The sequence below is a fragment of the Paenisporosarcina sp. TG-14 genome, assembly GCF_000297555.1.
Taxonomy (GTDB): domain Bacteria; phylum Bacillota; class Bacilli; order Bacillales_A; family Planococcaceae; genus Paenisporosarcina; species Paenisporosarcina antarctica.
The window spans coordinates 1-57,671 of sequence record NZ_AMGD01000021.1 but is presented as its reverse complement, the minus strand read 5'-3'; the positions used below and the strand labels follow the sequence as shown (position 1 = coordinate 57,671).

Sequence of the window (57,671 nt, the reverse complement as noted above, 5' to 3'; positions counted from 1 at the left end):
ATATAAATACTCCACAACTTATTTCCCCTTTCTCTCTCTATGTTCTTATTATACAAGTTTATAGATAGAAAACCCACTTTTTTAAGAGGAAATGAATTGCTTTTACCTAAATATAAATGGTCAAAAAAGGATCGTATGTTCCTTTTTAGTGTAATTGATAAAAGAAACCATTAAAATTGCTAGTAAGTTTAGCGATTTTAAAAATATGCTACTAAAATACATCCATCATAGTACGATTGGCACGGTAAATCGATCGATAACGAAGTGGTATGATAAAAAATTATCGGACCTTGATGTTGTTGCCCTATACAGAAGAGAATTTCAGAAGCAGAAGAAAAAAGCGAATGCTTCCATTTTCAAAGTCTAAAAAATAAACAGTAGCCACAGAACAATCATTTTGTTAATATAAATAGCATTGCGAGGAGGAAAATACATGTCTAAACCGATTTGGTATTTTATTAATTCTGGTGCTTGTCGTCCATCCTTTAATATGGCGTTAGATGAAGCGTTACTAGACTGGCATAGTGAAGGACTCCTCCCACCAGTTATACGTTTCTACAGATGGAATCCTGCCACATTATCTATTGGATACTTCCAAAATGTGGCTAAAGAAATTAATATGGAAGAAGTTAAAAAGCATAACTTAGGTTTTGTTCGTCGTCCAACTGGTGGTCGAGGAGTTTTGCATGAACATGAGTTAACATATAGTGTGATTGTTAGTGAAGACTATCCAAATATGCCTAGGACAGTTACCGAAGCATATCGCGTTTTAAGCGAAGGATTATTAATTGGATTTCAAAAACTTGGGTTAGATGCCTATTTTTCAGTGCCTGATACAGAAGAGAAAAAAAGTGATTTAAAAAATCCTAAAAGTGCTGTTTGTTTTGATACACCATCTTGGTATGAGTTGGTAGTAGAAGGTAAGAAAGTAGCAGGCAGTGCACAAACGCGACAAAAAGGTGTTATCCTACAGCACGGAGCGATCTTACTCGATTTGGATGAAGACAAACTCGTCTCTTTATTTAACTATAGATCTGAAGAGATGAAAGCTCGTGTTCTTAGGGGAATATCTGAAAAAGCAGTTGCGATTAATCGTATTCTCAAAACTCCCGCAACTATTGAAGAATGTATAGAAGCATTTAAAAGTGGATTTGCAGAGGGGTTAAATGTTAATCTTGAGCCTTATTCTCTGACAAATGACCAATTAGAATATGTAAAAGCGTTAGAGACTAGGCGTTATGCAAATGATGATTGGACTTATCGAAAATAGAGGGTATAAAGTATTATTTTTAATATAAAATAAGGATTATTTGCCTATAGACGTTGCGTATGTATGTTCGACCATACATGCGCTTCAATTGATTTAAATATCAATATGTAGTAATATATTTAATTATACACACTATATATAGTGTTTTTTACCTTACATAGGAGGAATGAATTATGGTACTAATTTCTAAAGATACGATTGGTAAATTGAACATTAATGCATTGAATCAGGACATAGCATCTTTCACTCAAGTACACCCCATTACACCAGACATGACATTGACGCACAAAGGTGTTTCTCGGTTAGTAATGCTCGATCGTTATTCGTTTAAAGATATGTCAAAGGAAACGTTGAAAGCAGGAGATTTCGTCGTATTAACGGTGAAAGAAGATCCTAAATTCCCAGCTCGTGGCTTAGGCTATATTGTCTCTATAGACCGTGCAACAAACAAGGCAAAAGTGTTAATTGAAGAGGACTACAGAAGTGCCATTGATGACCCAACTGAACAACAATCGGGAATCGTTAATCGTTCAATACATGTAATTGAAAAACCGCTGGAAGTTTATTATGAACAAATTGCAAAACGTAATGCAACTGGATTAGCATCAGTAGAAACAACTGAAGAAAAGAAACAAGAATGGTTCCAAAAGTTTTATGAACAATTGGTAGCATTGAAATTTATACCTGCTGGACGAGTTCTTTATGGAGCGGGAGCAGGTACCGATGTAACCTATTTCAACTGTTATGTTATGCCGTTTGTGCCGGATTCGCGTGAAGGGATTTCTGATCATCGTAAACAAGTGATGGAAATCATGAGTCGTGGTGGTGGCGTTGGAACGAATGGATCAACACTACGTCCACGTAATACGCTTGCAAAAGGTGTTAACGGAAAATCATCTGGCTCTGTATCATGGTTAGACGATATCGCGAAGTTAACTCATCTAGTTGAACAAGGTGGCAGCCGACGTGGTGCTCAAATGATCATGCTAGCTGATTGGCATCCTGATATTGCAGAATTTATTATTTCAAAAATGCAAAATCCTAGAATTCTTCGCTTTTTAATCGAGAATACAGAGGATGAAACCATCAAAGAACTAGCGAAAGATAAACTTAACTTTAAACCTTTAACACAGCAAGAAGAAGCGATGTATCAAGGGATAGTTAATTACAAGGCAATACCTGGTCTAGGTGGATTTAGTGATGGAATTATCCGCGATGCAGAGACAAAGTTAACAGATGGTGGTACTTACAGCGTAAACAATTCAGAGTTTTTAACTGGTGCTAATATTTCAGTTACGCTAACTGATGACTTTATGAAAGAAGTAGAACTAGATGGCGATCATGCACTTCGATTCCCTGCTGTTGAAACTTACACTTCTGAAGAAATGGCTGTTTATAATGAGAAATGGCATGAAATTGGAGACATTCGTGAATGGGAAAAACAAGGTCATAGCGTACGTACTTATCGTACGATGAAAGCGAAAGACTTATGGAATTTAATCAACATTTGCGCAACATACTCAGCAGAACCTGGGATTTTCTTTATTGATAATGCAAATGAAATGACCAATGCAAAAGCATATGGACAACAAGTGGTAGCAACGAATCCATGCGGAGAACAACCTTTAGCGCCATATTCAGTATGCAACTTGGCAGCTGTCAATTTAGCACAATTTGCTCAAAAAGAGTCGAAAACAGTCGATTTTGAAGGTCTAAAAGAAACCGTGCGTGTCGGTGTACGTATGCAAGATAACGTGATTGATGCAACACCTTACTTCTTGGAAGAGAACGAAGTACAAGCCCGTGGTGAACGTCGTGTTGGCCTTGGTGTTATGGGACTAGCTGACTTACTAATTTATTGTGAAAAAGAATATGGATCAGATGAAGGTAATGTTTTAGTTGATCAAATTTTTGAAACAATTGCTGTAGCAGCGTATGAAACTTCTGCTGAGCTTGCAAAAGAACGTGGGAGCTTCCCGTTCTTACAAGGTGAAACGGAAGAAGAAACAAATCGATTGCGCCAAGCTTTCATTAATACAGGATTCATGAAAAAAATGGTACCTCATGTTAGAGAATCGATTATTGAAAATGGAATTCGCAACTCTCACTTATTAACTGTCGCACCAACGGGATCAACAGGCACAATGGTTGGAGTATCAACAGGGTTAGAACCTTATTTCTCATTCACATATTATCGTAGTGGTCGTTTGGGTAAATTCATTGAAGTAAAAGCTGATATTGTACGTGAATACTTAGAAGCAAATCCACATGTAGATGCTAATAATTTGCCAGAGTGGTTTAAAGCATCGATGGAATTAGCACCTGAAGCCCATGCTGATGTGCAGTGTATTATTCAACGTTGGATTGATAGTTCTATTTCTAAAACAGTAAATGCACCTCGTGGATATACAGTGGAACAAGTACAAGGTGTATACGAACGACTGTATCGTGGTGGAGCAAAAGGTGGAACAGTGTATGTTGACGGAAGTCGAGATGCACAAGTATTAACACTTAAAGCCGAAGAAAATGTAATGGATGAACATCATTATGAAGAGAAAATCATGGGAAATCGTCCGATTGTATTAGTAGATACCATCCAAGCTTTACGCTCTACAACGGTGACAATTGGTTCTGAAGCAGGAAACAAATGTCCGGTATGTAGACAAGGGACAGTGGAAGAAATGGGTGGCTGCAATACATGTACAAGTTGCGGTGCACAACTTAAATGTGGACTTTAGAACAAAGTATTGAAACGACTATAGCCACAAATGAATCAATATAATAAAAAAACGCCGCCCATTGTATCTTACTTGATACAATGGGCGGCGTTTCTATTTCTATATATTTGTTGAAGTCATTGCTACTCCAACCTTTTTATCTGGAGGCTCTTCCGGTGTTAATCATAAACATCAATATTCTGAATATCGAGAGACTGGGACATCACATAATACACTGGTTGCTAAATGTTGATTTTTGTATAGCTCAATCATTTTACTAAAGTTTTTTCAAATCACAGAAAATATGATTAGAGTGAGTGATATCAGTCAAAAATGGAATATAGAAAGGATTGTGATTTGATTGAAAAGTACTCATTATTTTTGGATATCATCTGCACATGCTGCAGTTTTTACAAGTATATTAGGTTTTCTACATGTATTTAAATTTATATCTTGGAACCCAATAAACTGGACAAAGATACAAATATTTTCTCAAACGCATATTTCAGTGAAGTGGCTTCTTACACTTTTTGTTGTTTTTATGGTAATCAATATTGTGATGGGATTGTTCCTACTTGTCAAAAAAATGCCAACAGTTGTAACATCTATTGTCGTAGGGGGTGCTACTTGGCTGTTGCTAGAGTGGTCTATATATCAAAATTTCACACACATTAAATGGAGTTCAATACCAATATTAACGGTCATTATATTAATTTGTCGAGCGCTTGCAGAAACAATTAATTACTATGACCGTGAAGTGTACGAGGACAAACGAAAGTAGTTGCTGCAAACATTTGTTATGCTAAAATGGAAGGGAACGTGATGCAACAGGAGGGAAAAGGATGAACATTCTTTGTTTGAATGGTCCAAACTTAAATAGATTAGGAAAACGTGAACCTGCAATTTATGGGTCAGAAACGTTGGAAGATGTGAATCAATCACTTATTACATGCGGTCAAGCATTAAATGTCCTGATCGAATGTAAACAATCCAATCATGAAGGTGTATTAATTGATTGGTTACACCTTGCAGAAGAAGATAATATCGACGGCATTATTTTTAATCCAGGAGCGTATACGCATACTAGCTATGCGATACGTGATGCCATATTATCTATATCGATTCCGGTTATTGAGGTTCATATTTCTAATATCCATAGTAGAGAAAGTTTTCGGCACAAATCTGTTATAGCTGCCGCTTGTGTTGGACAAATTTCTGGTCTTGGAACATTTGGTTATACGTTAGCGCTGGAAACATTTTTACATAGAAGAAATGGGGAATCGTAAATGGGGAAGTTATCTAAATTACGTCAAGCATTAGTGGAAAATGAGATTGATGCGTTGCTTATAACAAGTGGTTATAATCGCAGATACATAACTGATTTTACCGGAACAGCTGGAGTTGCAATTATATCAAAAGAACAAGCTATTTTTATTACGGATTTCCGTTACTTAGAACAGGCTGAAAAACAAATTTCTGGATTTGAAATTGTGAAACATACTAAAACATTAGTAGAAGAAGTTACTGTTCAATTAGATAAAATGGCTGTGAAAAAGGTTGGTTTTGAGAAAGATGACATGACCTATTCAATGTATGAAAGCTATAAAAAGGCCGTTAATACTGAACTTGTACCAGTATCAGGTCTTGTAGAGAAAATACGCTTGATTAAGACACCTGAAGAGATTAAGATTATTAAGGCTGCCGCAGATATTGCAGATGCGGCTTTTAATCACATTATAACGTTTATCGCACCTGGAAAAACTGAATTAGAAGTTTCAAATGAATTAGAGTTCTTCATGCGTAAACAAGGAGCCACATCTTCTTCATTTGATATAATCGTTGCATCTGGCCTACGTTCGGCACTCCCGCACGGTGTCGCAAGTGATAAAATTATAGAAAAAGGTGATTTTGTTACATTAGACTTTGGTGCATTGTATAATGGATATGTATCTGACGTAACAAGAACTGTTGCTGTTGGGGAACCTAGTGACCATTTAAAAGAAATCTACCAAATTGTCTTAGATTCACAAATGTTGTCGTTGGAAAAAATTAAACCAGGTATGACTGGAATTGAAGCAGATGCTGTGGCACGTGATTACATTAAATCAAAAGGGTACGGAGAAGCATTCGGTCATTCTTTAGGTCATGGAATCGGATTAGAAGTTCATGAAGGACCAGGATTATCATTCCGTTCGGAAACCGTTCTCGAAGAGGGTATGGTAATCACAATTGAACCGGGTATTTATCTACCAGGTGTCGGTGGTGTAAGAATTGAAGATGATGCAGTCGTGACAGCTACAGGCACTGACAGAATAACACATTCTACAAAAGAGTTACTTATCTTATAATTTTTGGGGGAACACACATGATTTCAGTTAATGATTTTAAAACAGGTTTAACAATCGAAGTAGATGGTAGCATTTGGCGCGTACTAGATTTCCAACATGTTAAACCAGGTAAAGGTGCAGCGTTTGTTCGTTCTAAACTGCGCAACATTCGTACAGGTGCAGTGAATGAAAAAACATTCCGCGCTGGAGAAAAAGTGAAAAAAGCGCAAATTGATAACCGTAAAATGCAGTATTTATATGCTAGCGGGGATCAACACAATTTCATGGATACTGAATCATATGAGCAGATTGAACTTGAATCAAAACAAATCGAGTATGAGTTGAAATTCCTGCGTGAAAACATGGAAGTTCATATCATGCAGTATCAAGGTGAAATTTTAGGTGTTGAATTGCCTAACTCTGTTGTCTTAGAAGTAACAGAAACTGAACCTGGTATTAAGGGTGATACTACTAGTGGCGGTACAAAAGCTGCCATTTTAGAAACTGGGCTTTCTGTACAAGTACCATTCTTTATCAACCAAGGTGACAAGTTAATTATTAACACAACAGACGCTGCTTACGTTTCAAGAGCGCAGTAATAATAAAAGCGGGAAGTGCCGCTTTATCCTGATCTAAAATGGTGCTCGTATACTACCGCTTCGAATATAAATTTAAAGTTACTAAATGCATTCAAATTGCATTTGGTAACTTTTTTTTTCATGTTTGTTCCTTTTTGAGCATACGATAAATAGACTGAGGAGGGGACAAGTCGGAATTCATGGATATAATTCGGGTTGCGGGGATTGGAGTAATTCTTGCATTGTTGCACCTATTCTTTGAACAAACAGGAAAGAAAGAGTTTACCTTTTTTTTATTTGTTTTTGGGTACCTATATATGACCGTCGAAATGCTGCGGTTTCTACGTTATTTCTTTGAAGAAATCACTACTTTTTTCGAATGGCTCACCATTTCGGTGTAGACTATGCAAATTATCCTAGTAATTATTGTAATAATTTTCCTGTTGTTGTTACTTCAACAAATCCTCCCACAGTACACACCTTTATTTCTTAGTTTTTTCTTTTTCATTTTACTCTCTCATATATTAATTCAAATGTTTTTTCCTATTATACGAACCTTACTTGAACAAGCACCAAAAGAAACGCTACCTATTACTCGTGTTTTATTATTTTCTGTATTTCTAACATTTTTAGCTGAAGCTTTGTCAGAATGGTGCCGAAATGTGAATTTAGAAGTGTTCGTCCCAATTATTTCTATTAGTTGTCATTTATTAATACTCTCCTACTGGTTGCCACTGATTCAACAAATGTTTACTACATTGACAAGGCTGTTGATTGAATAATCCAGGTATTAAGGGGGTGAGACGGTACATGCTTGAACCCTTGTATGCCTACATTTTTGGTGTAACCAGGTACTTTATCGTTCTGTTAATAGCGATCATTTTTGCGATGATACTTGATATTTTATTTCCAAAAGCAAAACGCTGGACAAGATTATCTCTTTTTTGCATAGCTGTTCTATATACACTCACCCCTGCAATAGATGCGATGTACGATATGCAACAGTATTCAAAACAAATGATTACTGTATTCATGAGTGTCTATCCTGTGTTAGCTGCTGGATTACTTATGAATAGTGGAACCATGGCATTTTCAATATGGAATCCCGCTTTGTATGTATTCATTCAATTTACAGTGGTTCTAACAGAGAGAATCCTTATTCCTTTACTAATGACCACAATCCTTCTTGATTTTATTAGTAGGTTTCATCCAGCGACATCATTTACAAAGTTTACAGACATTATTCGAACTTCACTACTTAGTATTGTTTCAGCAGTTGTCGTTATTTATAGTTTTTTCATTTCAGTTCAAGGATTTATCTCTTGGAATATTTCAAGTGCAGTTACTGAGCCAATTAAAAAAATTATTCAGCAAAATGTTCCCTTTGGTTCATTTTTTTCTGAAAATCTGAGTACATTTACTCGTTTTTCTTCGTCCATCACATCAATAACTGGTGGAGGAATTGCTTTTACAATTCTATTAGTCGTATTAATCCCGACACTAAAAACGATAAGCGTTGCATTCTGTTATCGATTAGTGGCTGCAATCATCGAACCATTTGGGCCTGAAGACTTAGTTAATTTCTTGGATGATATCGGGAAATCGATTTTCGTTCTTAGTATCTTGTCATTTCTCATTGCCTTTGCTTTTTTCTACACAGCGATCTTCGTTGTAATTTTAGTTAAATTTTCACTTCTAATGAGGGGTGCATAATGTCTGAGTGGTTAACAGGATTAGTATTTATTATTTTATTAAGTGAAATCCTTCAAGCAATATTTCAAGAGTCAGAATCTCAAGAAAAATTGGAGGAGTATACCAAGCTGGGACTCGCCATGTACATCCTATTGTTCATCACTTCATTTTTTTATGAATAGTTGATGAATACTTCTCATATAGTTTATCAAGCCTGTCTCACTTAAGAGAGGAGCGTGATTCCATCCATTAAACCTAATCGTATAAAAAGTGGCATCTTGCTCGCAAGCCTCTTGGTATTCATGGTGTTTTTCTTATTTAATGGATCTATTTTCACAAAGCAACCGAACACAACCAGTCAGTCACAAGATACATTTTCGCAAGAACAATCATTAACAATTGCATTGGAAAAAATGGCTGGGGTAGGTGAAGTTGAATTATTTTTTTATACAGGCACGAACGAGCCTCAACAAACAGTTTCGGAAAAACCTAGCTTTGCGTTGTTTGATCAAAAAACAGAAGAGCAAACAACAATTCAATCCGTTTTGATAGTAGCAACAGGAGCGGACCAAGCTCAAACTAGATTGATGTTAAAAAAATACTTGTCGGCGGTATTATTCTTGCCAGAGCATCGAATTGTCGTCGTCCCGATGGATGAGAAAGGGGTTTCTAAATGAAAGTCAAAAAACGTACAGTGTGGATGCTAACCTTATTAAGTTTGGTAGCAGTAATTTCGGTGTATTACGTGAAAGAGCCTAACATCATGCCCTTTGATGGTTTAGCTATTTTTTCAGATGGAGCACTTGATCAATTGACAATCGATGAAGAAGCTGGAGATGATGCAATTACTCCAGTATATGCTCAAAGTGCGTTATTTGAAGAAATGAGAATGGAATCACAAAACAAGCGTAGTCAGCTTAGAGAACAGTTAACGACTAGAATTACAACAGATGAAATGTCTGCCGATGAAATCAATGAACTGTACAATGAGATGAGTGATTTAACGGTTAGAGATTCCACAGAAGCAATGCTTGAAATGCTCATACGTTCATTAGGTTATGCAGATGCTCTTGTACAAACAGATAAAGGTAAGGTAGATGTAAGAGTTATCTCGGAAGAACAAGGAAAAGCACAAGCAAATGAAATAATTCACATTGTAAAAAAACAATGGGAAGACGCTAAATCAGTAAAGGTTACATTCCAACCTGCTTCATAATGAATGAAAGGGCCCATAGAGGTCCTTTTTTTAATTTTTAGATTTACAGCATTTTCTCAACCTTAGTTTAGCTTGAGTGGACTCCTATGCGTTTCGAGTTAGCACTCTCAAATAAAGAAATTTAGGTTATCTATTTCAAATTTCCACAAAAACGTCTAAAATAGAAGAAGTACCTAATTCGATACATGGTAAGGGGAGTTTGAAATGATAAAAATTCAAGAAATCCGTGAAATTATTAAACTTATTGACCACTCATCCATTGATGAGTTTAGTTACGAAGCAGAAGGTACGAAAATTAAACTTAAAAAGAATAGTCTACACGAATCAACTGAAGTAATTGTCCCTCAATCTAATTTTGCAGCACCACAAGTTGTAGAGTCATCAACAATGGATACTACACAAGTAACGACATCTCCAACTGTAAAAGAATCATTTGCAAATATTGAAGTGAAAGAATCAATTAACGATGAGTCTTTCCATAAAATTCAATCTCCAATGGTAGGAACATTCTATGAATCATCTTCACCAGATTCACCAGCATTTGTTCAAATTGGTGATAAAGTAAGTGAAGAAGGCATCGTGTGTATTGTGGAAGCTATGAAATTATTTAACGAAATCGAAGCAGAAGTGTCTGGCGAGATTGTAGAAATTTTAGTAAAAGATGGACAACTCGTAGAGTACGGCCAACCTCTGTTCTTAGTAAAAGCGAACTAAGGGGGAAAACCAATGATGAAAAAAGTATTAATTGCTAATCGTGGTGAAATCGCGGTTCGAATTATTCGTGCATGTAAAGAGTTAGATATTGAAACGGTGGCTGTTTATTCGGAAGCGGATCAAGAAGCGTTACATGTGCAAATGGCAGATGAATCTTACTGTATTGGTCCAAATCCATCGAAAGATAGTTATTTAAACTTTAGTAATATTATAAGTGTGGCAAAGTTAACAGGCTGTGATGGAATTCATCCAGGGTATGGTTTTTTAGCGGAGAATGCGAGTTTCGCTGAGTTATGTGAACAGTGCAATATTACCTTTATTGGACCAACCTCAGATGCCATTTCAAGAATGGGCACAAAAGATGTAGCCCGTGAAACGATGCGAAAAGCAGGTGTACCGGTTGTTCCTGGCTCTACGGGCATAGTAGCAGATGATAAAGACGGACTAGAAATCGCTCGTAAAATTGGATTCCCCGTCATTATTAAAGCCACTGCTGGTGGTGGTGGTAAAGGGATTCGAGTAGCACGAACAGAAGAAGAACTTGTTAAAGGTATTCAAATTACCCAAAAAGAAGCAGCAGCTGCTTTTGGTAACCCTGGTGTATATATTGAAAAGTTCATAGAAATCTTCCGTCATGTTGAAATTCAAGTTTTAGCAGATAGTTTTGGCAACACCATTCATTTAGGTGAACGCGATTGTTCTATTCAACGCCGCATGCAAAAACTGGTAGAAGAAGCACCTTCACCAGCTCTTTCGCCAGAAATTCGTTATCAAATGGGCGATGCAGCAGTAAAGGCAGCACAAGCGGTAAACTATCGTAGTGCTGGGACAGTTGAATTTATTTTTGATCATATTAATCAAAAATTTTACTTCATGGAAATGAATACACGTATTCAAGTTGAACATCCTGTTACAGAAATGGTTACGGGTATTGATTTAATTCAACAACAACTTAAAGTGGCTTCAGGTGAAAGACTTGCGTATACACAAGATGATGTGAAAATTAAAGGTTGGGCTATTGAGTGTCGTATAAATGCAGAAAACCCTTCTAAAAATTTCATGCCTTCAGCAGGGAAAGTAGAAATGTATTTAGCTCCAGGTGGATACGGTGTACGTGTGGATTCAGCAATGTATTCAGGTTATAGAATTCCTCCATACTACGATTCAATGGTCGCGAAACTCATTACATTTGCAGATACACGCGAAGAAGCTGTTGCAAAAATGAAACGTGCATTAAGTGAATTTGTGGTTGAAGGCGTACATACAACTATTCCTTTCCACGAGAAATTAATGGATCATGAAGTGTTTAAATCAGGTGATTTTGACACGAAATTTTTAGAGAGATACGACGTCATGAATTCCTAAGAAAGGATGATTGAGATGGCTGAAAAAACAACTACAGCTTACTTGCAAATGACTCCTGCAGGTAAAGAAGCCTTAGGGAAGATTGAAGTAGCACCAGAAGTATTAGAAGTAATCGCTGGAATTGCAACAACAGATGTTGAGGGTGTTGGGGGTACGCGAGGAAGTTTTGCTACTGGAGTTGCTGAACGTTTAGGCAAAAAAGTTCATGGTAAAGGCATTAAAACAGAACTAACCGAACAAGGTTTATTTGTTGAAATTTATTGTACAGTAAAGTATGGTGCATCAATTCCTAAAGTAGCTAAAGAAGTTCAGAATCAAGTGCGTCAAGCAATTTTTAATATGACTTCTCTTGAGACGCAAGAAATAAATGTCCATATTACCGGCATTCAATTTGAACAGCAAAAAGAAACAATAACAGAATAATTTAGGACATCGTTTGGCAAGTTCGAACGATGTCTTTTTCTGAACATTTAAACATACTTCCGTGTATGTCCTGTGTACAGGAAATATGCTATGATGTGTTCGAATGTATATTAAAGGAGACTATCACATGAAACGTAGAGAAGCTCGTGAAAAAGTGTTGCAAACTTTGTTTCAGTTAGAAAACACGGAGTTGACAATAGAAGAAGCAATGAGTCATGTTTTAGATGGTCAAAATGATTCTTTCTATGAAAAACTTGTACGTGGTACGACTGAACATTTAACGCAAATTGATGAATCACTTAAAGAAAAATTAGAAAATTGGTCACTAGATCGCTTACCTAAAATCGAACGAACAATTTTGCGTTTAGCTGTCTTTGAATTGTTATTTATGCAAGATGCTCCTTCAAAAGTAGTAATTAATGAAGCAATTGAATTGAGTAAAACATTCGGAGATGACAAATCAAGCAAGTTTGTCAACGGTGTATTATCTAAATATGCGGTTGAGTCTTCTAGCTGACACCAGGGGGAATTTTGACATGTCAAGTATACTAATAAGTGGAAAAGAAATTGGACAAGCTATAAGAAGTGAACTATCTGTACGTATTGACCGCTTGAAGAATAGTGGCATAACACCTGGCTTAGCTGTTATTTTAGTAGGTGAAAACTCAGCTTCCAAGACGTATGTTGCTAATAAGCAAAAAACATGTGAAGCACTTGGTATGCATTCTCGTTTACTTTCATTTGAATCTGAATTAACAGAGCGAGAACTCATACAAGCGATTCATTCTCTTAATAACGACCCAGAAATTCATGGTATTTTAGTTCAATTGCCATTACCAAATCATATTACAGAAACTGAAGTATTGGCAGCAATTTCTCCTGCAAAAGATGTAGATGGCTTTCATCCAATAAATATTGGTAAAATGATGCTCGGTCAAGATACATTTCTTCCATGTACGCCATTTGGTGTCATGAAACTTCTAGAACACTCTCACATCGAAATTTCCGGTAAGCATGCTGTTGTCATAGGACGTAGCCATATTGTCGGGAAACCTATGGGTCAATTACTGTTGCAAAAAGATGCAACTGTTACATATGCTCACTCTAAAACCGCAAACTTAAAAGAAATTACATTGCAAGCTGACATCCTAGTTGTTGCAGTAGGTAGAACGAAAATGATTACAAGTGATTATGTGAAGACGGGTGCCGTTGTAATCGATGTTGGCATGAATCGTGATGAAAATAATCGCTTATGTGGTGACGTGGATTTTGATTCTGTAAAAGAAAAAGCAGCTTACCTAACACCTGTTCCAGGAGGGGTTGGTCCTATGACAATCACTATGTTAATGGTGAATACTGTAAAATCAGCAGAAAATGAGTTACTTCAAGACATTTGAAGTTAAAACAGGTAAAATAAAGGAAAGAAAAAAAGCTGTTTTTCTTATAGAAAGACAGCTTTTTTATTTCTTCTTTGTGAGGAGTTTGAATGAATGTGACATCAACTTCATATTTAACGGTAAAAGCTTTAACTAAATACATAAAACGGAAATTTGATGCAGATCCCCATTTACGAAATGTCTATGTCAAAGGGGAACTATCAAATGTAAAAATACACACGAGTGGGCACATCTATTTTACGATAAAAGATGAGCAAACGAGAATATCTGCTGTTATGTTTGCTGCTCAAGCTAGAAACTTGAAATTTAAACCTGAAAGTGGAATGAATGTTCTTTTGCAAGGTGATGTAAATGTTTATGAAGGATCTGGCCAGTATCAGCTGTATGCACAAGTCATGCAACCTGATGGCATTGGAGAATTATTTGTAGCGTTCGAACAGCTAAAAGAAAAACTAGCAAAAGAAGGATTGTTCCATCCTTCTAGAAAAAAACAAATTCCTAAATTCCCTCAAACAATAGGCGTTATTACGGCTTCCACAGGTGCAGCAATTCGAGATATCGTCACGACCTTGAGTAGACGTTATCCACTGGCAGAAGTGATCATTTTTCCTACATTAGTTCAAGGTATAGGAGCAGCACCTAGTATTGTGAAGGCACTTAAACGTGCAAATGCATATTCTGAGTTGGATGTTTGTATAGTCGGTCGTGGTGGTGGGTCGATTGAAGATTTATGGGCATTTAATGAAGAGATTGTTGCTCGAGAAATTGCTAACAGTAGCGTTCCTATCATTAGTGCGATTGGACATGAAACAGATACGACCATTGCTGATTTTGTATCAGACTTACGCGCACCAACTCCAACTGCTGCTGCTGAACTTGCTGTACCCAATCAACTTGAGTTATTACAACACGTAACAAACAGAAAATCACAAATCCTATCAATTGTCTCAGCAACTTTGTCTCAAGAGCGTAAAAGATTAACACGGGTCAAATCGGCATACCCGCTTGCTTATCCGGACAGATTGTATCGACCTTTTGTTGAAAAGTTAACACGTGCAACAGAACAGTTAGAGAAAAGTGGGAGAACCCTACTCCAACAAAAGCAGCAACGTCTCGATCAGCAAACAATGCGGTTAACCTTACAAAATCCGCAAAAATCAGTTCAACAACATCTAAAAGATATAGACGTATATCAACAACGGTTGCATGTAGCTACTCAAAAAAACATTCAGGCAAAAGGTCGTTCATTTAGTGCTTTGATTCAATTACTTGAAGCATTAAACCCATTGAAAATAATGGATAGAGGCTACAGTATAACGTATCAAAATGACCAAGTAGTAAAGTCAATTGAAGAACTTGATCTAAAAAAACAACTTCATATAAAATTACCAGATGGAGTCGTACTTGCATCTATCGATTCTATAACCAAACACACTAAAGGAGAATCATCATGACAAAAACGAATGTATCTTTTGATCAAGCAATTCAACAACTAGAAGAAATCGTACGCCAACTCGAGCAAGGAGATGTCCCTCTAGAAGATGCGATTTCTCTTTATAAAAAAGGTATGGAATTATCGACATTATGCCATAGTAAATTACAAAATGCTGAGAAACAACTAATCTCAATCATTGATGATAAAGGCGAGAAAGTACCATTTACTGAATCTGAAAAAGAGGATACTGTAAAATGATTTCATTCCAAAAGTTCACAGAGCATCATGTTCCAAAAATAGATAAACATCTCTCCTTTCAAATTAATTCAATTGAAGCTCCATCTATTTTAAAGGAAGCCATGAATTATTCAGTAGCTGCAGGTGGTAAACGAGTCCGCCCGTTGTTTTTATTAGCTGTTTTAGACATATTAAAAGTGGAACATTGTGAAGCTTTGACGGTAGGTTCAATAATTGAAATGGTTCATACATATTCACTCATCCATGATGATTTACCGAGTATGGATAATGATGATTATCGCCGAGGGCAATTAACAAATCATAAAGTGTATGGTGAAGCTTTAGCTATTTTGGCTGGAGATGGCTTGTTAACATATAGTTTTGGTGAACTTTCTCGTTTAAAAACTGTTCCGGCTGAAGATAAACTGGATTTAATTCGTTTACTAAGCCTAGCTGCAGGTGCTGAAGGCATGGTTGGAGGACAAGTATTAGATATAGAAAGTGAACGAAAATTAATTTCTGTTAAAGAATTAGAAACGATACACATAAATAAAACGGGTGCTCTACTGTCATATAGTATCGAAGCGGGTGCCATTCTCGCCTCAGCAGATGAGAAAACAAAAAAATCATTAACAGATTTTGGTTATCATATAGGGCTTGCTTTCCAAATCCAAGATGACATTTTAGATATTGAGGGTACTACTGAGATATTAGGGAAAACAGCAGGAAAAGATGTAGCGAGTGAAAAAAACACATACCCTGCACTTTTAACTCTTGATGGCGCAAAAAGTAAAAGAGATTGGCACTATAAACTAGCGATTCTATCTCTTCGTGACATTACAAAAGAACCGGGATTATTAGACGAAATGGCAACGTACATTGTCAATCGTAACAAATAGTGAATACGTTAATGTTTGTACAATCGTCTTACATTGATATAATGGATTAGAAATTAACACGTAAAGGTGTGTGATGTAGATGGATTTAAACTCAATTACAAGTCCATCCTTTATTAAAGATTTATCTATAGAAGAACTATTGAACTTAAGTGAAGATATTCGTTCGTTTTTAATTGAAAAATTATCGGTCACAGGTGGACATATTGGTCCAAACCTAGGTGTGGTCGAACTGACTATATCTCTTCATCGTATATTCAATAGTCCTGATGATAAGTTTATTTGGGATGTAGGACATCAATCATATGTCCATAAGATATTAACAGGACGTGCTAATCAATTTGATACACTCCGTCAACATAAAGGTTTATGTGGTTTTCCAAAACGAATCGAAAGTGAACATGATGTTTGGGAAACTGGCCACAGCTCTACTTCATTATCTGCTGCAATGGGTATGGCAGTTGCACGAGATATAAAAAAAGATAAGAATCACGTCATTCCAATCATTGGAGACGGTGCATTAACAGGTGGTATGGCTTTAGAAGCTTTAAACCATATTGGTCATGAGAAAACAGACATGATTGTCATATTAAATGATAATGAAATGTCGATTGCACCCAATGTAGGTGCCCTCCATACCATTTTAGGTAAACTTAGAACTGCCGGAAAATATAACAAGGCAAAAGAAGAGTTAGAATATTTGTTGAAAAAAATACCGGCAGTTGGTGGCAAACTAGCAGCTACAGCTGAACGAGTAAAAGATAGTTTAAAATATTTGCTTGTATCAGGTGTATTTTTTGAAGAGCTCGGATTTACGTATTTAGGACCTATTGACGGCCATAGTTATGATGATTTACAAGAAACATTATTATATGCCAAAAAAATGAAGGGTCCTGTATTAGTTCATGTCATCACGAAAAAAGGTAAAGGATTCCGACCTGCAGAAGAAGATAAAATTGGCACATGGCATGGCACAGGACCTTATAAAATGGAGACTGGTGCTTTTGTGAAATCATCTTCAACCGCACCATCATGGAGCGGATTAGTAGCGGAAACTGTGCGAAAACTTGCCCGTGAAGACGAACGGATTGTGGCAGTTACACCTGCCATGCCTGTGGGGTCTAAATTAGAAGGCTTTGCTTCTGAATTCCCTGAACGTATGTTTGATGTAGGAATAGCTGAACAACATGCAACAACAATGTCTGCAGGTCTAGCAACACAAGGAATGAAGCCGTTTTTAGCGATTTATTCTACATTCCTGCAACGTGCATATGATCAAGTTGTGCATGATATATGTCGTCAAAATTTAAATGTCTTTATCGGAATCGATCGAGCTGGTTTAGTTGGTGCAGATGGTGAAACACATCAAGGGGTATTTGATATAGCATTTTTACGTCACTTACCAAATATGGTCATCATGATGCCAAAAGACGAAAATGAAGGACAACATATGGTGAAAACAGCTATTGACTACAATGATGGCCCCATTGCTATGCGATATCCACGAGGGAATGGTCTTGGTGTTCCAATGGACGAAGAATTACGAACTATTCCAATTGGTTCTTGGGAAGTATTAAGAAAAGGAACTGACGCAGCAATTTTAACATTTGGCACAACGATTCCTTTAGCTTTAAAAGCCGCAGATCAATTAGCAAAAGAAGGTGTGCAAGTTGAAGTTATTAATGCGCGATTTATCAAACCAATCGATGAACTTATGTTGCATCAATTAGTACAACGAGACCTTCCATTGTTCACAGTAGAAGAAGCAGTTTTACAAGGCGGCTTTGGTAGCAGTATTTTAGAATTTTTACAAGATCATGACTATACAGGCATTTCTGTCAATCGCATGGGGATTCCTGATCACTTTATTGAACACGGAAGTGTAAATGAATTGTTAAATGAAATTCATATTAATTCTGATGAACTAGTGTCTCGGATTCAACAAAAAATGTTGAAAAAAATCAATAAGGCTGGTATACACGTATTATGATTAAAACTCCAAAAGAGAGAGTCGATGTTTTATTAGTAGAACGTGGACTTTGTGAAACGCGAGAAAAAGCAAAACGAGCTATTATGGCTGGAACTGTTTATACAAATGAACTTCGACTAGAAAAACCAGGTGAGAAAATTGCAGGTGATTCACCTTTGCAAGTTAAAGGTAATCAAATGCCCTATGTGAGTAGAGGCGGGCTAAAACTTGAAAAGGCACTAAAGTATTTTCAAGTGGATGTTAAAGATAAGCTAATGCTTGATATCGGGGCATCAACGGGTGGTTTTACAGATTGCGCTCTTCAAAACGGTGCAAGACATTGTTATGCACTTGATGTTGGATACAATCAACTTGCTTGGAAAATACGTCAAGATGAACGAGTTACAGTCATGGAACGAACAAATTTTCGCTATGTAACAGTGTCTGATTTAGAAGTTGGATTACCAGAATTTGCAACGATTGATGTTTCATTTATTTCGTTAAAACTCATTTTGCCTGTTTTAAAAACATTACTAGTACCTGGTAGTGATGTAATTGCACTTGTGAAGCCGCAATTTGAAGCAGGTAGAGCGAATGTGGGGAAAAAAGGAGTCGTACGTGATTCCAAAGTCCATATAAATGTGTTAGAAACAATTTCGAAATTTTCTCAAGAAGTAGGTTTCACGCTGAAAAATGCTTCTTTTTCTCCGATTACCGGTGGAGAAGGAAACATTGAATTTTTATTCCATTTAGTTGCAACAGAAACAAATGAGACAATATTTTCTGAAGAACAACTAAAACAAATTGTTCGTGATGCTCATCAACAACTGTCTTAAACGGCCCGCAAGTAGGGTCGTTTTTTTCTTGTGTGGATGAGCTGTAAATGGTACGATATGAGTAATTAAGTATAATTATTCATATCAGGAGTGATCAATGATGAACAAAGGCCAACGACATATTCGAATTCGAGATATTATTGCAAATAATGAAATTGAAACGCAAGATGACTTAGTTGAAATCTTGAAAAATGCTGGATACAATGTAACTCAAGCAACTGTATCACGCGACATTAAAGAACTGCATTTAGTAAAAGTACCCTTGCAAGATGGACGATATAAATATAGCTTACCTGCAGATCAACGTTTTAATCCAATGCGAAAATTACATCGTGCGTTAACTGATGCTTTTGTCAGCATTGACGGTGCAAGTCATTTTCTTGTTATGAAAACTTTGCCTGGGAATGCTCATGCAATTGGCTCATTAATTGACCATTTAGACTGGAAAGAAATTTTAGGCACGCTGTGCGGTGATGATACGTGTTTAATTATATGTAAAGACACCACTGAACGTGAGTTCATAAGAATAAGATTACTCGAGATGCTTTAAAAAAGAGGTGACGCTTTGTGTTAAAAGAATTAACTATTAAAAATTTCGCTATTATTGAAGAAATATCGGTGAGTTTTTCAGATGGTTTGACGGTTCTAACAGGGGAAACTGGGGCAGGTAAATCTATTATTATTGATGCTGTGCATTTGCTATCGGGAGGGAGAGGTTCTCAAGAATTCATCCGTCACGGTGCAAAAAAAGCAGAACTTGAAGGTCTATTTTATATACAAAATCCACAACATCCAGTGTTTCAAAAATTGCTGGATGTAGGCATTGAAACAGATGATGATTCCATTATTCTTCGAAGAGATATTAACGATCATGGGAAGAGTGTTTGTCGTGTAAATGGAAAACTTGTTACGATTGCAATCTTACGAGAAATTGGTGGTTCGCTAATTGATATCCATGGACAACATGAAAGTCAGGAATTAATGGATGAACGTTTACATATTTCGCTACTTGATCAATTTTCTGGTAGTAAGCTTCATCGAGCAAAGGCTAGCTATTTAGGCCTCTTCCAAACATACACAAAATTTAAAAAAGAACTGGCGGCTGTCAGTGAAAATGAACAACAAATTGCTCAAAAAATTGATTTGTATCAATACCAAATCAATGAAATCGATACAACAGAATTAATTGAAGATGAAGATGAAAAACTTCAATTAGAGCGCAAGAAATTTCAAAACTACCATAAAACATTTGAACGTATTTCTGCTGCTTATGAAGCGTTAAATGGCGAGACAAAAGGGTTGGATTGGGTTGGCAATGCTATGAGTGAACTTGAGGATGTTGCATCATTTGATGAGGCATACAAAGGACAAGCGGAACTTGTATCTAATACTTTTTATTCCCTACAAGAATTATCGTATCAACTAAAAAGTGAAATGGATGAATCTGAATTTGATGAAGAACGCTTAAACGTCATTGAAGAAAGATTAGCCGTCATCCAATTACTAAAACGCAAATATGGAAATTCGATTGAAGAAATTATGATATATCGCGAAAAAATTGGTGATGAGCTAGATGCACTTGTGAATAGGGATGAACGAATACAACAACGCCAAAAAGCACTTGATCAAGTCATAATAGATTTGGAAATTGAAGCAAAAGAGTTAACTTTATATCGGAAAAAAGCGTCAAAAAAATTAAGCGAGGCCATAGTGTTACAGCTTCGAGAATTATTTATGGAAAAAGCTACTTTTGAAGTGATTTTCAATACAGCAAGTAATTTTGATAAAAATGGAAAAGATGATGTGGCTTTTTATATGTCAACAAATGTTGGAGAACCAGCTAAACCCATTTCTAAAATTGCATCAGGCGGAGAATTGTCTCGAATGATGCTTGCGCTCAAAGGGATTTTTTCAAAACATCAAGGAATTACGTCCATTATATTTGATGAAGTGGATACTGGTGTTAGTGGAAGGGTAGCGCAAGCAATTGCGGAAAAGATTGCTCATATTTCACATTCTTCTCAAGTTTTATGTATTACCCATCTTCCTCAAGTTGCCGCAATGGCTGACCAACAATTATTAATTAAAAAAGAAGTAACCGGCGAACGAACGATGACAAAGCTAATAGAAGTTATCGGCAAAAGTCGTGTTCAAGAAGTCAGTCGGATGATGTCTGGAGCTGAAATTACGTCATTAACTTTGGAACATGCAACCGAATTATTGTTAATTGCGGAACAACGAAAAAAATTATTACATGTATAAAAATCTTAGCACTGCTGTAATAGGCATGTGCTTTTTTTTTCGAAAATTTACCTTTCATAACAAAGCGCTTAAAACACATATTAACTTCATCCTGACTAAATGGAGGTGAAGTATGCGATGTGTTGCAAATAAACGGATTATTACCATTCTTTTGGGTTTAATGATTGTCTTCCCAACTCATTCTTGGGCAGAGAAAAATGGAGATTCTTTAATCCCACTTGGACAATCAATTGGTGTGCAATTGAAATTAGAAAAACCTACATTTGTTCATGATGTGCTTATTGATGAAAAATTGTGGTTTAAAAGCGGTGATCAAATTATATCGCTAAATGAAAAATCAATAAAGTCAATTGCTGATTGGAAAAAAATTAGTAAAGGTGCAAAAAATCCACAAGTATCCATTGAATTTTTGCGCGGAAATAAAAGACAAGATGTTTTAGTATCTGCAAATAAATTAGAAACTATGCTCCCGTTTATTCGGGATTACACAGAAGGGATTGGAACAATAACATATGTCAATCCTAAAACAAACGAATATGGAGCATTAGGTCATCAAATAATTGATCAGCAAATTGTTCGAATTCCTTCATTTGCAGGTGGTTCAATTTTCTTATCTGAAATTGCGGGAATTCACAAAAGTACACCAGGAAAACCTGGTTACAAAATTGCCAAACAAGCATCAATTCATGTTCAAGCTGGAAATGTGAGAGAAAACACTATTTATGGTGTTTTTGGTGAATTAATTGATCCTAACATGAAAAAAGGTAAGGCAATTCCTACCGCAAATGCTCATAATGTCAAGAAAGGGCAAGCGGAGTTATTTACATCTATTGATGGAAATGATGTTAGAGCATATCAAGTTAATATCATAAAAATTGAAGAGACCACTTTTCAATTTATTGTTACCGATACTGAATTAATTAATAAAACTGGTGGTATTTTACAAGGTATGAGTGGAAGTCCAATTATACAAGACGGAAAATTTGCTGGTGCAATTACTCATATGGTGGTTGATAATCCAGTAAAAGGTGCAGCCATCTTTATTCAAGAGATGATAAAAAAACAGCCATAAATAAATTTTTGACCACACTTTAAAAAGTGTGGTATTTTTTTATATCTTTGTTATGATAAAAGTAACGATTATTCGACAAAGCTTAGAAATACTTACCATTAGTCGAATGAAGTCTAAATCTTCTAACTTTTGACCCTTTTTTAAAATGAATAAAGGGTTTTCATCCGAAATGTCGAATTACATTTGGAGTGTGAAATTGGAAAAATGTGCCGAAAAGACAAACATCCATGTTCGCAATTGAAGTTTATAGGGGGAATTACCAATGGAAAAAATTAAAGTAGCAATTGCAGATGATAACAAAGAGTTAGTAAAAACGCTTGAATCTTACTTGGCGGATCATCCACAAATTGAGGTTATTACAACGGCTCCAAATGGTAAAGTAATCTTATCTTTGATGGAAAATGACTTACCAGACGTGTTATTACTGGATATTATTATGCCGCATTTAGATGGTTTAGCTGTACTTGAAATGATGCAAGCAAATGAAAATCTTTCAAAAGTTCAAGTCATTATGTTAACAGCATTCGGTCAAGAAGATGTCATGAAACAAGCAGTAGACCTAGGTGCATCTTACTTTATGTTAAAGCCTTTTGAATTTGATCGTTTGGTTAATCAAATTCTTCAAGTAGCTGGTCATAAACAAGAAGCTGATCAGCGTTCAAGCATTTTACAAAGTCAACCACAGCCAAAAACAAACCGTAAAATAATTGATACAACAATTACAGCTGTTATTAAAGAAATCGGAGTTCCTGCACATATTAAAGGATACGCTTATTTACGTGAAGCGATTCACATGGTTTATGAAGATATTGAATTGTTAGGGTCGATTACAAAAGTGTTATATCCAGAAATTGGAGTGAAATTCAACACAACGTCTTCTCGAGTCGAACGTGCCATTCGTCATGCTATTGAAGTTGCGTGGAATCGCGGAAATTACGAATCCATTTCAAAAACTTTTGGGTATACAGTTCATCACTTGAAGAGTAAACCTACTGATTCAGAGTTTATTGCAATGATTGCTGATAAAATTCGTTTAGAAAATATGGCGAGTTAAACCGAAACGCAGATGCAGATACTTAGCATCTGTGTTTTTTTGCCTAGTTCTAAGCAAAAGGATGCATATATTAGGGAGGAGAGGGTAAAGAAAAATATACATATAGATAAGGTGTTGACGATATATGGTGAGAGTTCCGATATATGCACATCGTGGGGCTTCTGCGTATGCACTTGAAAATTCAACAGCTGCTTTTATTAAGGCAATCGAACTTGGAGCAGATGGTTTGGAGATTGATTTACAATTAACAAAGGACTTAGTGCCAATTGTTACTCATGACTTGGATTTTTGGAGGTTAGCAAGAACTCGTAGGAATGTATCCTCGATGCTATTAGAAGAAGTGAAAAAATTAAAGTTAGGGACATCTTTTCTCCGGTTAGTGAATGGTGATACAATTCTAACATTTGAAGAAGTGTTAGAGTTTGCTGAAAAAAATGAATTATCCCTTAATGTCGAATTAAAAGAAACATTTGTAAACGCACCACCACAAATTGATTTGTTATTTAAAAAGTCATATACGCATTTGAATATACATTTTTCGTCGTTTCACTATGAAGTATTGGAAAGAATTAAAAAATGTAACCCTATGTTACAAACGGCGTATATAGGTACGAAAAAGACAAATTGGGAAGAACTTGGACGATTGACGGCTGCAGATGCTCTTCATATGCATAAAAGGCATTATGTGCAAAAAAAATTAGATTTAGCTTTTCAAGCCTATATGCCATTACGATTTTATGGAATCAATGGAAATGAAAATTATTTAATTAATCCACACCCGGTTGTAGTTGGTTGGATTACTGATTTTCCTGAAAAAGTCTTGACGCAACAATTAAAAAAGGAATTCTGATGTTGAAATCAGAGTTCCTTTTTCTTTTTAAATCTCGCTTGTACTTTTCCGTTTTTTCGATCTCTATGTAATAAAAATCCCGCAAAAAAACTAAGCCCAACGCCAAAAAATATAATACCAACAAGTAACTGTAACCATAAAAAAGGAATGGGTTCAATTAGTTTGCCAAAGATTGTGTCACGTATAAGTATAATTCCACCTGCTGCCATCAAGCCGGGAATCAGTAAGACAATAAACGCTAACGTTCGTGCCAATTTCTTCCATCTCCTATAATTTCACATTATAATTTCCCATTGAAAGGGTTACGAAATCTTCTTTTATTTTACTATCCGTCATGTTATTGTCAAGAACATCGAAGTAAGGTATGATAAAAGAAGATTTTGCAATAGATTGCATAGAGTTAGCGAGGGGTTTGAATGTCTTTGCAAAATGTTTTGATAATCGGTGGCGGAGTCGGAGGGACAGCGATTTTAAGGTTGTTACTTTCTGTTGAGTTTTTCCACGTACAATGTGTAGTTGATATTGATAAACAAGCACCTGCTATACAAATTGCGAAGCACAATAACATTCCAACTAGTACAGAATGGAAATCTTATTTAAGCAATGACTTACATATAATTTTTGATTTAACTGGTCAGCATGCCGTCTTTGAAGAACTTCTTAGAGATAGACAAGCTCATACAGTATTGATTCCTGGGTCGGTAGCTAATATGCTCATTCGTTTATTACGTGAGAAAGATCAATTTATTCAAAATATTGGAAAAGAATCCCATAAACAAGAATTAATTTTTAACTCAATTGAAGAAGGTATGGTTGGTATAGATGCGAAAGGAATCGTCAACTTTTTTAACAAAAGTGCCGAACGCATGACAGAAATTTCAATGGGTGATGCCATTGGTAAGCCAATCTATGAAGTGATTCCTTCAAGTGAGTTGTCTCGAATTTTTGATACAGGAAGAACGGAAATAAACCGTGAATTAGTATTAAGTAATGGGTCGGAAATCGTTACTTCAAGGTTTCCAATTATTGATGAAAAAGGGCAACGGATTGGCGCATTCTCTGTTTTTAAAGATATCACGGAAATTGTCAATTTGGCTGGAGAAATAACTAATTTAAAAGAAATACAAACGATGCTACAAGCCATAATACAGTCGAGTGATGATGCTATTTCTGTTGTAGATGAAGAAGGAAAAGGGTTATTAATCAATCCGGCATATACGCGGATTACGGGTCTTGAAACTGATGATATTATCGGCAAGCCGGCAGCCACGGATATTAGTGAAGGCGAAAGTATGCATTTGAAGGTATTACAAATGCGAAAACCCATTCGTGGTGTTAATATGCGCGTAGGTCCATTAAAGAGAGAAGTTATTGTGAATGTGGCTCCTATAATTGTTAACAATCGATTAAAAGGCAGCGTTGGTGTTATTCATGATGTGACTGAAATTCGTTCGTTAATGAAAGAGCTTGATCGTGCAAGAAGTATCATTCGTACGTTAGAGTCGAAATATACGTTTGATGATATCATTGGTCACTCAAATGAAATGCTAATATCGGTAGAACAAGCAAAGTTAGCTGCCAAAACACCTGTAACCGTCCTTTTGCGTGGAGAGTCAGGGACAGGAAAAGAACTTTTTGCTCATGCCATTCATAGTTCAAGTGATCGGAAGTACAATAAATTTATACGTGTAAATTGTGCAGCTATTGCTGAACATTTACTTGAAAGTGAATTATTTGGGTATGAAGAAGGTGCTTTTACTGGTGCAAAACGCGGAGGTAAAAGAGGGTTATTTGAAGAAGCGAACCATGGTAGTATTTTTTTAGATGAAATTGGCGAACTTTCAGGTAATACACAAGCGATGCTACTCCGCGTTTTACAAGAAAGCGAAATTGTTCGTGTAGGTGGGACTAAATCTATTACCATTGATGTACGGGTTATTGCCGCGACAAATATTAATATGGAGAAAGCAATGCTAGAAGGCAAATTTAGAGAAGATCTATATTACCGCCTAAATCGCATGCCGATTCAAATTCCGCCCTTACGCAATCATAAACAAGATATTCCAGCAATCGCTGATCGTCTTCTAGTGAAGTTAAATCAAGAGTATGGACGAAATGTAGAAGGGATATCGGAAGTGGCAATGCAACGACTACGTGTATATTCGTGGCCTGGGAATGTTCGAGAGCTTGAGAATATTATTAGCAGAGGCATGATATTTATGAAAGCTGCAGAAACGATTTTAGATGATCAGCACTTGCCATTTACTATGATGACCCATCAAGAGCCAGAATTAAACCAACCTGCACAAGAAATATTACCTCTTGTCGAACAAATAGAGCGTATGGAAAAAGAAATTCTTTCTGCTACGCTAAAAAGGTCAAATGGTAATAAATCTAAAACGGCGAAACAATTAAGTATTTCTCTGAGAACATTATATTACAAATTGGAGAAATACGGACTCGCATAACATTGCATGCAAATAATTGCATGGTTTGCAATTATTTGCATGCCGAAATCGACGACATGTTGACATATAAAGCGTTTTCATGATTGATATGTTGGCACACTTTATGCTTAAATTATAGATGTTGGGGTGAATTATAGATGAGATTAAACGATTTGATTCAACAAGCTTCAACATTAGATGATAATGTCGTTGCTGTAGCAACTGCTGCAAACTTAGAAGTACTAGAAGCGGTAAGTATGGCGATTGAACATGATATGGCAAGTTTTCGTTTATATGATAACGAACATAAGTTGAAAGAAATGATGGTTATGCATTTTCCGCACTTGTTGAAACATCCGAAAGTTTTTAGACATCATGTAAAAAATGATCAACAAGCGGCAATTGAAGCGGTCAGATCAGTTCGTTTAAACGAAGCTAACGTGTTAATGAAAGGTCATATTCCAACAGCTGTTATCTTAAAAGCTGTTTTAAATCCGGATTTCGGACTTCGTACTGGAAGTGTTTTATCACATGTTGCTGCATTTGAAATTAATGGCTATGACCGTTTGATTTTCGTAACAGATGCCGCCATGAACATTGCGCCAGACTTAGCACAAAAAGTCCAGATTATCCAAAATGCTGTAAAGGTAGCACATGGCGTAGGCGTCCTTAATCCGATAGTTGCCCCACTTACGGCAGTCGAAATCGTAAACCCAGCTATGCAACCTACTCTTGACGCTGCTTCTTTAGTAGTGATGAATACAAGGGGACAAATAACGGGATGTGTAATTGATGGTCCAGTAGCTCTTGATAATGCTATTTCAGTTGAAGCTGCCCATCATAAAGGATTGACAGGCCAATATGCGGGACAAGCTGATATTTTACTTGTACCTAATATTGAAGCAGGTAATATTTTATACAAATCTCTGGTGTACTTTGCAAGAGCAAAAGTAGGTGCGGTAATTGTAGGGGCAAAAGCTCCAATCGTTTTAACTTCTCGTTCAGATAGCGCTGAAAGTAAATTAAATTCTCTGGCTTTAGCAATCTGTTCAGTCGAGCAATAAATAACGAACAAATAGGAGGAATTTATAATGGAAATTTTCAAAAATATGGAAACTTATGACTACGAACAATTGGTGTTCTGTCAAGATAAAACTTCAGGATTAAAAGCAATTATTGCGATTCACGATACAACTCTAGGGCCAGCTTTAGGCGGTACTCGCATGTGGACGTATGCTTCCGAGGCACATGCAATTGAAGATGCTCTTCGTTTAGCTAGAGGGATGACATATAAAAATGCAGCTGCTGGTTTAAATCTTGGTGGCGGTAAAACGGTTATAATCGGCGATCCACTAAAAGACAAAAATGAAGAAATGTTCCGCGCTTTTGGTCGTTTCATTCAAGGCTTAAACGGTCGTTATATTACAGCTGAAGATGTTGGTACTACTGTAGCGGATATGGATTTAATTCATGAAGAAACAAACTACGTAACAGGAATTTCTCCAGCTTTTGGTTCTTCAGGTAATCCATCTCCAGTTACTGCGTACGGCGTTTACCGTGGTATGAAAGCTGCTGCTATGGAAGCATTTGGTAGTGATTCACTTGAAGGTAAACGCATTTCTGTTCAAGGTGTCGGTAACGTAGCCTATCACTTATGCCGTCACTTATATGAAGAAGGCGCTAAATTAATTGTTACAGATATTAATAAAGCTGCTGTTGAACGTGTAGTTGAAGAATTTGGTGCAACTGCAGTGAATATAGATGAAATTTATTCACAAGAAGTTGATATTTTTGCTCCATGTGCTCTTGGTGCAATTATTAACGATGAAACAATTCCACAAATAAAAGCAAAAGTCGTTGCAGGTGCTGCAAATAACCAATTAAAAGAAACACGACATGGCGACACATTACACGAACTTGGTATCGTCTATGCTCCTGACTATGTAATCAATGCTGGTGGTGTTATTAACGTAGCGGATGAGTTAAATGGTTACAACCGTGAACGTGCAATGAAACGTGTAGAAACAGTCTATGACAACATTGCTAAAGTAATGGAAATTTCACGTACACAAGGAATTCCAACTTACCTAGCAGCTGACCGAGTAGCTGAAGAACGTATTGCTCGTGTTGGTAAATCACGTAGCCAGTTCTTACAAAACGGCAAACACATTTTAAGCGGACGTTAATCCAAAATATAGAAAGTGTCATTTTTAACATGCTGCATGTTCAGTTCCACATTTCACTCTGGTCTGTGAAACTGAACATAAGTGTTGCATGAGTGACAATTTGAGCTCTAAAGATTTAATTAGTAATTTTATACGGTCATATTTTTTAAGGAAGTTTTGGGAGGAATTATTATGCAAGGTCATTTATATCGCATTCTTGTCATAAACCCAGGTTCCACATCTACAAAAATTGGTGTTTTTGAAAACGATGTTTTATTGATGGAGAAAACCATCCGACACTCTGCTGAAGAGATTGGACAGTTTTCTTCTATCATTGATCAATATGAATTTCGTAAGGAAACCATTTTAGAAGCATTGGATGAAGAAGGAATAAACATTTCGAAGTTGTCTGCCGTCTGTGGTAGAGGTGGGCTCCTTCGTCCAATCGAAGGTGGAACTTATGCGGTAAATGACGCAATGTTAGTAGATTTAAAAAAAGGGTACTCTGGTCAACACGCTTCCAACTTAGGTGGAATTTTAGCATTTGAAATTGCAACAGGTTTAAATATCCCTTCATACATTGTCGACCCAGTAGTTGTCGATGAGTTTGCTCCGATTGCACGTATTTCAGGATTTTCGTTAATTGAACGCAAATCCATTTTTCATGCATTAAATCAGAAAGCTGTTGCAAGACGATATGCTAAAAAGTGTGGCAAAGCCTATGAAGACATGCGACTTATCGTTACTCATATGGGTGGAGGTATCACAGTTGGCGTTCATGAAAATGGACGAGTGATCGAAGTCAACAATGGATTACACGGAGACGGACCATTTAGTCCAGAACGTGCAGGGACTGTTCCTGCTGGCGACCTAATTGATCTTTGTTTCTCTGGTGAATATTACCGGAATGAAATTATGAAAAAATTAGTTGGTCAAGGTGGGCTTGTTAGTTACCTTGGTACGAATGATGCAGTGGTAGTTGAAAAACGCATTGCAAAAGGCGATAAAGAAGCTGAACTAATTTATGATGCAATGGCTTATCAAGTCGCTCGTGAAATCGGATCTGCAAGTGCTGTTTTAGAAGGCAAAATTGATGCGATTATATTAACTGGTGGACTAGCTTACGGAAAAGACTTTGTAGAATCGATTTCAAGACGTATTAACTGGATTGCTGATGTTGTGGTATATCCAGGGGAAAACGAGTTACAAGCATTAACTGAAGGCGCCATTCGTGTATTAAATGGTGAAGAACAAGCAAAAGTATACCCGAACCTACAATAAAAGGAGGCCGATTGTTATGGCTCAAGATTATGACGTTGTCATTATAGGAGGCGGAACTGGCGGATATGTTGCTGCAATCCGTTCGGCTCAATTAGGATTAAAAACTGCGATTGTTGAAAAAGGAAGTTTAGGTGGAACCTGCCTACATAAAGGTTGTATTCCAAGTAAAGCGCTACTTCGCAGTGCTGAAGTATATGCAAATACAAAAAATCACGCAGCAGACTTTGGTGTAAACACAGGAGAAGTTTCATTAGATTTCTCTCGAGTACAAGCACGTAAGGAAAGTATTGTTTCTCAGCTTCATCAAGGTGTTCAAGGTTTGATGAAAAAAGGGAAAATAGATGTGTATGAAGGAACTGGCAGAATGTTAGGGCCGTCAATCTTCTCTCCATCTCCAGGTGGAACGGTTTCTGTCGAGATGAACAATGGTGAAGAAAATGAAATGCTTATTCCCAAAAACGTTATCATTGCGACAGGTTCACGTCCTCGTTCACTTCCAGGCTTAACAATTGATGGAACACAGGTCATGACTTCTGATGAAGCACTTGTAATGACGGAGTTACCTAAATCCATCTTAATCGTTGGTGGCGGTGTTATTGGGATCGAATGGGCTTCTATGTTGAATGACTTTGGTGTAGAAGTAACAGTAATTGAATATGCAGATCGCATTATTCCTACGGAAGATGCGGATGTTTCAAAAGAAATGCAAAAACTCTTATCTAAAAAAGGCATTACGTTTGCAACAAGTGCAAAAGTGTTAGCTGACACTTTAGAAACTTCTGATGGAACTGTGACTATTTCTGCCGAATTTAAAGGTGAAACGAAAACCTTTACAGCTGAGAAAATGTTAGTTTCGGTTGGTCGTCAAGCCAATGTTGAAGGTATTGGTATTGAAAATACGGATATCGTTGTGGATAAAGGATTTGTTCAAGTGAAAAATACCTTCCAAACGAAAGAATCTCATATATATGCAATCGGGGATGTCATCGGTGGCTTACAACTTGCACACGTTGCTTCACATGAAGGTATTACGGCGGTTGAACACATTTCAGGTCTAAAAACTCACGCGATTGATTACAACTTAGTGTCTCGTTGTGTTTACTCAAACCCAGAAGCGTCAAGCGTTGGGATTACACAGCAACAAGCTAAAGACCAAGGGTTCGATGTGAAAGTAGGTAAATTCTCATTTAAAGCAATCGGAAAAGCACTTGTTTATGGTGAATCTGATGGCTTTGTGAAAATTATTACTGATAAAAATACAAACGATATTTTAGGCGTACACATGATTGGACCACACGTAACAGATATGATTTCTGAAGCTGGTTTAGCAATGGTACTTGATGCAACACCTTGGGAAATTGCAAACACAATTCACCCACACCCAACGCTTTCTGAAGTAATGGGAGAAGCAGCGTTAGCTGTTGAAGGTAAAGCAATTCACGCATAAAATATGATGGATTATAAGGGGGATGTTCCAATGACAGCAAATCGTCATGAAGAGTTAGGATTATCAAACGATGATGTATTGAAAATCTTTGAAACGATGTTAATGGCACGTCGAATAGATGAGCGTATGTGGTTATTGAACCGTGCAGGGAAAATTCCTTTTGTTATTTCATGTCAAGGTCAAGAAGCTACACAAGTTGGAGCAGCTTACGCACTTGATAATACGAAAGATTATATCGCACCTTATTACCGTGATATGGGTGTAGTTTTACACTTCGGTATGACAGCTCAAGATTTAATGCTTTCTGCTTTTGCAAAAGCGGAAGATCCAAATTCAGGTGGACGTCAAATGCCTGGTCACTTTGGTCAAAAGAAAAATCGTATTTTGACAGGTTCTTCACCTGTTACGACACAACTTCCTCATGCGGTTGGTGTTGCACTTGCTGGGAAAATTAAGAAAAAAGATTTCATAACTTTCGTCACGCTAGGTGAAGGTTCATCTAACCAAGGTGACTTCCACGAAGGTTTGAACTTTGCAGGCGTTCATAAATTGCCTTGTATTACTTTGGTAGAAAACAATAAGTATGCGATTTCTGTACCTTACGCAAGACAAGTAGCTGCTAAAAACGTATCTGACCGTGCAATTGGCTACGGTATGCCTGGTTTCACAGTTGATGGAACAGATCCTTTAGAAGTTTATAAAGTGGTCAAAGAAGCTGCTGACCGTGCTCGTTCTGGAGAAGGTCCAACTCTAATCGAAGCAGTATCACACCGTTTGACGGCTCACTCATCTGATGATGATCAACGTCAATACCGTACAAAAGAAGATCTTGCAGAAGGGGTCGCTGCTGATCCAATTGGCAAGTTTGCGGCTTATTTAACAGAATTGAACATTTTAACTGAAGAACTTGAAAAAGATATGAATGATCGAATTATGAAAGAAGTAAATGAAGCAACGGATTATGCAGAAAATGCTCCATACGCTGCACCAGAAAGTGCTTTAAAATACGTCTATGCTGAAAAAGACGGGGGGAACGCATAATGGCAGTTATGTCTTATATTGACGCAATTACACTCGCAATGAAAGAAGAGATGGAACGCGATGAAAATGTATTTATCCTTGGTGAAGACGTAGGTCACAAGGGTGGCGTGTTCAAAGCTACTCAAGGCTTATACGATCAATTTGGAGAAGATCGCGTAATGGACACTCCTTTAGCAGAATCTGCTATTGCTGGTGTAGGAATCGGTGCTGCAATGTATGGAATGCGTCCAATTGCAGAAATGCAATTTGCTGATTTCATCATGCCGGCTGTTAACCAAATCATTTCTGAAGCGTCTCGTATTCGTTACCGTTCAAATAATGATTGGTCTTGTCCAATCGTTTTCCGTGCACCTTTTGGTGGAGGAATTCATGGTGCTCTTTATCATTCACAATCAGTTGAAGCAATTTTTGCTAACCAACCAGGTTTGAAAATCGTGATTCCTTCAACACCTTACGATGCAAAAGGCTTATTAAAAGCTGCTATTCGTGATGATGATCCAGTGATGTTCTTTGAGCACAAACGTGCTTACCGTTTAATTAAAGGTGAAGTCCCTGAAGAGGATTACACAATTGAAATCGGTAAAGCGGACGTTAAACGTGAAGGTGAAGACATTACTGTAATCACTTATGGTCTTGCTGTTCACTTTGCACTACAAGCTGCTGAGCGTTTAGAGCAAGATGGTATTTCTGCTCATATTCTTGATTTGCGTACGATTTATCCATTAGATAAAGAAGCAATTATTGAAGCTGCTTCAAAAACAGGAAAAGTTCTTCTTGTTACTGAAGATAATATGGAAGGTAGCATCATGGGTGAAGTTGCAGCGATCATTGCAGAAAACTGCTTGTTTGACCTTGATGCGCCTATTAAACGTTTAGCAGGACCTGATATTCCAGCAATGCCTTATGCACCTACAATGGAGAAATTCTTTATGATTAACCCAGACAAAGTTGAAAAAGCAATGCGTGAACTTGCTGAATTTTAATATGAAAGGAGGAGTTACACTTGGCAATCGAACAAATTAAAATGCCTCAACTCGGCGAATCTGTAACAGAAGGAACAATCGAAAAATGGTTAGTTCAACCGGGTGATAAAGTTAATAAATACGATTCACTTGCGGAAGTAACTACTGATAAAGTGACGGCTGAAGTCCCGTCTTCATTTACTGGTGTGATTAAAGAACTCATCGCAACAGAGGGCGAAACTTTAGAAGTTGGTGCGATTGTTTGTACTATCGAAACGGAAGGTGGAGCTTCTTCTTCTGAAGAGACGACATCAAATGCTGCATCTACTGACAAAAAAGTAGCTGCAGAAATGCCTGCTGCTGCATCTAAAAAGGCTCCGGCTCCAGTTGAACGTGAAAAAGGGTCAAAAGCTCGTTATTCACCTGCAGTACTGAAAATCGCACAAGAAAATGATATTGATTTAACACTTGTAGATGGTTCTGGTAATGAAGGACGTATTACACGCAAAGATTTATTAGCCATTATCGAAAGCGGGAATATCCCAACGGCTAAAGCTGAACAATCTGCTCCTAAAGCAGAAAATGTTGCCGTGGCACAAAGCTCAGCTCCAGCTGCTAAAACAGCTGCTCCTGTGAATGTTCCATTAGCTGTTGGTGATATCGAAATTCCTGTTACAGGAATTCGTAAAGCAATTGCTGCCAACATGTTACGTAGTAAGCATGAGGCACCACATGCATGGACAATGATCGAAGTGGATGTAACGAACCTTGTTCAATACCGTAATAGCATTAAAAACGAATTCAAGAAAAAAGAAGGCTTTAATGTAACGTATTTCGCTTTCTTCGTAAAAGCTGTTTCTCAAGCTTTAAAAGAATACCCAATGATGAACTCAATGTGGGCTGGCGATAAAATCATACAGAAAAAAGACATCAATATTTCAATCGCAGTTGCGACGCCAGATGCACTATATGTTCCAGTTATTAGAAGTGCTGATGAAAAAACAATTAAAGGCATTGGTCGCGAAATTAATGAACTTGCAAGCAAAGTACGTGCAGGTAAGTTGAAATCTGACGAAATGCAAGGTGGAACTTTCACAGTAAACAACACTGGCTCATTTGGTTCAATTCAATCGATGGGCATTATCAATTATCCTCAAGCGGCTATTCTACAAGTAGAATCAATTGTTAAACGTCCAGTCATAATGGATGGTGGCATGATTGCTGCTCGCGATATGGTTAACTTATGTCTATCTCTTGATCACCGTGTATTAGACGGTCTAGTTTGTGGGAACTTCTTAGCACGCGTTAAAGAAATCTTAGAAAACATGACAAAAGAAAATACATCCGTGTACTAACTGATAACTGAGCGCTAAAAACTAGTCATAAATTAAAAAGTCCGATGCCGAAATTTTCGGTCATCGGGCTTTTGTTCTATTATCAAAGTTAAAAATCGGGTAGACTAGAAGTAAGTAACAAATTCAAAGGAGGCGCAAGCGACACTATGGTCATCAATCAAATGAAAAACACTACGTTTCCTAAAGCAACTTATGAAGAATGGAAAGTTGAAGCTGTTCAATCGTTAAAAGGTAAACCGTATGAGCAACTGGTTACACCTACTTTTGAAGGAATTGACCTTCAACCTTTGTATACTGCTGAACATTTACAAAAAACCTTAAATTATTCCGAAATGGTTTCTCAAGCCAAACAAGATGCAAAATGGATAATTGCGCAACCAACATCTGCCAATTCGGCTAAAGAATTTTTACATAAAACAAAAGATCAACTTACACGTGGAAACGAAATGATTGTTTACACTGGTACTTCAACTTCATGGGCCTGGTCCAACGAAGAGCTTCTAGAATTAGTGGAGCTATTAAAAACTCATCCATTCTATATTTCAGTAAAAACAACTAATGATCAAGTAATTGGTGTTTTTGACCTTATTTCAAAACAAGATCATGAAAAGTTAATTGGTTTTGTAAATGGTGTTTCGTTACCATTTTTAAAGACAGTGATATCAACTAATTTCATCCACCATTCAGGGGGTACCGCGGTTCATGAACTAACGTATGCCTTATTATCTTTGTCAAAACTAGCAGAGAAGCAAAGTGATTTTTCGAATAAAGCAGCTGTCCAGTTTGCGATTGACACGAATTTCTTTATGGAAATCGGGAAACTACGTGCATTCCGTGTATTATGGAAAGCTTTTGCTACTGCATATGACGTCGAACAAACGTCCATTCCTATAGTAGCTGAGACTTCACTACGATCTTATTCAAAACTTGATCCAACAGTAAACTTATTACGAGCGGGAAATGCAACGTTTTCTGCAGTTTTAGGAGGGGCGGATATGATCAGCGTTCACCCTCATGATATATTAACTGGCAGCTCACCATCATCTGAACGAATGGCACGTAATGTCCAACTCGTTATTCGGGAAGAAACGATGGTGAATAAAATGATTGACCCTTCTGCGGGGTCTTACTATGTCGAATCATTAACGGCAGATCTTGTTCGTCAATCATGGACTTTATTTTTACAAGTATTAGAAAAAAAATCTGAAGATCAAGAAGATTATTTATTGGCGTTGGCACGTGAAGTACAATCTTCAAGAACGCAGGTTCTAGCAAAACGCAAAGCATCATTGATTGGAACGAATATATACGCTAATCCAGTAGACGTAGTTTCATTTACTGATTCCGATGTTGAAACAGAAAGATTAGCCATTCCATTTGAACAACTACGAATGCAGTTTACAGAGCACCCATTAAAGGCTGCCGTGGTTTCATTTGGCGTGTTAAAAGATGTTAAACCAAGGGCTGATTTTGTTCAAGGCTTCTTGCAAGCAGGTGGGTTAGATCCTGAAATAAGTCCCGTTTTTACAACTTCTGTTGATGCATGGCGTTGGGTGAAGTCAAATCATGTCGACTATGTGGTAATAGCAGCTAAAGATGAGGTTGTGAAAGAAATCTTACCGCTATTTATTGAGCAATCAGATAAACAAATTATTATTGATGTTGCAGGAAAATTCCCTGAAGAACAACAATGGCGTGAATTAGGTTTAAACGGCACTATTTTTGCAGGTCAAGATTTGATTGAAAAAATGCATCAACTTTTACATGTCAAAAATGAAGGGATACGTGGATATGAAGCCTAATTTCAAAGCGATTCAATTAGAGGATTTTGTTTCTCAAGAAAAGAATTCATCTGCTACTACAGATTCCTTTTTAACTAATGAAGGCATACGCCTGACGTCAAGATATGCAAAAGAAGATGTAGCATCACTAGAGCATATTTCAGATTTCCCAGGAATTGCGCCAAATACACGGGGGCCATATCCGACGATGTATGTGTCACGGCCCTGGACAGTGCGCCAATATGCAGGATTTTCGACTGCAGAAGAAAGCAATGCATTTTATCGTAGAAACTTGGCGATGGGACAAAAAGGATTGTCGGTTGCATTTGATTTAGCGACACATCGTGGATACGACTCCGATCATCCACGAGTAACTGGAGACGTTGGAAAAGCAGGGGTAGCGATTGATTCGATTGAAGATATGAAAATTTTGTTTGATGGTATTCCTCTTGATCAAATGTCTGTGTCGATGACTATGAATGGTGCAGTATTACCGATTTTAGCGTTTTACATTGTGACAGCAGAAGAACAAGGCGTCACACCTGAGAAGCTTATTGGAACGATTCAAAACGATATTTTAAAAGAGTATATGGTGCGTAATACGTATATTTATCCACCAAAAATGTCAATAAAAATTATTGCTGACATATTTGAATATACATCAAAATTTATGCCGAAATTCAACTCGATATCAATTTCCGGCTATCATATGCAAGAAGCAGGGGCCACTGCTGATATTGAATTAGCTTATACGCTTGCTGATGGTCTAGAATATGTTCGTACAGGGTTAAAAGCAGGCATTGATATTGATTCATTTGCCCCTCGGTTATCGTTTTTCTGGGCTATTGGTATGAACTACTTTATGGAAGTGGCTAAAATGAGAGCTGCTCGTCGAATTTGGGCACAGATGATGCAAACATTTGACCCGAAAAACCCGAAATCACTAGCACTTCGAACTCATTCTCAAACGTCAGGATGGAGTTTAACAGAACAAGACCCGTTCAATAATGTTACACGAACACTTATTGAAGCAAATGCAGCAGCAATGGGTCATACCCAGTCTTTGCATACTAATGCACTAGATGAAGCCATTGCTTTACCTACAGATTTCTCAGCTCGTATTGCTCGTAATACCCAGCTTTTCTTGCAAGAGGAAACAATGATGACAAAAGTTATTGACCCGTGGGGCGGTTCGTATGCCGTTGAAAAATTAACGGATGAATTAATGCAAAAAGCATGGTCTTTGATTGAAGAGATAGAAGACCTGGGTGGAATGACAAAAGCAATTGAAACAGGATTACCGAAAATGAAAATTGAAGAAGCCGCTGCGAAAAAACAAGCACAAATTGATTCAGGAAAAGAAATCATAATTGGTGTTAATAAATTTCGATTAGCCGAAGAAGACCCGATTGATATATTAAATATTGATAATACGGTTGTGCGACAAAAGCAAATTAATCGAATTGAAAAAATGAAACAAACGCGCAATGATGATGAAGTTCAACTTGCACTAAATGCTCTTACAAACGCAGCGAAAACAGGGGAAGAGAATTTACTTGCATGCGCAGTACAAGCAGCGAGAGTTCGTGCAACACTTGGTGAAATTTCAGATGCCATTGAAAGTGTATCAGGTCGACATAAGGCGGTGATTCGTTCCGTGAGTGGTGTATATAGTTCAAACTTTTCAAATGAAGAAGAAATTCAAGCGGTTAAAGATATGACAGAAGACTTTAAAGAAAATGAAGGGCGTCGCCCCCGAATTTTAATTGCTAAAATGGGACAAGATGGACACGATCGTGGAGCTAAAGTGATTGCCACTGCCTTTGCTGATTTAGGATTTGATGTAGATATTGGACCATTATTCCAAACACCTGAAGAAACAGCTAGGCAAGGAGCGGAAAATGATGTACATGTAATCGGCGTTAGTTCTCTTGCTGCAGGCCATATGACATTAGTTCCAGCACTCCAAAGTGAATTGAAAAAAATTGGACGTGAAGATATTCTCATTGTTGTAGGTGGGGTTATTCCTGCTCAAGATTATGCGTTCTTGCGTGAAAATGGAGCAGCTGCGATTTTTGGACCAGGAACGGTCATTCCTGTGGCTGCTGGGAAAGTCATAGAAGAAATTTACCGACGTCTAGGGTATGAGGAAGTGACTGAATAATGGAAGGTCAAGAGAATCAACAGAAAAGTGCTATGAACGTTATGAATGGCCTCAAGTCAAAGCATGACGGAATGGGACAAGCGGCGCGAAAGCAATTTCGACGGACATCAAAAAAAGAGATTTCTGTCGAAGAATTTTCTCGTGAAATTCTTCTTGGTTCTAGGTTCCATTTGGCTAAAGCTATCACGTTACTTGAAAGTACTGTTTCTGAAGACAAAAGAACAGGTCAACTATTATTACAAGAACTTCTCCCGCACACTGGAAAGAGCATTCGAATAGGTATAACGGGTGTTCCTGGTGCAGGGAAAAGTACGTTTATTGAAGCGTTCGGAATATACTTATGTAATAAAGGATTTAAAGTAGGAGTACTCGCCATAGATCCGAGTTCTAGTCTTTCTGGAGGCAGTATATTAGGTGATAAAACAAGAATGGAAGAGCTTGTTAGATACGAGAACGCATTTATTCGCCCATCACCTACGGCAGGAACGTTAGGTGGGGTTCATAAAAAAACACGGGAAACCATGTTACTGTGTGAAGCTGCAGGCTATGACGTAATTTTGATTGAAACGGTCGGTGTGGGACAAAGCGAAACAATTGTGCGCGGCATGGTCGACTTCTTTATGTTGATGGTATTAACAGGTGCTGGAGATGAATTACAAGGTATGAAAAAAGGCATAATGGAATTAGCTGATTTGCTAGTCGTGCACAAAGCTGACGGCGACAATACGAAAATGTCGAAGAAAACCGCAGCTGAGTATGAGCAAATTCTTCATTTCCTACAACCTGCTACTCCAGGTTGGACTACCAAAGCTATGCCAGTCTCTTCCGTTGAAAACAAAGGAATACATGAAGTATGGGAAAAAATTTGTTCTTTTAAAGAGAAGTTAATTGATTCAGGTGTTTTTATAGAACGTCGTCAATTTCAAACAAAAGATTGGTTTCATACTATGATTACAGATCGATTAATGGACAATTTTTATGGATTACCAGAAACGAAAACACAAGTTAAATTTCTCGAAAAAGAAATATTACAAGGTGATATTACGGTGTCACAAGCAGTTGAAAATTTATTTCCTGTCGATAGTCAAACTTAGTTTTTGCGTGTCTATTAATGAAATGATATTATGGGAATTGAAGATTGAAAGGAGTTTTACAAATGAACATGGATTTTAACTTATTAATGAATGATATAGTACGTCAAGCACGTGGTGAAATGGAAGCTAGCGGCTACGAACAATTGACGACTCCAGAAGATGTTGAAAAAGCATTTGCTCGTAAAGGTACTTCACTAGTCATGATTAACTCGGTGTGTGGTTGTGCGGGTGGCATAGCTCGTCCATCTGCTGCGAACGCGGTTCACTACGATAAACGCCCAGATCATTTAGTGACAGTATTTGCAGGACAAGATAAAGAAGCGACTGCTCAAGCACGTATGCTATTTGGAGAAGAACACTTGCCATCATCACCTTCATTTGTTCTTTTAAAAGATGGACAAGCTGTCGCTGAAGTTGGTCGTCACGAAATTGAAGGACATGATCCAATGTCAGTAATTACACATATTCAAGCACTTTTTGAAGAGCATTGTGACGAACTATAAGATAGAAAAGAGAGCACTGAATTAGTGCTCTTTTTTGTACTTTTGTAAGTTAGTCTATCTTCAAGATTCGGCTTGAAATCTCCTTTTTTTAATTCGGTCTTTCCGAAGTTTCAGTGTAACAAAAATGGACTTCTACGCTTATTGGTGTGACTCTTTAAGCTAAGAAAGATGGTGAAAGAATGCAATTTAGACGATTTCGTATCGGCTATCGCACGCTAAAAACAGCAGTAGGTGCAAGTATTGCCATGCTGATCGCAATGTTTTTAGACTTGGATTATTACAGTTCTGCTTTTATATTAACGGTGTTATGTATTCAACCAACCAAAAGGAAGTCATTGCGGGCCGTATATTCCCGTATTATTTCGACTATTATTGGTGTGGGATTTGCTTTCGTCTTTTTCGAAGGTATAGCTTATAATCCAATTGTTTTCGGTCTTTTAATATTACTTTTTATTCCAACTCTTGTGTCTTTTAAACTTCAAGATGGTTTTGTTTCGAGTGTGGTAATACTTCTGCATTTATTTGACGCGAAATCCCTGACGATGTCGTTGATGTGGAACGAATTTCAATTGATGGCTGTCGGCTTTGGTGTCGCATTGCTCGTAAATATCTACATGCCAGACATTGAAAAAGATTTAAAAAAATATCGTTTAGACCTCGAATCTTTGTACGCAAAGATTTTTCATGAAGTTGCGTTGTATTTACGTAATGGTGATTCGAATTGGGATGGGAAAGAACTCGTACAAGTATCTGAAGTGATTGAAAAAGGCAAAGCTCTCGCCTATCAAGATGTAGAGAATCATTTAAATAGAAGACAAAATTTGCATTATCTTTATTTCGATATGCGTGAACAACAGTTCGAAATAATTGAAAGAGTTCTTCCAAAGATTACAGCGTTACCTGTTACTATTTCTCATTCACAACTTGTAGCGGACTTTATTGAAGATTTGGCGAACCATGTGCATTCCGGAAATACGGCACATCGTTTTATTTCCAAACTAGATGAAGTTAAAGAAGAATTTTCTACAATGCCATTACCTAAAGATCATGAAAACTTTTTAGCTATGGCGGCACTGTACCAGTTTATTGAAGAAATGGAACAATATTTACGGATAAAAAGTAACTTTATTGGCTTCACTACGAAAAAAAAGACAGCTTCGAAGGACTAAATACTCCTTCAAAGCTGTCTATTGTTAGAATTAGAAAGTAATTACTTTTGTCAATATGTGTGTCTAGCTATCCAACGCAGTTACCAGGTTAGAGTGCGCTTTACACTTAATTTAAAAGAATAAGCTTAAACCAAATAATGCACTAGATAATACCATCATGATAATCATTAAATAGACGATGAACTTTCGGAAACTTTCATTACGCATCCCAAACAACTCCTTTACCTCACTATTTATAAGTTTAGAGGAAACTGAAAAAAATCTCAAGAGGTAGAGTTTTCAAATGAAAATCGGTACAATAGAAAGTGGAGAAAGCAGAAGGGTGTGACTAATTTGAAAAAGGTTGATCATATCGGTATCGCCGTTAGAAATTTAGATGAAACAATCCCTTACTATACAGAAGTTCTAGGTTTAAAAGTATTAAAGATTGAAGAAGTTACATCTGAAGCAGTTCGTGTGGCTTTCATCGATGCAGGTAATGTCAAACTAGAGTTACTAGAGCCTATGTCAGAAAAAAGTGCGATTCATGCATTTATTGAAAAAAAAGGTGAGGGCATTCATCATATTGCTTTTGGAGTCGAAGGTATTGAAGAACGGATGATTGAACTTCGCGAAAAAGGCATTCGTATTTTAAATGAACAACCGAAAATTGGAGCGGGCGGTGCACAAGTTGCATTCTTACATCCGAAATCTTCATATGGTGTGCTCTATGAATTATGTGATAAAAGCGGTCTAAAGGGGTAAAATACATGGATATTTATGAGAAAATTAATGACTTATACGATCGCAAGCGTGAAATTGAGCTTGGGGGCGGAGACGAAAGAATTGAAAAGCAACATGCAAAAGGTAAATTAACAGCTCGTGAACGTATTGATTTATTAGTAGATAAAGGAACGTTTGTTGAATTAAACCCATTTGTGGAACATCGTACGGTTGATTTTGGTATGGACACTCAAGAGGGTCCTGGAGAAGGTGTCGTAACAGGTTACGGTAAAGTAAATGGTCGTGCCATTTATTTATTCTCACAAGACTTTACCGTTTTTGGTGGAGCACTTGGTGAAATGCATGCAATGAAAATTGCCAACGTTATGGATTTAGCTGCTAAAAACGGTGCTCCTTTTATTGGCTTAAATGATTCGGGTGGTGCGCGTATTCAAGAAGGAGTCCTATCACTGGATGGCTACGGACATATTTTCTATCGCAACACAATCTATTCAGGCGTAATTCCACAAATATCTGTAATATTGGGACCTTGTGCTGGTGGAGCTGTGTATTCTCCGGCTATTACGGATTTTGTTTTTATGGTAGATAAAACGAGTCAAATGTTTATTACAGGTCCGAAAGTAATTGAAACTGTTACAGGTGAAAAAATTTCTTCTGAAGACTTAGGTGGTTCAAAAGTACATAATGCCATCAGTGGTAATGCTCATTTCCGTGCTGAAACGGAACAGGAAATATTACAACAAGTTAGAGAATTATTAAGTTTCTTACCTCAAAATAATGATGAGAAACCACCTCGACTTGAAGTTGACAATCTTGACGATTATCGTCCGGATTTAACGGATGTCGTTCCTTTTGATGCGATTCGTCCTTATGATATTCGGAGAGTCGTTGAACAAGTTGTGGATCAAGATTCTTTCATGGAAGTCCAAAAAGAATTTGCTCGTAATGTTGTAATTGGACTTGCTCGTATTAAAGGGGAAGTCGTCGGGTTAGTGTGTAATCAACCAAAAGTAATGGCTGGTGGACTTGATATCAATTCTTCAGATAAAGCAGCTCGTTTCATTCGATTCTGTGATTCCTTTAATATTCCACTCATTACATTTGAAGATGTAACTGGATTTTTCCCTGGAATTAAGCAAGAACATGGAGGAATTATTCGTCATGGTGCTAAAATTTTGTATGCGTATTCAGAAGCAACAGTTCCGAAAATGACCGTCATTTTGCGAAAAGCTTATGGTGGGGCATATGTAGCACTTAACTCGAAGTCAATTGGCGCGGATCTAGTGTTTGCTTGGCCAAATGCAGAGATTGCAGTTATGGGTCCTCAAGGGGCTGCAAACGTAATCTTTTCCCGGGAAATCGCGCAAAGCGACAATCCTGAACAAACCCGTGCGACAAAAATCGAGGAATATCGCGAGAAATTTGCAAATCCTTATGTAGCTGCTGCTCGTGGTATGGTAGATGATGTTATAGATCCTCGGGAAACACGTATTAAACTTATTCAAGCGCTAGATATGATGCGCAATAAAAAAGAAACACGACCAGCTAAAAAGCATGGGAATATCCCACTATAAAGGAGTTTTTTCACTTGACCAATCAACGATTAGTTGATGAATTTTTAGAACTTATACAAATTGATTCTGAAACAAAACATGAGCAAATTATTGCGCCTATTCTAAAAAGAAAATTAGAAGATTTAGGTTTTGATGTAATTGAAGATGATTCAGCTGCTAAAAGTGGTCATGGTGCAGGGAACTTAATCGCGACTTTAAAAGGAACTAAGTCAGATGTAGATACGATTTATTTCACATCACACATGGACACAGTGGTTCCTGGTAAAGGAATTAAACCTGAACTTCGTGAAGATGGTTATATTTATTCGGATGGAACAACTATTTTAGGTGCAGATGACAAAGCTGGTATTGCCGCTCTCTTCGATATGGCAAAACGTTTGAAAGAAGAGTCAATTGAACACGGGGATATTCAGTTTATAATTACTGCTGGAGAAGAGAGTGGTTTGCAAGGCGCGAAAGAAATGGACACTTCTCTAATTACCGCGAAATATGGCTTTGCTGTAGACTCCGATGGGAAAGTGGGGGGTATCGTTACAGCGGCTCCTTACCAAGCGAAATTATGGACAACCATTCGCGGGAAAACGGCACATGCGGGTGTGGCACCTGAAAAAGGTATTTCGGCAATAAACATCGCAGCTAAAGCTATTTCAAGAATGTCTCTTGGTCGAATTGATGAAGAAACAACTGCTAATATCGGCAGTTTTGAAGGTGGGCGTGCAACGAACATTGTCTGTGATGAAGTGAATATTTTATCTGAAGCCCGATCAATTGTTCCCGACAAATTAAACAAACAAACGGAACATATGAAATCAACATTTGAAGAAACAGCCAAAGAAATGGGTGGCATAGCTGAAGTAGAAGTGAAGCTGATGTACCCTGGATTCCGTTTTGGTCCTGAAGAACATGTTACTCAAGTAGCTCTTCAAGCAGTAAAGAATATTGGTCTTACTTCAACTCTAGCAACTAGTGGTGGAGGAAGTGACGCAAATATTATAGCTGGGTTCGGCATTCCTACTGTTAATTTGTCAGTTGGCTATGAAGACATTCATACGAAAAATGAACGTATGCCTATAAAAGAACTTGAGAAATTGTCTGATTTGCTTGTGGAAATTGTGAAAGTTTCTGCTACACAAGCTTAAAATATCTTTATAAAAATCGAGACGTCAGGATGCCCTGTTGTCTCGATTTTTGTTATGATAATAGAAAGAATTAGAAAAGGCGATGAGGCCATGACAAGCATAAAACGAGGGACTGCTCGTATAATTTTTCATATTGATATGAATAGTTTTTATGCATCTGTTGAGCAATCATACGATACAAGCTTAAAAGGTAAAGCTATTGCCATTGCTGGAAACCCGAAGGAACGTAGAGGGATTTTAGTGACATGTTCTTACGAAGCACGTGCAAAAGGTGTGTACACAACGATGAGCGTCTGGGAAGCGAAACGTAAATGCCCAGAGCTGATATTATTGCCCCCTAACTTTGAACGGTACCGAATCGCATCTCGCGCTATGTTTGAAGTGCTAAGAACATATACGAAACAAGTAGAGCCAGTATCGATAGATGAGGGGTATATGGACGTCACAGATATCGACAGCAATCTCAATGCACTGCAAATAGCAGACGACATTCAAAAGAGATTGCTAATGGAACTTGACTTACCTTGTTCGATTGGAATTGCTCCCAATAAATTTTTAGCTAAGACGGCGTCAAACATGAAGAAACCGATGGGCATTACAATTTTACGTAAACGTGATATAGATAAGATGTTATGGCCACTTCCAGTTCTAGACATGCACGGTGTAGGAGAAAGTACGGCAAAAAAAATGTATAGTATTGGGTTACAAACTATAGGAGATATTGCTAAATCCGAAGAAGGTGTATTAAAAGAAGCTCTTGGGAAAAATGGTATTCGATTGAAAAAATGTGCAAATGGACTCGATGACCGTTTAGTAGATCCTGATTCTGTGTATGATACGAAGAGTGTAGGCAATTCAACGACATTGCCTAGTGATGAGAATGAACTTCAAGAATTAAAAAAAGTGTTTAAACGATTAAGTACACAAGTAGCCAATAGACTAGAAGCAAAGCGTTTAGCGGGTCCAACGGTTTCAATACAAATTCGTGATACAGATTGGCGAAATTCTTCGCGTAGTCAATCGTTTCAGAATTTAGTTTATGAAAAAGAAAAGATTTTTGAAATAGCTTGGTCTTTATTTACTAAAAATTGGGATGGACAGCCTATACGTCTATTAGGTGTGACAGTAAGCAATGTGGTAGATCGTGTGGACTTAACTGAACAATTATCTATTTATAATTTTGAAGAACACGCTAAAGAAGAGCCGATTTTAAGTTTAGTCGAATCACTTCAACAAAGATTTGGCAAAGAAATGATTACTAGAGGCCAAACTCAAGCTAGAAAGCCAACGTATGAGTCTAAAACGAGTTTTAGTAAAGACTTTTTAGATGATCATAAAGATAGGGAGAAGAAGTGATATGGAACTGCAATTTTTAGGCACTGGAGCTGGTATGCCTTCTAAACAACGGAATACAAGTGCGCTTGTTGTGAAATTAATGCAAGAAAGAGGCACATTTTGGTTATTTGACTGTGGAGAAGCAACACAACACCAAATGTTACATACGACGTTAAAACCACGAAAACTTGAAAAGATATTTATCACACATATGCATGGAGATCATATTTTCGGGTTACCAGGTTTACTAGGGTCTCGCTCTTTTTTAGACGGAAAAGAACCGTTAACCATATATGGACCAGTTGGCATAAAAGAGTGGGTTATCACTACAATACGCTTATCCCGAACCGTATTACAATATCAGTTGAATATTATCGAAATTACAGAAGGCGTGATATTTGAAGATGAACAATTTTCAATTGAAGCAAAATTGCTAGATCACGTGATGCCATGTTTCGGTTTTAGAGTTTTACAAAAACCACTTCCACCCGTGTTGTTAATTGAAAAAGCCCAACAACTAGGTGTGCCGAAAGGTCCTATGTTAGCTAAATTAAAAAATGGTCATGATGTGGTTTTAGATAATGGGCAAACTGTTTATAGTCAAGATGTAACGGCTGATACAGTTAAAGGATTTTCTTTAGCCATTTTAGGAGATACGCGTTTTTGCCAAGCATCAATTGAATTAAGTAAAGATGTAGATATCGTCATTCATGAAGCTACATTTGATGCAGGAACCGAAGACCTCGCTAAACCGTATGGACACGCCACCATTACACAAGCCGCACAAGTGGCTAAAGAAAGTGGAGCGAAGCATTTAATTGTTCAACATATAAGTGCACGATTTTTACCGAGTGAAGTCGAGAAACTCCGGAAACAAGGGTTATCTGTATTTCCTTCAATTACAGTTGCAGAGGATTTTGCTGAATTTGAATTGATACAGGATGAACTAACTCAGATATATAAATAAGCGCACCTGAGATTTCTACTTCTCAGGTACGCTTATTTTATTAGTTATGCAAGCTGATTTTTATTCGATATGAATCAATAGACTTATATCCTTCAGCTATTATTGTCTCCATTTCAATCCATTTTCTTCTTGTGTTTCTTTACGTTTCGCACTAAAAATATAACGTGCCCAATCCTTTTGATAAGCAAACGTCAAATGGTTGTTAAATAAAATATGGAAAGGCTTATGTTGAATTTTGGCATCGGTCTTTTTATTTGTAGAAAATAGTGTAAAAAGTTAGTTGTTGGTAGGTCTAAGTGCTTGCGTTTGTTTGGGTAAATTAAACATATATCATTATTGTAATAGTATTGTAATGATATTTTGTCGAATTTCTTGTTATGATAGTCACGTTGGAAAATAATAAAAGCAACTCAGGAAAGAAAATACGTGGTTAAAAATATATAATTTAATTGAAAAATGGCAATTACGCCGTCGCAAAATTGAAATTATGAAACTAGTAGGCGCAACAAATGGGTTTGTTCGAATCCTGTTCGTTTTAGAAGGAATGTGATCGGGATACTTGGTATGATTTTGCCCATTACACTCGTAACTCTTCGTTATTACAAGTTATTTAATATGCTTCAAGCATATTTAGAAGGTGAATTATTTAGTTTATACTGTTAACTCCATCTTCCTACCAAGTCAACAGCCATATTTTACTAAGGGGCAAGATTTATGGAAGGATGGAAATTTTTAAACGTATAAACGTGATTTTGAAAGGGGAAGAACATGAAAAAGAAACAATCTAAATGGATGGTAGTAACCATTGCAACAGTGTTAGGGTGTTCATTATTAATGACACAATCTCCCACATTGGCGAACTCAGTAAACGATTTAAAAAAAGAGCAAAAACAATTGGACCAGAAAAGTAATCAATTGAATTCATCAATTAACCAGAAAAAAAACGACATTTCAATAAATCAAACAAACCAAGAAAGATTGCAGGCTCAAATTCAAACTTTAGACAGCAAAATTCAAAAAACAAGTAGTGAGATTGATAACATACAAGGCGATATTAAACGTACGAATGTTGAAATTGAAAAATTACAAGAGTCTATTAAAATATTGAAAAAGAAAATTGCAGAGCGTGACGAATTAATAAAAGAACGATTAAGAGCTGTTCAAGTTAGCGGTGGATCTGTAGATTATATAGATGTTTTACTAGGTGCTAGTAGTTTTGCAGATTTTATTGACCGTTTTTCTGCTGTCAGTACTCTAATGGATGCAGACAAGAAAATTTTGAAAGAACAAGCGGACGATAAAATATTGCTTGAAGAACAAAAGACTTCAGTTGAAGAAAAACTTACTCAACAAAAACAAAGTCGAGATAGATTAGTGAACCTTAAAGCAAATCTTGATTCTCAAAAAGTTTCAAAAGACAAGTTAGTAGATCAACTAGAAACAAAACTAATGGAATTAACTAAAGATAAACATAAACTTGAAGAAGAACATGAAGAAGTACTCGAAGTTAGTAAAGAAGTTGGGAACAAAGTTGAGGCAGAACAATCTCGTTTAATCGAAGTTGCTCGTCAAGCTGAAACTGTTTCAGCTCCAGCATCTGCAGCACCAGTTACATCTTCAGGGACATGGACACGTCCAGCTGCTGGTCAATTCTCGTCTACATTTGGCGGTCGTAACATTGGTTCAGGTGATGAGTTTCATTACGGAAGTGATATTGCAAATAGTATTGGAACACAAATTGTCTCTGCAGCAAGCGGCGTTGTTTCTCACGCAGGACCAATGGGTACTTACGGAAATGTAATCATGGTTACTCACTCGATTAATGGTCAAATTTTCACCACAGTTTATGCACATTTAAGCGCTATTAATGTCAGATCTGGACAATCTGTTTCAAAAGGACAAGCAATAGGCAAAATGGGAAGTTCAGGCCGTTCGACAGGCTCACATTTACATTTTGAAGTTCACGTAGGTCCATGGAATGGTGCACGTTCAAATGCTGTAAATCCGATTGGTTATGTATCATTCTAAAAAGACCTAACGGTGCTCACTCTCATTAAATTGAGGGTGAGCTTTTTTTGTACATGTTTATTTCTCCTATTCGTGGGTGGATATCTGTTTGAACCAATTAAAAAGAGCCAATGGAAAGGCTGATTTACTAGTTCTATCATTGGCTCTTTGCAATTAGTTTAGTCTTTAGTTTACTTCTTATATTGTCCTCGCAAGTAATCAATGACTGAGAATGTAATTTGCTTTTCGAGACTTCCGTACTGATGATAGAAATCCAATCGTTGCCCATTAAATCGAAACTTCTCAAGTAAAAAGGGAACGCCAGATTTAGCTATCCATATAATATATATGTGACAATACATTTTCAAGCAGGTAATCTCGCAGAATTTGGTTATCAAGACGAAAATAGTCCATAGATTCTAGACCGTAGACAAATATTATTTTTTGAAAATTTCGATCTTTTTTCTTGTAGTTAACCAAGTATTTACTATCCAATATGATATTGTTAGTAATAAAATTGTAAATCGTTTCTTGAATTCGTAACGCCCTTCCCAAATATTACGGGAAGTGATTTGTTGCCACATGTCGAGCTGCCCTTATGTAGCTAATCCTTTTCCTTGTTAACTAATTGTCAGGTTTAATTCCATAAATACATAAAATAGAAACCAAAATAGAGGATTATTAAAGTTAGAAGTGAAGATAAGAAAATTATAAAAAATCTTGGATGTTTAAATGTTTGGGTATTTATAGCCTTTCCTTTATTCAAATAGTCTAGTGTAGCAAAGATAATAGTTACAATTCCCAGGACAACAGAAGAGTATCCAATCCCTTTCGCGAATTCATCACTTATATTTTGACGAAGTGAAGTTGAAGCAAGATGTAGATTAGTAACTAAAAAGCCAATACCGATAAAGGCAAGGGCTGTTCTAATCCATGCTAAGTAGGTCCGTTCATTTGCTAAATGTTGTTGAATATACTTTGAATCAGCAGTTTGAGGTTTTTGAACATCCATATATTAAACACTTCCCAAATTAGTCGATTTGATATAAAAAATTATAACCTGTTTTATGTTTAATGTTAAATACAGGGTATTAGAATTTGTGAACAGTTTATCCAGAAGAGTACAGCAATCAACACTACAGAAGGCCTTCTCATTCACTCCTTTTGATCGGGACGTTTGGAGCAACTGAGTGGTTATTTAATTGTAATGTCAACATAGGGGGTATCCGAGATACAATCCAGGTGATTAAGTGAATCGAGGGTTTAAGTTATCCTAATATGTTAAAATAAGTTAATTAATAGGAAAGAGGGATATTTTGTTTGAGATATTTGTAAAAAAAGTTAATTCTGATATCGTGATTAGATGGCTATTATCAAAGATAACCATTCCAATATCTGATATTTTAACAGTTACCACAGATGACACTTATGGCGGAAAAGAAAAACAGGCAATAAGAATCGGAATGCCGTATGGCACAACAGATAGAGTAGTTATCATCACAAACGAAAACACATATATTTTATTTACAACCAACTACATATCGATACAAAAAAAACTAAACTCGTACATCCATTCAATTAAATAAATAGACTGTCAAAAACCGTTGGCGTTTTCCAAGTGAGGAATTTGTTTTGAGGTATAAATTGACTGACTTTTAAAACTGACAAAAGGGAGTGGAAATTTGAAGACATCAACTGGCTTATTAATTCTAATTGTTGTAATGCATCTCATCACGCTTACTAATATTACCCTTTTCAATGGGGATTGGAATGGAATAGTTTTATGGTTAAATACAGGTTTATTTATAGCAGCGATAGCCTTCTATTCATTGAGTAAAACAAAAAAACAAAAAGCCTAAAAATTTTTATTTCAATTCTTTTTGTTCAAATATAAAGTCTATACATGCCAATTAAGTAAGTGAATCAAGGAGTTACGGACGGTTCATCTAGTTTCTGGTTCAACTAACGCAGCAGATTAGTTGAAGATTTGAAGAACGAAAGTAAGAGGCTTAAATCGAGTCACTCAACGCTTATCAGTGACTACATGTATTCGTTGATAAAAGGGCATTCTATCAATCTTTTTTGGAGGTTTTTGTTCTATTACTGTATATAATTCCTAGTTAATTGAATAAAAATTTTTGAAAGGATGTGTCTCACGAAATGGAAATAACAACAAATAAACGGAAGTTTTTTCAGTGGGGTGGGTATTTTGTAATAATGCTTACTCTTCTTTTAAGTATAGTGCTACATCTAACAAGTATAGATCAGAATATATCTGAAAGCACAATTGATGCTATTAAATGGACTGGGGTTGTGCTTGGTCTTATTCTAACCTTGGTTTCCTTTTTATTTCCCAATAAGAAATAAAAGGATGGTATAAAGAATCTCAACTAAAGGGTGCTTTCGTATTATAAGGTTAACCAGTTTTTACTGGTTGACCTTTTTTTAATAGGATTTAATATATCAGTCGATTTGCCTGGTGAATCTCAATAAAACCTTGTAGAGGTGCAAAATAACTCTTAAAATAAGCTCGTATTATCTAACAAAGTGACATTTCCTGCTCCTATTAGTTTCTTCATAATACCCTCATCAGAAAGATCTGTTAATAGCTCTACCAATTTCTCAATAGATGGGGCTTTTTCTTGGCTGAACCAATAGCTTAGAATACCTATCGTTGCTGATAAAGCATATTCCAATGTGTATTCCAGTTCAAAGTCGTCTTTTGCTCCTTGCGCAACTAGAGTTTCTTTTATCATGGGCTTGATGCTGGCTTTTATTCTGCCCTGAAAAGCTGGATCCCCTTGATCTCCTAGAAGTACTATTAGATATTTGCTGTGACTTGAATACGTGCTGATAAGTACTTCAAATGGAAATGGGTCATCTGGAGAAGATAGCTGCTTGATTGGCAACTCTTGTAACTTGGAAATCAAATTGTTTTCTATTTTCTCTAAGACATCATACACATCGGAAAAGTACTCATAAAATGTAGACCGATTATATCCCGCTCTCATAGTAATCTCCTTAATTGTTATTTTATCTATTCGCTTAATGGAGTAGAGTTCCCAGAAGGCCTGTATTAAATTTTGTTTTGTTTGTGCAGTGACTGTTTGATTCTTTGTCATGTCTTTTCCTCCCCAGGAGTCTTATTATCCGACATTTGAGGTACCAATGTCGGTTGATAGTGACATAGGTACATAATATACTAATATCATACGACATGTTGTTGGATAAATAAAGAAGAATTGGCGGGTGGTTTAAGTGATAGCTATAGAAATCGAAAATCTTACAAAGAATTATGGAAACAATCAGGGGATTTTTGATATTTCATTTAAAATTGAGGAGGGTGAGGTATTTGGTTTTCTTGGTCCTAACGGTGCGGGCAAAACAACTACGATCCGCCATCTATTGGGATTCATTAAACCTCAAAGTGGCAAGTCTACTATTTTAAATTCAGATTCCTGGAACCAATCGAAAGAGATTCAAAAGCATCTCGGTTATTTACCTGCAGAGATTGCTTTTCCAGCAAACATGACCGGTACACAGATCATTCAGCATGTTGCTAATATGCGCGGTCTTCATGATATGACGATGGCTCATCAATTAATAGAGATGTTCGACTTAGATCCATCAGCCCTAATTAAGCGAATGTCCAAGGGGATGAAACAAAAGGTTGGGATTGTTTGTGCTTTTATGCATGATCCGAAGATTCTCATTCTTGACGAACCAACAACAGGCCTTGATCCTTTTATGCAATCGGTATTTGTAAAACTAATTCACCAGGAAAAACAAAAGGGAAAAAGCATACTTATGTCTTCTCATCTATTTGAGGAAATTGAAGGAACTTGTGATCGTATTGCTATGATAAAGCAAGGGAAATTAATTTCGGTAATGAACTCTCGGGATTTTAAGCATTTTGATAAAACCACATATAAAATATCGTTTCGAGACCTTCAGGACTTTCAATCTATTCAGAAGGAAGGTTTTATATTTAGTGAAATTCAAGAAGAAGCTTTATATGTCATGTTAGAAATAGAAGACCTTCAAATTAATGAACTAATATGCGCTCTGTCGAAAAGAGATGTGACATCCATTCGTGAAATGAAGTACTCACTAGAAGATTATTTTATGAACTTTTATAAAGAAGGGAGTATTGACCATGTTTGATAAGTCCTTATTTATCCACTTAATAAAAACGAATCTGAAAATATTTATTATCATTGCAGGAGCACTTTCTTTATTAATCGGGATTGTAATGAGTATTTTCACCCCAGAAACCATGGATGAAATTACAAAAGCAAGCATGGATACCCCTATTAATCCGTTAGGTGACATATCAACCTTAATCGCCTTTGTAGCAAATCAATATTTTGGAAATTTCGCCCTCATTTTTGCCATGATTTATTCCATTATTATTGGAAATAAGCTGATTGCAGATCAAGTAGATAAAGGCAGCATGGCCTATCACCTGTCAACTCCTATAACGAGGACCCAGTACACTTTTACAAGTGCCATTTATTTTGTTTCCTCACTATTGGTAATGTTCGGGTTGGTATTTGTTGTAGGATACGGAGTGGCAGAGCTAGTTCAGCCTGGTGAGTTGCCAGTAAAGGAGTTCTTCATTCTAACAGTAGGTTCTTTATTGTTACATTTGGCAATCAGTGGAATCACCTTCTTTGCATCCTGTTTATTTAACCGTTCAAGTAATTCTCTTGCCCTTGGTGCAGGACTAACTGTGTTTTTCTATGCTGCAAATATTCTTTCTGGAATGAGTGCCAGCTTGGAATTACTTAAAAGCATAACTATTATAGCTCTCTTTGATACAAATGCTATAATACAAAATGAAAGCTATGGGGGTCAATTAGTCCTTCTAGCTATGTTAACTTTTGTCCTATATTTCATTGGGATTATCGTCTTTAAGCGTAAAGACCTACCATTGTAATATGTGTCAAACACTTTGAAATTCAAATTTTCACATCAAATTTCACAATCCAGTAGTAAGAATTGATAAGAGTTAAATGAATTACACACAACTTTAGGTACTACTAGACATTAAGCACATTAAATTTTTAAAAAACAAGGTCAATCCTTTTTGAGGATTGACCTTGTTTTTATGCGCTATGGAAAGTAGAAAATTTCTCAGCTACTTTTATTATAGGTACCTGATTGCTATATACTATTTCACTTTTCTCATTCTTAAAGAGAAGCAAACGTGGCTGAAACTTAAGCCTAACAATTGGTGGAATTATCACACCAATTGTCATCTTATCATCATTGATTTTTCGTGCAAATCGGTGCATTAACAGGTTTGTTGGTAACTAGACAAGCGCTGTCGATGATGACCTTAATTTGGATTTTAATGCTTATCGGAATTGTTGTAACTAATGCTGTTGCTTCTTGATCGCGTTGAAACAAACCGAAAACAAGGGATTGAATTGGCGACGGCGATTGTAGAAGAATCAAAAACACGTTTGCGGTCCGATTTTAATGACGGCTTTTGCAACCATTTTTGCCCTAGTTCCTTTTAGCACTACCAAATTTATCTTCAGGACTGATTTCAAAAGGTCTGTAAGTCACAGTTATTGGCGGATTAACGACTTCCACATTGTTAACTCTTATTTTCGTTCCTGTTTTGTATCATATTTTTATGTAAATATGGAAAAATGAATTAATCGAGGAAAGTATATTGCGGTGTGTAGCTCACAACTTATGAGTGAGCTAAGTACCACTAACCCGACTAAATGTAAAAACGAGAAATGCCTGAAACCCTTGATATTTGGTTTTCAGTCGTTTTTAATTTTCTTGTTTAGTTAACCCAATTGTGTTCTAAAACTTCCATTAAATTGAGAATAAACTTATATATTTTTGCAATGGTATGTATGTAATTTTATTTTCATCCTCTCTGAGCTAGTATTAGCTAACTTTCGTAGAATTAAAAATCAGATCAGACAATATGGGATTGTCTTTACTAGTCGGAGTCAGTCAAGAATTATGTGTCATTTATAAAAGATATTTAGTGGTCTGAATATTTAAATATGGTAAAATAATACTAGGTCTTTAGATTTAGAGCTGATTATACAAATTTAAAAAGAATTTAAATAAAAGGGGATATATATGGTAAGTCAGATGAAAGTTCAAATAAATAAAAATGGTCTATTTTATGATTATTTATCTGTAAAAAACAAATACGATAAGGCTACAAAAGCATGTGTTGAAAATACTGTAGAAAAATTAAAAATGGAATCAACAACATCTAATAGACCAGGAATTTTATTAGGGAAAATCCAATCTGGTAAAACTAGGACATTCATAGGAATCATGGGTTTATCCTACGACAACTCAGTTGATATAGTAATTATATTAACTAAAAATTCGAATGCTTTAGCTAAACAGACATATCAAAGATTGACCAATGAGTTTGGAGATCAAGTGCTAAATGATAAAATGCAGGTTTTCGATATTATGTCCTTACCTACAAACTTAAGGAAATTTGAACTCTCTCAAAAATTAGCTATTATTGTCAAAAAAGAAACAAAGAATATGGATCGATTAAATAACGCGTTATTTGAATTATATCCGGATTTAGCAACGAAAAAAATTCTCTTTATAGACGATGAAGCTGATTTTGCAAGTGTTGCTTTTGAACATAAAAAAGAATCAGATATTACTGAGATGAAAGTTATTTCTGGAAAAATAGAACGATTAAGAGAAAAACTGAAGAATAATGCTTCATTTTTACAAGTAACAGCTACCCCATACTCTTTATATCTTCAACCTGAAGATATGCGAATTCATGAACATAAATTATTTCAACCTATAAGACCTTCTTTTACTGAACTAGTCCCTATACATGACAAATATGTTGGTGGAGAAATATACTTTGAAAAATCGGAAGAAAAAGGGCATTTAGCTTCATATTTATATCATGAAGTAGCAGAAAAGGAATTAGTAATTTTAAAAAGACCCGACTATAGACGAATTAAGATGGATAAGTTGCTATCAAGTTCGGCTGTTAAAGATATCCGGTCTTCTATAGTTAACTTTCTTGTTGGAAGTTGTATAAGAAGGTGGCAGCAAGAAAAATTAGGGCAGAAAATTCAAAAGTATGCATTCATCATTCATACAGAAAGAGGGAAATCTTCTCATGAGTGGCAAGAACAAATAATAACTGAGATAGAAATCAGCTTACGTAAAGTTGCTGAAGCGCAAGATGAAAATTTTCATATTCTTATGAGAGAGTCATATAGCGATTTAATGAAATCTGTCAGTCTACTAGATTTACCTCAACCTTCTTTTGAAGAAGTAGTAACAGTAGTCCAAGAATCTCTTGTTAACGAGTATCTTTTAAGTTCAGTTGTAAATTCTGAAAAAGATGTCAATCAATTATTAGATGAAACGGGACAACTTAGATTGCGAACTCCAATGAACATTTTCATTGGTGGACAAATATTAGATCGTGGAGTGACAATCAGCAATTTAATTGGCTTTTACTATGGTCGTAATCCGAAGTCGTTTCAACAAGATACAGTACTACAACACTCAAGAATGTATGGAGCTCGATTAATCGAAGATTTGTCAGTTACTAGATTTTACACAACAAAAAGGCTTTATGATGTTATGAAAAAGATACATGAATTTGATAGTGAACTTCGTAGAGCTGTCGAAACTGGAGGACACGGACAAGGAATCGTATTTATTCAAAGAGATAATGTGAATAAGATTATACCTTGTAGCCCAAATAAAATATTACTTTCTAATATTACAATGCTGAAACCACATAAACGCTTACTACCAGTAGGCTTTCAAACTGGTTCTAAAATAAAAATACAAAAATTAATAAATCAAATTGATCAATTAATTCAATGTGAAAAAAGTGCTCAGCAAGATGAAAATACGGTTAGAGTTTCAGTTAACGTTGCGAAACAAATAATTACCTTAATACATGAAACTTTAAAAATGGAAGATGGTTATGAATGGGACCTAGATGAGTATTTATCAGTATTAGATTATTTATCATTTGAAACTGATTCTGATAATCAAGGATATGTATGGTTAGTTATTAGGGAAGGAAGAAATATTAAACGTAAAGATAGAGAAGACCGTTTTGAAAATTCCCCTGATACACCTAAAGGTGAGAAGGGAGAACTACGAGTAGCACGGTCAGTGGCAAAAGACATCCCAGCTTTAATTTTGTAGATTATCATTTTAAG

Annotated in this window: 56 protein-coding genes (1 of these 56 running past the window's edge); 51 read left to right on the top strand and 5 right to left on the bottom strand. The window is 36.6% G+C overall.

Features of this window, described 5'->3' with window-relative positions:
- A protein-coding gene (locus tag C406_RS0108000; protein ID WP_017380082.1) for a rhodanese-like domain-containing protein crosses the window boundary here: on the bottom strand, nt 1-15 show its start. 366 nt of this gene lie to the left of the window's left edge; the window shows 15 of its 381 coding nt (coding positions 1-15); the start codon lies at nt 13-15; its stop codon lies beyond the left edge, outside the window.
- A gap of 418 nt (nt 16-433) precedes the next feature.
- Between C406_RS0108000 and C406_RS0107995 the strand changes: the two genes are divergently transcribed.
- From C406_RS0107995 to C406_RS0107865, 27 genes are all read left to right on the top strand, one after another.
- Entirely contained in the window at nt 434-1,270 is an 837-nt protein-coding gene (locus C406_RS0107995; RefSeq protein WP_017380081.1) for a lipoate--protein ligase family protein, read from the top strand.
- A gap of 173 nt (nt 1,271-1,443) precedes the next feature.
- Nucleotides 1,444-4,008, top strand: a complete 2,565-nt coding sequence (locus C406_RS0107990; RefSeq protein ID WP_017380080.1) for a vitamin B12-dependent ribonucleotide reductase — start codon at nt 1,444-1,446, stop codon at nt 4,006-4,008.
- 520 nt (nt 4,009-4,528) lie between these two features.
- Entirely contained in the window at nt 4,529-4,768 is a 240-nt protein-coding gene (locus tag C406_RS21000) for a hypothetical protein (RefSeq protein WP_237740529.1), read from the top strand.
- Nucleotides 4,769-4,829: 61 nt separating this feature from the next.
- Nucleotides 4,830-5,273, top strand: a complete 444-nt coding sequence (gene aroQ, locus C406_RS0107980) for a type II 3-dehydroquinate dehydratase (protein WP_017380078.1) — start codon at nt 4,830-4,832, stop codon at nt 5,271-5,273.
- On the top strand, nt 5,274-6,335 hold the full coding sequence (locus tag C406_RS0107975; RefSeq protein WP_017380077.1) for a M24 family metallopeptidase: 1,062 nt from the start codon (nt 5,274-5,276) through the stop codon (nt 6,333-6,335).
- A gap of 17 nt (nt 6,336-6,352) precedes the next feature.
- On the top strand, nt 6,353-6,913 hold the full coding sequence (gene efp / locus C406_RS0107970; protein WP_017380076.1) for an elongation factor P: 561 nt from the start codon (nt 6,353-6,355) through the stop codon (nt 6,911-6,913).
- Between the two features lie 179 nt (nt 6,914-7,092).
- A complete protein-coding gene (locus C406_RS0107965) occupies nt 7,093-7,293 on the top strand; it encodes a SpoIIIAC/SpoIIIAD family protein (protein WP_017380075.1) in 201 nt (66 codons plus the stop codon).
- Nucleotides 7,294-7,425: 132 nt separating this feature from the next.
- On the top strand, nt 7,426-7,674 hold the full coding sequence (locus C406_RS0107960) for a hypothetical protein (RefSeq protein ID WP_237740528.1): 249 nt from the start codon (nt 7,426-7,428) through the stop codon (nt 7,672-7,674).
- Nucleotides 7,675-7,702: 28 nt separating this feature from the next.
- Complete coding sequence (locus C406_RS0107955; RefSeq protein ID WP_017380073.1) at nt 7,703-8,605, top strand: stage III sporulation protein AE; 903 nt, start codon at nt 7,703-7,705, stop codon at nt 8,603-8,605.
- A complete protein-coding gene (locus C406_RS20705; protein WP_017380072.1) occupies nt 8,605-8,766 on the top strand; it encodes a hypothetical protein in 162 nt (53 codons plus the stop codon). Before C406_RS0107955 ends, C406_RS20705 begins: the two co-directional genes overlap by 1 nt.
- Nucleotides 8,767-8,820: 54 nt before the next feature.
- A complete protein-coding gene (locus C406_RS0107945; protein ID WP_017380071.1) occupies nt 8,821-9,261 on the top strand; it encodes a hypothetical protein in 441 nt (146 codons plus the stop codon).
- Nucleotides 9,258-9,800, top strand: a complete 543-nt coding sequence (locus C406_RS0107940; protein ID WP_017380070.1) for a SpoIIIAH-like family protein — start codon at nt 9,258-9,260, stop codon at nt 9,798-9,800. Before C406_RS0107945 ends, C406_RS0107940 begins: the two co-directional genes overlap by 4 nt.
- Nucleotides 9,801-10,004: 204 nt before the next feature.
- The gene (gene accB / locus C406_RS0107935; RefSeq protein WP_017380069.1) at nt 10,005-10,514 is read left to right on the top strand and encodes an acetyl-CoA carboxylase biotin carboxyl carrier protein; all 510 of its coding nucleotides are present in this window, start codon (nt 10,005-10,007) and stop codon (nt 10,512-10,514) included.
- Nucleotides 10,515-10,526: 12 nt separating this feature from the next.
- Nucleotides 10,527-11,879 (top strand): acetyl-CoA carboxylase biotin carboxylase subunit, encoded by a 1,353-nt coding sequence (gene accC, locus C406_RS0107930; RefSeq protein WP_017380068.1) that lies wholly within the window; start codon nt 10,527-10,529, stop codon nt 11,877-11,879.
- Between the two features lie 15 nt (nt 11,880-11,894).
- Nucleotides 11,895-12,302: an Asp23/Gls24 family envelope stress response protein gene (locus C406_RS0107925; protein WP_017380067.1), complete on the top strand. Its 408-nt coding sequence runs from the start codon at nt 11,895-11,897 to the stop codon at nt 12,300-12,302.
- A gap of 127 nt (nt 12,303-12,429) precedes the next feature.
- Nucleotides 12,430-12,819, top strand: coding sequence for a transcription antitermination factor NusB (nusB, locus tag C406_RS0107920; protein WP_017380066.1), 390 nt, complete (start codon nt 12,430-12,432; stop codon nt 12,817-12,819).
- 19 nt (nt 12,820-12,838) lie between these two features.
- Nucleotides 12,839-13,699 (top strand): bifunctional methylenetetrahydrofolate dehydrogenase/methenyltetrahydrofolate cyclohydrolase FolD, encoded by an 861-nt coding sequence (gene folD / locus C406_RS0107915; protein ID WP_017380065.1) that lies wholly within the window; start codon nt 12,839-12,841, stop codon nt 13,697-13,699.
- A 95-nt stretch (nt 13,700-13,794) separates the two neighbouring features.
- Nucleotides 13,795-15,153: an exodeoxyribonuclease VII large subunit gene (xseA, locus tag C406_RS0107910; protein WP_026045641.1), complete on the top strand. Its 1,359-nt coding sequence runs from the start codon at nt 13,795-13,797 to the stop codon at nt 15,151-15,153.
- Nucleotides 15,150-15,392, top strand: a complete 243-nt coding sequence (gene xseB / locus C406_RS0107905) for an exodeoxyribonuclease VII small subunit (RefSeq protein ID WP_017380063.1) — start codon at nt 15,150-15,152, stop codon at nt 15,390-15,392. Before xseA ends, xseB begins: the two co-directional genes overlap by 4 nt.
- Complete coding sequence (locus tag C406_RS0107900) at nt 15,389-16,270, top strand: polyprenyl synthetase family protein (protein WP_017380062.1); 882 nt, start codon at nt 15,389-15,391, stop codon at nt 16,268-16,270. Before xseB ends, C406_RS0107900 begins: the two co-directional genes overlap by 4 nt.
- Before the next feature lie 79 nt (nt 16,271-16,349).
- Nucleotides 16,350-18,257, top strand: coding sequence for a 1-deoxy-D-xylulose-5-phosphate synthase (gene dxs / locus C406_RS0107895; protein WP_017380061.1), 1,908 nt, complete (start codon nt 16,350-16,352; stop codon nt 18,255-18,257).
- On the top strand, nt 18,254-19,072 hold the full coding sequence (locus C406_RS0107890; RefSeq protein ID WP_017380060.1) for a TlyA family RNA methyltransferase: 819 nt from the start codon (nt 18,254-18,256) through the stop codon (nt 19,070-19,072). The genes dxs and C406_RS0107890 overlap by 4 nt, the downstream gene beginning before the upstream one ends.
- A 100-nt stretch (nt 19,073-19,172) precedes the next feature.
- Nucleotides 19,173-19,622: a transcriptional regulator AhrC/ArgR gene (ahrC, locus tag C406_RS0107885; protein ID WP_017380059.1), complete on the top strand. Its 450-nt coding sequence runs from the start codon at nt 19,173-19,175 to the stop codon at nt 19,620-19,622.
- A gap of 17 nt (nt 19,623-19,639) precedes the next feature.
- Nucleotides 19,640-21,334 (top strand): DNA repair protein RecN, encoded by a 1,695-nt coding sequence (recN, locus tag C406_RS0107880; RefSeq protein WP_017380058.1) that lies wholly within the window; start codon nt 19,640-19,642, stop codon nt 21,332-21,334.
- A 112-nt stretch (nt 21,335-21,446) separates the two neighbouring features.
- Nucleotides 21,447-22,406, top strand: coding sequence for a SpoIVB peptidase S55 domain-containing protein (locus C406_RS0107875; RefSeq protein ID WP_017380057.1), 960 nt, complete (start codon nt 21,447-21,449; stop codon nt 22,404-22,406).
- Nucleotides 22,407-22,668: 262 nt separating this feature from the next.
- Entirely contained in the window at nt 22,669-23,460 is a 792-nt protein-coding gene (gene spo0A, locus C406_RS0107870; RefSeq protein WP_017380056.1) for a sporulation transcription factor Spo0A, read from the top strand.
- A 124-nt stretch (nt 23,461-23,584) separates the two neighbouring features.
- On the top strand, nt 23,585-24,310 hold the full coding sequence (locus C406_RS0107865) for a glycerophosphodiester phosphodiesterase (protein WP_017380055.1): 726 nt from the start codon (nt 23,585-23,587) through the stop codon (nt 24,308-24,310).
- Between the two features lie 8 nt (nt 24,311-24,318).
- Here the strand turns inward: C406_RS0107865 and C406_RS0107860 are convergent, their stop codons facing one another.
- Nucleotides 24,319-24,564, bottom strand: a complete 246-nt coding sequence (locus C406_RS0107860) for a DUF2627 domain-containing protein (RefSeq protein ID WP_017380054.1) — start codon at nt 24,562-24,564, stop codon at nt 24,319-24,321.
- A 168-nt stretch (nt 24,565-24,732) separates the two neighbouring features.
- Here C406_RS0107860 and C406_RS0107855 point away from each other — a divergent pair, with 168 nt between their 5' ends.
- The 13 genes from C406_RS0107855 (at nt 24,733) to C406_RS0107795 (ending at nt 41,719) form a co-directional block, all read left to right on the top strand.
- Entirely contained in the window at nt 24,733-26,778 is a 2,046-nt protein-coding gene (locus C406_RS0107855) for a sigma-54 interaction domain-containing protein (RefSeq protein WP_026045640.1), read from the top strand.
- Nucleotides 26,779-26,915: 137 nt separating this feature from the next.
- Nucleotides 26,916-27,821, top strand: coding sequence for a phosphate butyryltransferase (yqiS, locus tag C406_RS0107850; RefSeq protein WP_017380052.1), 906 nt, complete (start codon nt 26,916-26,918; stop codon nt 27,819-27,821).
- Between the two features lie 27 nt (nt 27,822-27,848).
- Entirely contained in the window at nt 27,849-28,943 is a 1,095-nt protein-coding gene (gene bcd, locus C406_RS0107845) for a branched-chain amino acid dehydrogenase (RefSeq protein WP_017380051.1), read from the top strand.
- A gap of 171 nt (nt 28,944-29,114) precedes the next feature.
- Nucleotides 29,115-30,203, top strand: coding sequence for a butyrate kinase (gene buk, locus C406_RS0107840; protein WP_017380050.1), 1,089 nt, complete (start codon nt 29,115-29,117; stop codon nt 30,201-30,203).
- Nucleotides 30,204-30,219: 16 nt separating this feature from the next.
- A complete protein-coding gene (gene lpdA / locus C406_RS0107835) occupies nt 30,220-31,650 on the top strand; it encodes a dihydrolipoyl dehydrogenase (RefSeq protein ID WP_017380049.1) in 1,431 nt (476 codons plus the stop codon).
- Between the two features lie 30 nt (nt 31,651-31,680).
- Nucleotides 31,681-32,691 (top strand): thiamine pyrophosphate-dependent dehydrogenase E1 component subunit alpha, encoded by a 1,011-nt coding sequence (locus C406_RS0107830; protein ID WP_017380048.1) that lies wholly within the window; start codon nt 31,681-31,683, stop codon nt 32,689-32,691.
- A complete protein-coding gene (locus C406_RS0107825; RefSeq protein WP_017380047.1) occupies nt 32,691-33,674 on the top strand; it encodes an alpha-ketoacid dehydrogenase subunit beta in 984 nt (327 codons plus the stop codon). The genes C406_RS0107830 and C406_RS0107825 overlap by 1 nt, the downstream gene beginning before the upstream one ends.
- A 20-nt stretch (nt 33,675-33,694) precedes the next feature.
- Nucleotides 33,695-35,008 carry a dihydrolipoamide acetyltransferase family protein gene (locus C406_RS0107820; protein WP_017380046.1) on the top strand — a complete coding sequence of 438 codons (1,314 nt, stop codon included), beginning with the start codon at nt 33,695-33,697 and terminating at the stop codon, nt 35,006-35,008.
- A gap of 146 nt (nt 35,009-35,154) precedes the next feature.
- Complete coding sequence (locus tag C406_RS0107815; protein WP_017380045.1) at nt 35,155-36,810, top strand: methylmalonyl-CoA mutase family protein; 1,656 nt, start codon at nt 35,155-35,157, stop codon at nt 36,808-36,810.
- The gene (gene scpA, locus C406_RS0107810; protein WP_017380044.1) at nt 36,800-38,953 is read left to right on the top strand and encodes a methylmalonyl-CoA mutase; all 2,154 of its coding nucleotides are present in this window, start codon (nt 36,800-36,802) and stop codon (nt 38,951-38,953) included. Before C406_RS0107815 ends, scpA begins: the two co-directional genes overlap by 11 nt.
- Nucleotides 38,953-40,047 carry a methylmalonyl Co-A mutase-associated GTPase MeaB gene (gene meaB, locus C406_RS0107805; RefSeq protein ID WP_017380043.1) on the top strand — a complete coding sequence of 365 codons (1,095 nt, stop codon included), beginning with the start codon at nt 38,953-38,955 and terminating at the stop codon, nt 40,045-40,047. The genes scpA and meaB overlap by 1 nt, the downstream gene beginning before the upstream one ends.
- A 62-nt stretch (nt 40,048-40,109) precedes the next feature.
- Nucleotides 40,110-40,550, top strand: coding sequence for a BrxA/BrxB family bacilliredoxin (locus C406_RS0107800; RefSeq protein WP_017380042.1), 441 nt, complete (start codon nt 40,110-40,112; stop codon nt 40,548-40,550).
- A gap of 179 nt (nt 40,551-40,729) precedes the next feature.
- Nucleotides 40,730-41,719 carry an aromatic acid exporter family protein gene (locus C406_RS0107795; RefSeq protein WP_017380041.1) on the top strand — a complete coding sequence of 330 codons (990 nt, stop codon included), beginning with the start codon at nt 40,730-40,732 and terminating at the stop codon, nt 41,717-41,719.
- A 111-nt stretch (nt 41,720-41,830) separates the two neighbouring features.
- Here the strand turns inward: C406_RS0107795 and prli42 are convergent, their stop codons facing one another.
- Nucleotides 41,831-41,926: a stressosome-associated protein Prli42 gene (gene prli42, locus C406_RS20505; protein ID WP_017380040.1), complete on the bottom strand. Its 96-nt coding sequence runs from the start codon at nt 41,924-41,926 to the stop codon at nt 41,831-41,833.
- 126 nt (nt 41,927-42,052) lie between these two features.
- Between prli42 and mce the strand changes: the two genes are divergently transcribed.
- The 6 genes from mce (at nt 42,053) to C406_RS0107760 (ending at nt 49,485) form a co-directional block, all read left to right on the top strand.
- Complete coding sequence (gene mce, locus C406_RS0107785) at nt 42,053-42,463, top strand: methylmalonyl-CoA epimerase (protein WP_017380039.1); 411 nt, start codon at nt 42,053-42,055, stop codon at nt 42,461-42,463.
- Nucleotides 42,464-42,468: 5 nt separating this feature from the next.
- Nucleotides 42,469-44,016: an acyl-CoA carboxylase subunit beta gene (locus C406_RS0107780; RefSeq protein WP_017380038.1), complete on the top strand. Its 1,548-nt coding sequence runs from the start codon at nt 42,469-42,471 to the stop codon at nt 44,014-44,016.
- A gap of 14 nt (nt 44,017-44,030) precedes the next feature.
- Nucleotides 44,031-45,155 (top strand): M20/M25/M40 family metallo-hydrolase, encoded by a 1,125-nt coding sequence (locus tag C406_RS0107775; protein ID WP_017380037.1) that lies wholly within the window; start codon nt 44,031-44,033, stop codon nt 45,153-45,155.
- Between the two features lie 90 nt (nt 45,156-45,245).
- Nucleotides 45,246-46,511 (top strand): DNA polymerase IV, encoded by a 1,266-nt coding sequence (locus tag C406_RS0107770; RefSeq protein WP_017380036.1) that lies wholly within the window; start codon nt 45,246-45,248, stop codon nt 46,509-46,511.
- A 1-nt stretch (nt 46,512) separates the two neighbouring features.
- Nucleotides 46,513-47,457 (top strand): ribonuclease Z, encoded by a 945-nt coding sequence (gene rnz, locus C406_RS0107765; protein ID WP_017380035.1) that lies wholly within the window; start codon nt 46,513-46,515, stop codon nt 47,455-47,457.
- A 768-nt stretch (nt 47,458-48,225) separates the two neighbouring features.
- Nucleotides 48,226-49,485, top strand: a complete 1,260-nt coding sequence (locus C406_RS0107760; protein ID WP_017380034.1) for a murein hydrolase activator EnvC family protein — start codon at nt 48,226-48,228, stop codon at nt 49,483-49,485.
- A 616-nt stretch (nt 49,486-50,101) separates the two neighbouring features.
- Here the strand turns inward: C406_RS0107760 and C406_RS0107755 are convergent.
- Nucleotides 50,102-50,476 carry a YidH family protein gene (locus tag C406_RS0107755; protein ID WP_017380033.1) on the bottom strand — a complete coding sequence of 125 codons (375 nt, stop codon included), beginning with the start codon at nt 50,474-50,476 and terminating at the stop codon, nt 50,102-50,104.
- Nucleotides 50,477-50,780: 304 nt separating this feature from the next.
- Here C406_RS0107755 and C406_RS0107750 point away from each other — a divergent pair, with 304 nt between their 5' ends.
- Both C406_RS0107750 and C406_RS20700 read left to right on the top strand, forming a co-directional pair.
- The gene (locus C406_RS0107750; protein ID WP_017380032.1) at nt 50,781-51,050 is read left to right on the top strand and encodes a SunI/YnzG family protein; all 270 of its coding nucleotides are present in this window, start codon (nt 50,781-50,783) and stop codon (nt 51,048-51,050) included.
- A 96-nt stretch (nt 51,051-51,146) separates the two neighbouring features.
- On the top strand, nt 51,147-51,323 hold the full coding sequence (locus tag C406_RS20700) for a hypothetical protein (protein WP_017380031.1): 177 nt from the start codon (nt 51,147-51,149) through the stop codon (nt 51,321-51,323).
- A gap of 660 nt (nt 51,324-51,983) precedes the next feature.
- On the opposite strand, the gene C406_RS0107735 is transcribed toward C406_RS20700, so the two are convergent.
- Nucleotides 51,984-52,586 (bottom strand): TetR/AcrR family transcriptional regulator, encoded by a 603-nt coding sequence (locus C406_RS0107735; protein WP_017380029.1) that lies wholly within the window; start codon nt 52,584-52,586, stop codon nt 51,984-51,986.
- Nucleotides 52,587-52,722: 136 nt separating this feature from the next.
- Between C406_RS0107735 and C406_RS0107730 the strand changes: the two genes are divergently transcribed.
- From C406_RS0107730 to C406_RS0107720, 3 genes are all read left to right on the top strand, one after another.
- On the top strand, nt 52,723-53,628 hold the full coding sequence (locus tag C406_RS0107730) for an ABC transporter ATP-binding protein (protein WP_017380028.1): 906 nt from the start codon (nt 52,723-52,725) through the stop codon (nt 53,626-53,628).
- On the top strand, nt 53,621-54,403 hold the full coding sequence (locus tag C406_RS0107725; RefSeq protein WP_017380027.1) for an ABC transporter permease subunit: 783 nt from the start codon (nt 53,621-53,623) through the stop codon (nt 54,401-54,403). The genes C406_RS0107730 and C406_RS0107725 overlap by 8 nt, the downstream gene beginning before the upstream one ends.
- Nucleotides 54,404-55,587: 1,184 nt before the next feature.
- Entirely contained in the window at nt 55,588-57,657 is a 2,070-nt protein-coding gene (locus C406_RS0107720) for a Z1 domain-containing protein (protein WP_155966712.1), read from the top strand.
- Nucleotides 57,658-57,671 lie beyond the last annotated feature (14 nt).

Excerpts from the sequence above, each read along its gene's own strand:
- C406_RS0107760 (WP_017380034.1), top strand. The coding sequence starts at position 48,226 with ATGAAAAAGAAACAATCTAAATGGATGGTAGTAACCATTGCAACAGTG.
- C406_RS0107865 (WP_017380055.1), top strand. The coding sequence starts at position 23,585 with ATGGTGAGAGTTCCGATATATGCACATCGTGGGGCTTCTGCGTATGCA.
- xseB (WP_017380063.1), top strand. The coding sequence starts at position 15,150 with ATGACAAAAACGAATGTATCTTTTGATCAAGCAATTCAACAACTAGAA.
- nusB (WP_017380066.1), top strand. The coding sequence starts at position 12,430 with ATGAAACGTAGAGAAGCTCGTGAAAAAGTGTTGCAAACTTTGTTTCAG.
- C406_RS0107815 (WP_017380045.1), top strand. The coding sequence starts at position 35,155 with ATGGTCATCAATCAAATGAAAAACACTACGTTTCCTAAAGCAACTTAT.
- folD (WP_017380065.1), top strand. The coding sequence starts at position 12,839 with ATGTCAAGTATACTAATAAGTGGAAAAGAAATTGGACAAGCTATAAGA.
- efp (WP_017380076.1), top strand. The coding sequence starts at position 6,353 with ATGATTTCAGTTAATGATTTTAAAACAGGTTTAACAATCGAAGTAGAT.
- spo0A (WP_017380056.1), top strand. The coding sequence starts at position 22,669 with ATGGAAAAAATTAAAGTAGCAATTGCAGATGATAACAAAGAGTTAGTA.
- C406_RS0107975 (WP_017380077.1), top strand. The coding sequence starts at position 5,274 with ATGGGGAAGTTATCTAAATTACGTCAAGCATTAGTGGAAAATGAGATT.
- aroQ (WP_017380078.1), top strand. The coding sequence starts at position 4,830 with ATGAACATTCTTTGTTTGAATGGTCCAAACTTAAATAGATTAGGAAAA.
- C406_RS0107800 (WP_017380042.1), top strand. The coding sequence starts at position 40,110 with ATGAACATGGATTTTAACTTATTAATGAATGATATAGTACGTCAAGCA.
- C406_RS0107890 (WP_017380060.1), top strand. The coding sequence starts at position 18,254 with ATGATTAAAACTCCAAAAGAGAGAGTCGATGTTTTATTAGTAGAACGT.
- meaB (WP_017380043.1), top strand. The coding sequence starts at position 38,953 with ATGGAAGGTCAAGAGAATCAACAGAAAAGTGCTATGAACGTTATGAAT.
- C406_RS0107965 (WP_017380075.1), top strand. The coding sequence starts at position 7,093 with ATGGATATAATTCGGGTTGCGGGGATTGGAGTAATTCTTGCATTGTTG.
- C406_RS0107900 (WP_017380062.1), top strand. The coding sequence starts at position 15,389 with ATGATTTCATTCCAAAAGTTCACAGAGCATCATGTTCCAAAAATAGAT.
- scpA (WP_017380044.1), top strand. The coding sequence starts at position 36,800 with ATGAAGCCTAATTTCAAAGCGATTCAATTAGAGGATTTTGTTTCTCAA.
- C406_RS0107875 (WP_017380057.1), top strand. The coding sequence starts at position 21,447 with ATGCGATGTGTTGCAAATAAACGGATTATTACCATTCTTTTGGGTTTA.
- C406_RS0107780 (WP_017380038.1), top strand. The coding sequence starts at position 42,469 with ATGGATATTTATGAGAAAATTAATGACTTATACGATCGCAAGCGTGAA.
- C406_RS20705 (WP_017380072.1), top strand. The coding sequence starts at position 8,605 with ATGTCTGAGTGGTTAACAGGATTAGTATTTATTATTTTATTAAGTGAA.
- buk (WP_017380050.1), top strand. The coding sequence starts at position 29,115 with ATGCAAGGTCATTTATATCGCATTCTTGTCATAAACCCAGGTTCCACA.
- bcd (WP_017380051.1), top strand. The coding sequence starts at position 27,849 with ATGGAAATTTTCAAAAATATGGAAACTTATGACTACGAACAATTGGTG.
- C406_RS0107755 (WP_017380033.1), bottom strand. The coding sequence starts at position 50,476 with ATGGATGTTCAAAAACCTCAAACTGCTGATTCAAAGTATATTCAACAA.
- rnz (WP_017380035.1), top strand. The coding sequence starts at position 46,513 with ATGGAACTGCAATTTTTAGGCACTGGAGCTGGTATGCCTTCTAAACAA.
- accC (WP_017380068.1), top strand. The coding sequence starts at position 10,527 with ATGATGAAAAAAGTATTAATTGCTAATCGTGGTGAAATCGCGGTTCGA.
- lpdA (WP_017380049.1), top strand. The coding sequence starts at position 30,220 with ATGGCTCAAGATTATGACGTTGTCATTATAGGAGGCGGAACTGGCGGA.
- C406_RS0107990 (WP_017380080.1), top strand. The coding sequence starts at position 1,444 with ATGGTACTAATTTCTAAAGATACGATTGGTAAATTGAACATTAATGCA.
- C406_RS0107720 (WP_155966712.1), top strand. The coding sequence starts at position 55,588 with ATGAAAGTTCAAATAAATAAAAATGGTCTATTTTATGATTATTTATCT.
- C406_RS0107925 (WP_017380067.1), top strand. The coding sequence starts at position 11,895 with ATGGCTGAAAAAACAACTACAGCTTACTTGCAAATGACTCCTGCAGGT.
- C406_RS0107825 (WP_017380047.1), top strand. The coding sequence starts at position 32,691 with ATGGCAGTTATGTCTTATATTGACGCAATTACACTCGCAATGAAAGAA.
- accB (WP_017380069.1), top strand. The coding sequence starts at position 10,005 with ATGATAAAAATTCAAGAAATCCGTGAAATTATTAAACTTATTGACCAC.
- C406_RS0107725 (WP_017380027.1), top strand. The coding sequence starts at position 53,621 with ATGTTTGATAAGTCCTTATTTATCCACTTAATAAAAACGAATCTGAAA.
- C406_RS0107940 (WP_017380070.1), top strand. The coding sequence starts at position 9,258 with ATGAAAGTCAAAAAACGTACAGTGTGGATGCTAACCTTATTAAGTTTG.
- ahrC (WP_017380059.1), top strand. The coding sequence starts at position 19,173 with ATGAACAAAGGCCAACGACATATTCGAATTCGAGATATTATTGCAAAT.
- C406_RS0107830 (WP_017380048.1), top strand. The coding sequence starts at position 31,681 with ATGACAGCAAATCGTCATGAAGAGTTAGGATTATCAAACGATGATGTA.
- prli42 (WP_017380040.1), bottom strand. The coding sequence starts at position 41,926 with ATGCGTAATGAAAGTTTCCGAAAGTTCATCGTCTATTTAATGATTATC.
- C406_RS0107795 (WP_017380041.1), top strand. The coding sequence starts at position 40,730 with ATGCAATTTAGACGATTTCGTATCGGCTATCGCACGCTAAAAACAGCA.
- C406_RS21000 (WP_237740529.1), top strand. The coding sequence starts at position 4,529 with ATGGTAATCAATATTGTGATGGGATTGTTCCTACTTGTCAAAAAAATG.
- C406_RS0107770 (WP_017380036.1), top strand. The coding sequence starts at position 45,246 with ATGACAAGCATAAAACGAGGGACTGCTCGTATAATTTTTCATATTGAT.
- C406_RS0107960 (WP_237740528.1), top strand. The coding sequence starts at position 7,426 with ATGTTTTTTCCTATTATACGAACCTTACTTGAACAAGCACCAAAAGAA.
- C406_RS0107735 (WP_017380029.1), bottom strand. The coding sequence starts at position 52,586 with ATGACAAAGAATCAAACAGTCACTGCACAAACAAAACAAAATTTAATA.
- dxs (WP_017380061.1), top strand. The coding sequence starts at position 16,350 with ATGGATTTAAACTCAATTACAAGTCCATCCTTTATTAAAGATTTATCT.
- C406_RS0107995 (WP_017380081.1), top strand. The coding sequence starts at position 434 with ATGTCTAAACCGATTTGGTATTTTATTAATTCTGGTGCTTGTCGTCCA.
- C406_RS0107955 (WP_017380073.1), top strand. The coding sequence starts at position 7,703 with ATGCTTGAACCCTTGTATGCCTACATTTTTGGTGTAACCAGGTACTTT.
- yqiS (WP_017380052.1), top strand. The coding sequence starts at position 26,916 with ATGAGATTAAACGATTTGATTCAACAAGCTTCAACATTAGATGATAAT.